The sequence below is a fragment of the Kitasatospora fiedleri genome (assembly GCF_948472415.1).
GTDB lineage: Bacteria > Actinomycetota > Actinomycetes > Streptomycetales > Streptomycetaceae > Kitasatospora > Kitasatospora fiedleri.
Genome location: NZ_OX419519.1, coordinates 6,570,298 through 6,626,684 on the forward strand (window position 1 = coordinate 6,570,298; position 56,387 = coordinate 6,626,684).

Annotated in this window: 46 protein-coding genes and 6 pseudogenes (2 of these 52 only partly in view); 28 read left to right on the top strand and 24 right to left on the bottom strand. The window is 74.6% G+C overall.

Annotation, left to right across the window (positions count from 1 at the left end; all coding sequences use genetic code 11):
- A pseudogene (locus QMQ26_RS29650) lies at positions 1-426 on the bottom strand (IclR family transcriptional regulator); it reaches 356 nt to the left of the window's first position.
- A 336-nt stretch (positions 427-762) separates the two neighbouring features.
- On the opposite strand from QMQ26_RS29650, the gene QMQ26_RS29655 reads away from it, so the two are divergent.
- Genes QMQ26_RS29655 through QMQ26_RS29680 form a run of 6 tightly spaced genes read left to right on the top strand, consistent with a single transcriptional unit; the run spans position 763 to position 6,490 of the window.
- Positions 763-1,773 carry an ABC transporter substrate-binding protein gene (locus QMQ26_RS29655; RefSeq protein WP_282203365.1) on the top strand — a complete coding sequence of 337 codons (1,011 nt, stop codon included), beginning with the start codon at positions 763-765 and terminating at the stop codon, positions 1,771-1,773.
- A gap of 59 nt (positions 1,774-1,832) precedes the next feature.
- Entirely contained in the window at positions 1,833-2,870 is a 1,038-nt protein-coding gene (locus tag QMQ26_RS29660) for an NrtA/SsuA/CpmA family ABC transporter substrate-binding protein (RefSeq protein WP_100839552.1), read from the top strand.
- Complete coding sequence (locus QMQ26_RS29665) at positions 2,867-3,748, top strand: ABC transporter permease (RefSeq protein WP_449768963.1); 882 nt, start codon at positions 2,867-2,869, stop codon at positions 3,746-3,748. Before QMQ26_RS29660 ends, QMQ26_RS29665 begins: the two co-directional genes overlap by 4 nt.
- Entirely contained in the window at positions 3,745-4,479 is a 735-nt protein-coding gene (locus tag QMQ26_RS29670) for an ABC transporter ATP-binding protein (RefSeq protein ID WP_100839551.1), read from the top strand. Before QMQ26_RS29665 ends, QMQ26_RS29670 begins: the two co-directional genes overlap by 4 nt.
- A 26-nt stretch (positions 4,480-4,505) precedes the next feature.
- A complete protein-coding gene (locus tag QMQ26_RS29675) occupies positions 4,506-5,414 on the top strand; it encodes an ABC transporter substrate-binding protein (protein WP_282203366.1) in 909 nt (302 codons plus the stop codon).
- A 5-nt stretch (positions 5,415-5,419) separates the two neighbouring features.
- Complete coding sequence (locus QMQ26_RS29680) at positions 5,420-6,490, top strand: LLM class flavin-dependent oxidoreductase (RefSeq protein WP_282203367.1); 1,071 nt, start codon at positions 5,420-5,422, stop codon at positions 6,488-6,490.
- Between the two features lie 186 nt (positions 6,491-6,676).
- Here the strand turns inward: QMQ26_RS29680 and QMQ26_RS29685 are convergent, their stop codons facing one another.
- Positions 6,677-7,666 (bottom strand): aldo/keto reductase, encoded by a 990-nt coding sequence (locus tag QMQ26_RS29685; protein WP_100839548.1) that lies wholly within the window; start codon positions 7,664-7,666, stop codon positions 6,677-6,679.
- A 164-nt stretch (positions 7,667-7,830) separates the two neighbouring features.
- Between QMQ26_RS29685 and QMQ26_RS29690 the strand changes: the two genes are divergently transcribed.
- A complete protein-coding gene (locus tag QMQ26_RS29690) occupies positions 7,831-8,280 on the top strand; it encodes a group III truncated hemoglobin (RefSeq protein ID WP_282203368.1) in 450 nt (149 codons plus the stop codon).
- A gap of 29 nt (positions 8,281-8,309) precedes the next feature.
- On the opposite strand, the gene QMQ26_RS29695 is transcribed toward QMQ26_RS29690, so the two are convergent.
- From QMQ26_RS29695 to QMQ26_RS29725, 7 genes are all read right to left on the bottom strand, one after another.
- Positions 8,310-9,626, bottom strand: a complete 1,317-nt coding sequence (locus QMQ26_RS29695; protein ID WP_282203369.1) for an MFS transporter — start codon at positions 9,624-9,626, stop codon at positions 8,310-8,312.
- A 144-nt stretch (positions 9,627-9,770) separates the two neighbouring features.
- The gene (locus QMQ26_RS29700) at positions 9,771-9,890 is read right to left on the bottom strand and encodes a class III lanthipeptide (protein ID WP_198545003.1); all 120 of its coding nucleotides are present in this window, start codon (positions 9,888-9,890) and stop codon (positions 9,771-9,773) included.
- A 68-nt stretch (positions 9,891-9,958) separates the two neighbouring features.
- Complete coding sequence (locus tag QMQ26_RS29705) at positions 9,959-10,078, bottom strand: class III lanthipeptide (RefSeq protein WP_193588066.1); 120 nt, start codon at positions 10,076-10,078, stop codon at positions 9,959-9,961.
- A gap of 69 nt (positions 10,079-10,147) precedes the next feature.
- Positions 10,148-10,267 carry a class III lanthipeptide gene (locus tag QMQ26_RS29710; RefSeq protein ID WP_193588066.1) on the bottom strand — a complete coding sequence of 40 codons (120 nt, stop codon included), beginning with the start codon at positions 10,265-10,267 and terminating at the stop codon, positions 10,148-10,150.
- Between the two features lie 67 nt (positions 10,268-10,334).
- Positions 10,335-10,454, bottom strand: coding sequence for a class III lanthipeptide (locus QMQ26_RS29715; RefSeq protein WP_199847198.1), 120 nt, complete (start codon positions 10,452-10,454; stop codon positions 10,335-10,337).
- 84 nt (positions 10,455-10,538) lie between these two features.
- Entirely contained in the window at positions 10,539-13,106 is a 2,568-nt protein-coding gene (gene lanKC, locus QMQ26_RS29720; RefSeq protein WP_282203370.1) for a class III lanthionine synthetase LanKC, read from the bottom strand.
- 258 nt (positions 13,107-13,364) lie between these two features.
- Positions 13,365-13,571, bottom strand: a complete 207-nt coding sequence (locus QMQ26_RS29725; protein WP_282203371.1) for a hypothetical protein — start codon at positions 13,569-13,571, stop codon at positions 13,365-13,367.
- Between the two features lie 367 nt (positions 13,572-13,938).
- Here QMQ26_RS29725 and QMQ26_RS29730 point away from each other — a divergent pair, with 367 nt between their 5' ends.
- The 6 genes from QMQ26_RS29730 to QMQ26_RS29755 all read left to right on the top strand — a co-directional run bounded on the left by QMQ26_RS29730 (position 13,939) and on the right by QMQ26_RS29755 (position 26,097).
- On the top strand, positions 13,939-17,820 hold the full coding sequence (locus QMQ26_RS29730; RefSeq protein ID WP_282203372.1) for a BTAD domain-containing putative transcriptional regulator: 3,882 nt from the start codon (positions 13,939-13,941) through the stop codon (positions 17,818-17,820).
- Positions 17,742-19,904 (top strand): MMPL family transporter, encoded by a 2,163-nt coding sequence (locus QMQ26_RS29735; protein ID WP_282203373.1) that lies wholly within the window; start codon positions 17,742-17,744, stop codon positions 19,902-19,904. The genes QMQ26_RS29730 and QMQ26_RS29735 overlap by 79 nt, the downstream gene beginning before the upstream one ends.
- Before the next feature lie 125 nt (positions 19,905-20,029).
- Positions 20,030-21,712, top strand: coding sequence for an aspartate-alanine antiporter (gene aspT / locus QMQ26_RS29740; RefSeq protein WP_282203374.1), 1,683 nt, complete (start codon positions 20,030-20,032; stop codon positions 21,710-21,712).
- The gene (gene aspT, locus QMQ26_RS29745) at positions 21,709-23,412 is read left to right on the top strand and encodes an aspartate-alanine antiporter (protein ID WP_100839540.1); all 1,704 of its coding nucleotides are present in this window, start codon (positions 21,709-21,711) and stop codon (positions 23,410-23,412) included. Before aspT (QMQ26_RS29740) ends, aspT (QMQ26_RS29745) begins: the two co-directional genes overlap by 4 nt.
- Before the next feature lie 26 nt (positions 23,413-23,438).
- On the top strand, positions 23,439-25,091 hold the full coding sequence (locus tag QMQ26_RS29750) for a bifunctional aspartate transaminase/aspartate 4-decarboxylase (RefSeq protein WP_282203375.1): 1,653 nt from the start codon (positions 23,439-23,441) through the stop codon (positions 25,089-25,091).
- Between the two features lie 133 nt (positions 25,092-25,224).
- The gene (locus QMQ26_RS29755; RefSeq protein WP_282203376.1) at positions 25,225-26,097 is read left to right on the top strand and encodes a universal stress protein; all 873 of its coding nucleotides are present in this window, start codon (positions 25,225-25,227) and stop codon (positions 26,095-26,097) included.
- A gap of 50 nt (positions 26,098-26,147) precedes the next feature.
- Here QMQ26_RS29755 and QMQ26_RS29760 read toward each other — a convergent pair whose 3' ends face one another.
- Entirely contained in the window at positions 26,148-26,834 is a 687-nt protein-coding gene (locus tag QMQ26_RS29760; protein ID WP_282203377.1) for a TetR/AcrR family transcriptional regulator, read from the bottom strand.
- A 311-nt stretch (positions 26,835-27,145) separates the two neighbouring features.
- Between QMQ26_RS29760 and QMQ26_RS29765 the strand changes: the two genes are divergently transcribed.
- Positions 27,146-28,327 carry an alpha/beta hydrolase gene (locus tag QMQ26_RS29765; protein ID WP_282203378.1) on the top strand — a complete coding sequence of 394 codons (1,182 nt, stop codon included), beginning with the start codon at positions 27,146-27,148 and terminating at the stop codon, positions 28,325-28,327.
- Between the two features lie 51 nt (positions 28,328-28,378).
- On the opposite strand, the gene QMQ26_RS29770 is transcribed toward QMQ26_RS29765, so the two are convergent.
- Positions 28,379-28,705 (bottom strand): MoaF-related domain-containing protein, encoded by a 327-nt coding sequence (locus tag QMQ26_RS29770; protein WP_282203379.1) that lies wholly within the window; start codon positions 28,703-28,705, stop codon positions 28,379-28,381.
- 83 nt (positions 28,706-28,788) lie between these two features.
- Positions 28,789-29,184 (bottom strand): ribonuclease domain-containing protein, encoded by a 396-nt coding sequence (locus QMQ26_RS29775; protein ID WP_199528291.1) that lies wholly within the window; start codon positions 29,182-29,184, stop codon positions 28,789-28,791.
- A 491-nt stretch (positions 29,185-29,675) separates the two neighbouring features.
- Here QMQ26_RS29775 and QMQ26_RS29780 point away from each other — a divergent pair, with 491 nt between their 5' ends.
- Positions 29,676-30,899, top strand: a complete 1,224-nt coding sequence (locus QMQ26_RS29780; protein ID WP_282203381.1) for a glycoside hydrolase family 16 protein — start codon at positions 29,676-29,678, stop codon at positions 30,897-30,899.
- A gap of 27 nt (positions 30,900-30,926) precedes the next feature.
- Here QMQ26_RS29780 and QMQ26_RS29785 read toward each other — a convergent pair whose 3' ends face one another.
- Both QMQ26_RS29785 and QMQ26_RS29790 read right to left on the bottom strand, forming a co-directional pair.
- Positions 30,927-31,379 (bottom strand): hypothetical protein, encoded by a 453-nt coding sequence (locus QMQ26_RS29785; RefSeq protein WP_100839534.1) that lies wholly within the window; start codon positions 31,377-31,379, stop codon positions 30,927-30,929.
- A gap of 104 nt (positions 31,380-31,483) precedes the next feature.
- Positions 31,484-32,302: an IclR family transcriptional regulator gene (locus QMQ26_RS29790; protein ID WP_404813985.1), complete on the bottom strand. Its 819-nt coding sequence runs from the start codon at positions 32,300-32,302 to the stop codon at positions 31,484-31,486.
- 79 nt (positions 32,303-32,381) lie between these two features.
- On the opposite strand from QMQ26_RS29790, the gene aceB reads away from it, so the two are divergent.
- From aceB to QMQ26_RS29805, 3 genes are all read left to right on the top strand, one after another.
- Positions 32,382-34,028 carry a malate synthase A gene (gene aceB / locus QMQ26_RS29795; RefSeq protein ID WP_282203382.1) on the top strand — a complete coding sequence of 549 codons (1,647 nt, stop codon included), beginning with the start codon at positions 32,382-32,384 and terminating at the stop codon, positions 34,026-34,028.
- A gap of 88 nt (positions 34,029-34,116) precedes the next feature.
- Positions 34,117-34,503, top strand: a complete 387-nt coding sequence (locus tag QMQ26_RS29800) for an allophanate hydrolase-related protein (RefSeq protein ID WP_282203383.1) — start codon at positions 34,117-34,119, stop codon at positions 34,501-34,503.
- Positions 34,504-34,998: 495 nt separating this feature from the next.
- Positions 34,999-36,597 (top strand): TROVE domain-containing protein, encoded by a 1,599-nt coding sequence (locus tag QMQ26_RS29805; protein ID WP_282203384.1) that lies wholly within the window; start codon positions 34,999-35,001, stop codon positions 36,595-36,597.
- A 182-nt stretch (positions 36,598-36,779) separates the two neighbouring features.
- Here the strand turns inward: QMQ26_RS29805 and QMQ26_RS29810 are convergent, their stop codons facing one another.
- The 7 genes and pseudogenes from QMQ26_RS29810 to QMQ26_RS29840 all read right to left on the bottom strand — a co-directional run bounded on the left by QMQ26_RS29810 (position 36,780) and on the right by QMQ26_RS29840 (position 42,417).
- Positions 36,780-38,162, bottom strand: a complete 1,383-nt coding sequence (locus tag QMQ26_RS29810; protein ID WP_282203385.1) for an 8-oxoguanine deaminase — start codon at positions 38,160-38,162, stop codon at positions 36,780-36,782.
- A complete protein-coding gene (locus QMQ26_RS29815; protein ID WP_282203386.1) occupies positions 38,123-39,529 on the bottom strand; it encodes a nucleobase:cation symporter-2 family protein in 1,407 nt (468 codons plus the stop codon). The genes QMQ26_RS29810 and QMQ26_RS29815 overlap by 40 nt, the downstream gene beginning before the upstream one ends.
- A gap of 233 nt (positions 39,530-39,762) precedes the next feature.
- Complete coding sequence (pucL, locus tag QMQ26_RS29820) at positions 39,763-40,683, bottom strand: factor-independent urate hydroxylase (protein ID WP_100839527.1); 921 nt, start codon at positions 40,681-40,683, stop codon at positions 39,763-39,765.
- 31 nt (positions 40,684-40,714) lie between these two features.
- A pseudogene (gene uraH / locus QMQ26_RS29825) lies at positions 40,715-41,046 on the bottom strand (hydroxyisourate hydrolase).
- Between the two features lie 46 nt (positions 41,047-41,092).
- Positions 41,093-41,599 (bottom strand): 2-oxo-4-hydroxy-4-carboxy-5-ureidoimidazoline decarboxylase, encoded by a 507-nt coding sequence (gene uraD, locus QMQ26_RS29830; RefSeq protein ID WP_282203387.1) that lies wholly within the window; start codon positions 41,597-41,599, stop codon positions 41,093-41,095.
- 162 nt (positions 41,600-41,761) lie between these two features.
- On the bottom strand, positions 41,762-42,133 hold the full coding sequence (locus tag QMQ26_RS29835) for a helix-turn-helix domain-containing protein (protein WP_100839524.1): 372 nt from the start codon (positions 42,131-42,133) through the stop codon (positions 41,762-41,764).
- Positions 42,130-42,417, bottom strand: a complete 288-nt coding sequence (locus QMQ26_RS29840; RefSeq protein ID WP_100840599.1) for a thiamine-binding protein — start codon at positions 42,415-42,417, stop codon at positions 42,130-42,132. The genes QMQ26_RS29835 and QMQ26_RS29840 overlap by 4 nt, the downstream gene beginning before the upstream one ends.
- A 197-nt stretch (positions 42,418-42,614) precedes the next feature.
- Between QMQ26_RS29840 and QMQ26_RS29845 the strand changes: the two genes are divergently transcribed.
- From QMQ26_RS29845 to QMQ26_RS29885, 9 genes and pseudogenes are all read left to right on the top strand, one after another.
- Complete coding sequence (locus QMQ26_RS29845; RefSeq protein WP_282203389.1) at positions 42,615-43,460, top strand: TIM barrel protein; 846 nt, start codon at positions 42,615-42,617, stop codon at positions 43,458-43,460.
- Positions 43,461-43,499: 39 nt separating this feature from the next.
- On the top strand, positions 43,500-44,387 hold the full coding sequence (locus QMQ26_RS29850) for a 2-hydroxy-3-oxopropionate reductase (protein ID WP_282203390.1): 888 nt from the start codon (positions 43,500-43,502) through the stop codon (positions 44,385-44,387).
- A gap of 248 nt (positions 44,388-44,635) precedes the next feature.
- Positions 44,636-45,747: pseudogene (locus QMQ26_RS29855) on the top strand (glycerate kinase).
- 112 nt (positions 45,748-45,859) lie between these two features.
- Positions 45,860-47,245, top strand: coding sequence for an allantoinase AllB (allB, locus tag QMQ26_RS29860; RefSeq protein ID WP_100839520.1), 1,386 nt, complete (start codon positions 45,860-45,862; stop codon positions 47,243-47,245).
- A pseudogene (gene alc, locus QMQ26_RS29865) lies at positions 47,235-48,257 on the top strand (allantoicase); the annotation flags it as partial. The gene allB and the pseudogene alc, both read left to right, overlap by 11 nt.
- 200 nt (positions 48,258-48,457) lie before the next feature.
- A complete protein-coding gene (locus QMQ26_RS29870) occupies positions 48,458-49,918 on the top strand; it encodes a catalase (protein ID WP_100839518.1) in 1,461 nt (486 codons plus the stop codon).
- Between the two features lie 201 nt (positions 49,919-50,119).
- The gene (locus QMQ26_RS29875) at positions 50,120-50,917 is read left to right on the top strand and encodes an IclR family transcriptional regulator (RefSeq protein ID WP_282203391.1); all 798 of its coding nucleotides are present in this window, start codon (positions 50,120-50,122) and stop codon (positions 50,915-50,917) included.
- A 51-nt stretch (positions 50,918-50,968) separates the two neighbouring features.
- Positions 50,969-51,595 (top strand): GNAT family N-acetyltransferase, encoded by a 627-nt coding sequence (locus tag QMQ26_RS29880; RefSeq protein WP_282203392.1) that lies wholly within the window; start codon positions 50,969-50,971, stop codon positions 51,593-51,595.
- Positions 51,596-51,640: 45 nt separating this feature from the next.
- Entirely contained in the window at positions 51,641-52,780 is a 1,140-nt protein-coding gene (locus QMQ26_RS29885; protein WP_282203393.1) for a tetratricopeptide repeat protein, read from the top strand.
- A 237-nt stretch (positions 52,781-53,017) separates the two neighbouring features.
- Here QMQ26_RS29885 and QMQ26_RS29890 read toward each other — a convergent pair whose 3' ends face one another.
- Positions 53,018-54,028, bottom strand: a complete 1,011-nt coding sequence (locus QMQ26_RS29890) for a helix-turn-helix domain-containing protein (RefSeq protein ID WP_282203394.1) — start codon at positions 54,026-54,028, stop codon at positions 53,018-53,020.
- 276 nt (positions 54,029-54,304) lie between these two features.
- On the opposite strand from QMQ26_RS29890, the pseudogene QMQ26_RS29895 reads away from it, so the two are divergent.
- Positions 54,305-55,581 (top strand): annotated as a pseudogene (locus tag QMQ26_RS29895) (DUF3533 domain-containing protein).
- 91 nt (positions 55,582-55,672) lie between these two features.
- On the opposite strand, the pseudogene QMQ26_RS29900 reads toward QMQ26_RS29895, so the two are convergent.
- A pseudogene (locus tag QMQ26_RS29900) lies at positions 55,673-56,023 on the bottom strand (fluoride efflux transporter FluC); the annotation flags it as partial.
- Positions 56,013-56,387, bottom strand: the 3' portion of a protein-coding gene (locus tag QMQ26_RS29905) for a FluC/FEX family fluoride channel (protein ID WP_282203395.1). Its footprint extends 132 nt past the window's final position; the window shows 375 of its 507 coding nt (coding positions 133-507); its start codon lies beyond the right edge, outside the window; its stop codon occupies positions 56,013-56,015. The gene QMQ26_RS29905 and the pseudogene QMQ26_RS29900, both read right to left, overlap by 11 nt.

Below are 56,387 nucleotides of genomic sequence, written 5' to 3' on the forward strand. Positions count from 1 at the left end.
CGGGCGGCGCAGGCCGAGGCCGGTGGAGGGCAGGACGGAGCCGCCGACCAGGATCACGGCGTGCGGGCCGGAGCGGATGGCGAGGTCGGCGGTGGCACCGGTGCGCCGGGCCAGCTCGGCGAGTTCGGGGCCGGCCAGGTGCAGTCCGCGCTGGTGGAAGCTGAGCTGGCCGAGTTCGGCGACGGCCGGGCCGAGCCGGTAGCGGGCGGTGCGCTCGTCCTGGTCGAGGAAGCCGGTGGCGACCAGGGTGCGGGCCAGGCGGTGCGCGGTGGAGACGGACAGGCCCATCCGGCGGGCGAGTTCGGAGGCGCTCAGGTCGGGCCCGTTGTCGTGGAAGCAGTGCAGCAGGCCCAGCGCCCGGTGGACCGCCTGGGCGCCGGGCGGCGGGCCGGTCGGCGGGGCGGGGAGGGTTCCGGGGCCGGGCATCGCACCTCTTCGTGGGTCGGCTCGTCGGGTCAACTTCCGTGCTTTTACCAGGATATGGGAGTGATCACTGCGGCAGTGTGTCGGCAGCATTGCGGCTGTCCGGCCTTCCGTGAACAGGTGATCCCATCATCTGGCAAGGCTTGATTCCACCCCCGGCCGGGTGGAACGCTCAGCTCACCAGCCGGTCCGAACAGGAAGGAGTCCACCGTGAAGACGTACCGGGGCCACTCCTCCTGTTGTCGCTGACCGCACCCGACGTCCTTCTCCCGCCGCGCCCGCCTTCCCACCATGCGGAAGGCCCGGCGCGCGCCGCCCGCTGATCCCCGGAGCCCCGCCATGAGCACGTCCCCCGCCGCGCCGCCGTACCCCGACACCCTGTGGTTCACCCGCTGCCCCGTGCCGACCGCCACCGGCATCGCCGCCGACCGGGGCTGGCTGGCCGAGGAGTTCGCGCCCGAGGGCATCGCGGTGCGCTCCCTCCAGGACGTCCCGCCGGAGGTCGCCGCCGACCACCACTACACCCACGCGCTGGCCGGACTGTTCCGCGAGGGCGGCAACGTCCCGGCGCTGTGGGCGCGTTCGCGCGGCGAGCGGACCAGGCTGATCGGCCTGACCTGGATCGAGGAGCGGCAGAGCGTCCTGGTCCGGGAGGGCAGCGGCATCACCTCCGCCGAGCAGCTGCGCGGACGGCGGCTCGCCCTGCCCCGGCACCCGATCGCCATCGACTTCTGGCGGGCGATGGCGCTGGCCGGCCACCACGGGGCGCTCGCCTCGGCCGGGCTCACCCTCGACGACGCCGAACCGGTCGACGTCGAGGCGGCCCCCGGCGGAGGCCAGTGGGAGGCCGAACTCGCCGCGCTGGCGGACGGCCGGGTGGACGCCGTGTACGTGAAGGGCGCGCTCGCCGTCGAGGCCGCCCGCCGCCACGGGGCCGTCCCCGCCGTGGAGTTGGACGCGCTGCCGGACCGCCGGCACCGGGTCAACAACGGCACCCCGCGCCCGATCACCGTCCACCAGCAGCTGCTGGACGAGCACCCCGAGCTGGTGGCCCGCTTCCTGGCCGTCCTGCTGCGGGCCGCCGACTGGGCGGCCGGACAGCCGGGCGAGGTGGCCCGCATCCTCGGCGCCGAGACCGGCGCCGGACCGGAGGGCGTCGCCGGCGCGTACGCCGAGGGCGGCCACCGCACCCTGCACCCCGACCTGTCCGCCGACCGCCTCGCCCTGCTCGCCCGGCAGGAGGAGTTCCTGCACGCCCACGGCTTCCTCGCCGACCGGGTCGACGTCCACGCCTGGGCCGACCCCGCCCCGCTGGCCGCCGCCCGCGACCTGCTCGCGCGGCGGCCGTGACCGCCCGCCCCTTCCCTCGCTCCTGATCCCCCGCTCGGCACCCCCTGTTGGAGAGACCCATGCACACCCCCGTCCGCCGCCGCTCCCTGCTCGCCGCCACCGCCCTGACCGCCGTCGCCGCACTCGCCCTGACCGCCTGCGGCTCGTCCGCCGAGAACGCCGCGGCCTCGGCCGACGGAAAGGGCGGCGCGGAGGTGGTGCTGAGAGTGCCGGACCCCGGCAACTCCGGCTTCCTCGCCCAGGGGAAGAAGGACGGCTCGCTGGACAAGGCGCTGGCCGCCGTGCACGCCAAGGTGACCTGGACCGGCAGCGCCGGCCCGTTCGCCCCCGCCGCGCAGGCCCTGAACGCCGACCAGCTGGACGTCGCCCAGGGCTCGATCACCTCGGCGGTCGCCGCGCTCGCCCAGAAGCCCGGCTTCAAGCTGTTCTCGCAGACCGAGCCCGACCAGGCCGGCGAGGGCATCCTGGTGAAGAACGGCTCGCCGATCAAGGAGGTCAAGGACCTGGTCGGCAAGAAGGTCGCCGTCTCGCAGGGCGGCACCTCCGAGTACCTGCTGCTCAAGGCACTGGAGAAGAACGGCATCCCGGCCGACAAGGTCGAGCGGGTCTACCTGCGGGCCGACCAGACCTCCGGCGTCTTCAACTCCGGTCAGGTCGACGCCTGGGCGACCTGGAACACCTTCTCGATCCCCGCCATCGCCAACGCCGACGCGCACTTCCTGGTCGACGGCAAGGCCGTCGGCAGCGACAACTACGCGGTGTGGGCGGTGCGTTCGGCCTTCGCCGACAAGCACCCCGAGGTGGTGCGGGCGTTCTACGACTACCTGCACGAGAACGGCGCCAAGGAGAAGGCCGACCCGGCCGCCTACCTCAACGTCTTCACCGACGCCGGGCCGACCGCCGTCACCCCCGCCGAGCGGACGATCGCGGTCGACTTCGGCAAGCAGCGCGCCGTGGACGCGCCGATCACCGCCGCCGACACCGCCCGCTTCGACGTGGTCGCCAAGTTCTACGCCGACCAGGGCGTCACCAAGACCCAGGTGGACGTCAAGCCCTACCTGATCGACATCGACTCCCTCGCCGGGAGCGGGAAGTGACCACCGCCACCACCAGCGCCGGCACCGGGGCGGCGACCGGTACCGAGGCCGCCCGGGCCGCCGGGCTGGTCGCCCCCCGGGCCCGGGCCGCCACCACCCGGCCGCGCGGCGTCTCGCTCGCCCTGCGCACCCTGGGCCCGCTGGCCCTGCTCGCCGCCTGGCAGATCTCCTCCGCGACCGGCGCGCTCACCCCCGACGTGCTCGCCTCGCCCGGCCAGGTCGCCCAGGCCGTAGGGGAGTTGTGGGGCAACGGGCAGCTCACCGACGCGCTGTCCACCTCGCTGACCCGGGCCGCCCTCGGCCTGCTGTTCGGCGCCGGCGCCGGCCTGGTGCTCGGCGTGGTCACCGGCTTCTTCCGGCTCGGCGAGGAACTGCTCGACTCCGCCGTCCAGGTGCTGCGCACCGTCCCGTTCCTGGCGCTGGTGCCGCTGTTCATGGTCTGGTTCGGCATCACCGAGACCGCGAAGATCGCGCTGATCGGCGTCGCCACCTCCTTCCCGATGTACGTCTCCACCTCCGGCGGCGTCCGCAACACCGACCGCAAGCTCGTCGAGGCGATGCGCAGCTTCGGGCTCTCCCGCTGGGCGATCGTCCGCGAGGTGGTGCTGCCCGGCGCGCTGCCCGCGCTGCTGTCCGGGCTGCGACTGTCGATGACGCTCAGCGTGATCGCGCTGATCGCCGCCGAGGAGATCAACTCCACCGAGGGGATCGGCTACCTGATGGCCCAGGCGCAGAACTTCTCGCGCACCGACGTGCTCGCCGTCTGCATCCTGATCTACGGCCTGCTCGGCCTGGCCGCCGACGGCGCGGTGCGCGTCCTGGAACGCGTGCTGATGCCCTGGCGCCCCGGCACCGGACGGCGGGGGGCCGGACGGTGAGCGACACCCGCACCCCCGCCGTCCACCTCCGGGGCCTGCGCCGGGTGTTCGGCACCCGCGCCGTCCTGGACGGCATCGACCTGGACATCGCCCGCGGCGAGTTCCTGGCCCTGCTCGGCGCGTCCGGCACCGGCAAGACCACCCTGCTGCGCATCCTGGGCGCGCTCGACCGGGCCGACGGGGGCACCGTGCTCGTGCCGCCCTCGCGGACCGTGGTCTTCCAGGAGCCCCGGCTGATCCCGTCCAAGCGCGTCCTGGGCAACGTCACCGTCGGCCTGCCGCGCGGCGCCGCCACCCGGGAGACCGGCCGCCGGGCCCTGGCCGAGGTCGGCCTCGCCGACCACGCCGACGCCTGGCCCGGCACCCTCTCCGGCGGCGAGGCGCAGCGCGCCGCGCTCGCCCGGGCCCTGGTCCGGGAGCCCGAACTGCTGCTGCTGGACGAGCCGTTCGCCGCCCTGGACGCGCTCACCCGGCTGCGCATGCAGGACCTGGTCGGCGAACTGTGCCGCAAGCACCGGCCCGCCGTCCTGCTGGTCACCCACGACGTGGACGAGGCGATCCGGCTCGCCGACCGGGTGGCCGTCCTGCGCGACGGCGCGCTCGTCCGCGACGAGACCGTCGCCGTCGACCACCCCCGGGACCCGGCCGACCCCGACTTCGCGGCGCTGCGCCGCCGCCTGCTCGCCGACCTCGGCGTGCACCGGGACACCGCACCGCAGCACGCCAACTGACCCACCGCCCGAGAGAAGAGACCGCCATGACCGTCACCGTCGGTGTGCACCGCTCCAACCCGTCGCTCTACCACCTGGCCCGACTCGACTACCTCCAGCAGGAGTTGGCCCCGCTCGGCGAGAGCGCCGAGTTCCACCACTACACGGACGGCACCAGGACCGGCCCCTACCTGGCCGACGGCACCATCGACTTCGGCGGCACCGGCTCCACCCCGCCGATCACCGCCCAGGCCGCCGGCCACGACATCGTCTACACCGCCGTCTCCGCGCCCCGCCCCGACCACGGTGCGCTGCTGGTCGCCGCCGACGGCCCGGTGCACTCCGTCGCCGACCTGAAGGGCGCCACCGTGGTGCTCGGGATCGGCTCCTGGCAGACCCACCTGCTCGCCAAGGCCCTGCACCAGCACGGCCTCTCGTACCGCGACGACATCAGCGCCGAGCGCCCGGCCGGGGACGAGGCCGAGCGGCTGCGCGACGGCCGGATCGCCGGCTGGATCGCCCAGGGCGCCGAACTCGCCGCCGCCCGCCGCACCGGCGGGTTCCGCGAACTGATCCGCACCGGGGACGTCATCACCGACCGCTCGGTGTTCTTCGCCCGCCGCGAACTCGCCGTCCAGCAGCCCGAGGTGGTCGCCGCCATCGTCACCGCCCTCCAGCGCGCCGACCACTGGGCCGCCGCCCACCCCGCCGAGGCCGCCGCGATCGCCGCCGAGGACCAGGGCGGCGAGGCCGCCGACTGGCACACCGCGCTCGCCGCGCTGCCCTGGCGGCTGGAGCCCGCCACTGCCGCGTTCGTCGCCGAGCAGCAGGAGGCCGCCGACATCTTCCACGGCGTCGGCTTCATCGACCGCCCCGTCACCGTCGCCGACATCCACCTGCCCGAGCTGGAGCAGCCCGTCGCCGCCGCCATCGCCCGCGCCGCGCAGGAAGGCTGAGCGCCGTGGCCACCGAAGTCCTCTGGTACCTGATCCCGCGCGAGGGCCACTACCCGTGGGAGCCCGAAGGCCGCCGCCCGGTCGACCTCGGCTACCTCCAGCACCTGGCCGCCACCGTCGAGCGGCTCGGCTACACCGGCGCGCTGCTGGCCACCGACCAGTACGACGTGTGGGCGCTCGGCTCCGCGCTGGCCGCCGCCACCGGCCCCGGCTTCCAGCCGCTGCTGGCCGTCCACCCCGGCCTGGTCTCGCCCACCCTGCTGGCCAAGATGGCGCTCTCCTTCGAGCACCTGCACGGCCCCGGCCGGCTGCGCTTCAACGTGGTCAACGGCTCCACCGGCCAGCTGCGCGAGTACGGCCTGCACGTCGAGCACGACGACCGCTACCGGCTGTCCGCCGAGTACTGGAGCCTGGTCAAGCGCCTCACCAGCGGCGAAGTCTTCGATCACGAAGGCGAGTTCTACCAGCTCAAGAACGCCGGGGCCTCGCTGCGCGACCTGCCGCCGCTGCGCGAGGGCCACATCCCGCTCTGGTTCGGCGGCTCGTCCCCGGCCGGCATCGAGGTCGCCGCCGAGCACGTCGACGTCTACCTCACCTGGGGCGAACCCCCGCACCTGCTCAAGGAGAAGCTGGAACGCGTCCGCGAACGCGCCGCCGCCCACGGCCGCACCCTGCGGCTCGGCCTGCGCCTGCACCTGATCGTCCGCGACACCGAGGAACAGGCGTGGGCCGCCGCCGACCGGCTGCTCGACGTCACCAGCGAGGCCACCTACGCCCGCCAGCTCGGCGGCCGGGCGGGCGAGGACGGCGTCGGCTGGCAGCGCCAGTTCCGCCAGCACGGCGGCCGGGTCCCGGCCCGCGCCCGCGAGCTGGAGACCCACCCCAACCTGTGGCCCGGCATGAGCCTGTTCCGCCCCGGCCCCGGCACCGCCGTGGTCGGCTCCACCGAGCAGGTCGTCGAACGGCTGCGGGAGTTCCAGGAGTTGGGCGTGGACACCTTCATCCTCTCCGGCAACCCGCTGCTGGAGGAGGCGTACCGGGTCGCCGAGACCGTCCTGCCGAAGCTGCACTCCTGAGTGCGCCCCCGAGCCCGGAACGCCCGAGCCCGGAACGCCCGAGCCCGGACCGGCGGGCGGCCGAACTTCCCCCGGCCGCCCGCCCGTCCACCCGGCTCCTCGCCCGACCGGCTGCCTCGCCCGGCCGACTGCCCGCCCTGCTCGGCCGACTGCCCGCCCTGCTCGGCCGACCCCGGGCTCGGTCGGCTACTTGCTCAGCCGGTCGATCTCGGCCAGCTCCTCGGCGGTCAGCGGACCGGCCGCCAGCGCGTCCAGGTTCTGGTCCAGCTGCTTCACGCTGGAGGCACCGATGATCACCGACACCACCCGCTCGTCCCGCAGCACCCAGGACAGCGCCAGCTGCGCCAGGCTCTGCCCGCGGCCCTCCGCGACCTTCGCCAGCGCCCGCAGCTGCTCCAGCTTGGCGTCCGTCAGCGCCTCCTCCTTCAGGAAGTGGCCCACCGACATCCGCGACCCGGCCGGCACGTCACCCGACAGGTAGCGGTCCGTCAGCAGGCCCTGCGCCAGCGGCGAGTAGGCGATCAGCGCGGTCTGCGTCTCGCCCACCGCGTCCAGCAGGCCCTGCTCCGGCTCCCGGTTCAGGATCGAGTAGCTGGCCTGGTTCAGCAGGCACGGCGTGCCCAGCTCGCGCAGGATCGCCACCGCCTCCCGGTGCTGCTCCGCCGGGTAGTTGGAGATCGCCGCGTACAGCGCCCGGCCCGAGCGCACCGCCGTGTCCAGCGCCCCCATGGTCTCCTCCAGCGGGACGGTCGGGTCCCACCGGTGCGAGTAGAAGACGTCGACGTAGTCCAGGCCCATCCGGCCCAGCGACTGGTCCAGGCTGGCCAGCAGGTACTTGCGGCTGCCGCCGTCCCCGTACGGGCCCGGCCACATGTCCCAGCCCGCCTTCGAGGCGATGAACAGCTCGTCCCGGAACGGGCGGAAGTCCTGTGCGAACAGGTAGCCGAAGTTGCGCTCCGCGCTGCCGTACGGCGGGCCGTAGTTGTTCGCCAGGTCGAAGTGGGTCACCCCCCGGTCGAAGGCCCGGCGCAGCACCGCGCGCTGCACGTCCAGCGGCTGGGTATCACCGAAGTTGTGCCACAGGCCGAGCGAGACGGCGGGCAGCTGCACGCCACTGCGCCCGGCGCGGCGGTAGGTCATCGAGGCATAGCGGTCGTCCGCAGGGAGGAAGCTCATGACCAGCATCCTGCCAGGTGGCGGCCCCCGGCGGGACCAACGGCCCTGCCCCCGGACACCGCCCCGGCGTAGCCTGGCCGGGCGGGCACCGCGGCGCGCCACCGCCCGTGACAGCGCGTGAGGGCGGGTGACGGCCCGCGTGACAGCACCAGGAGGACACCGCCGTGGCACTGCCGGACATCACCAGCCGGGCCGACCTGGAACGGGCCCTCCGGCTCTTCTACCGCGCCGCCTTCGCCGACCCGCTGATCGGCCCGCACTTCACCGAGGTCGCCCGCCTCGACCTGGAGGCCCACCTCCCCCGGATCACCGACTTCTGGGAGAGCGCCCTGCTGCGCACCGCCGCCTACCGCGGCAACGCGCTCGCCCCGCACGCCGCCCTGCACGCCGTCGCCCCGCTCACCGCAGCCCACTTCGGCCGCTGGGTCCAGCTCTGGCGCGCCACCCTCGACGGCCGCCACGCCGGCCCCGTCACCGAACGCGCCAAGGCCCAGGCCCAGCGGATCGCGGTCGCCATGCTGCGCCGCCTGGACGGGGGCGGCACCGACGGCGGCAGCGGCGGCTTCGTCCCGCTCGCGGCCGTCCGCCTGGCCTCCGGCAGCGCCGCGCCCTGACGGCCGGGCGCCGGGTTCCGACGGCCCGGTCAGGTGTTCGCCACCGGGCGCGGTTCCAGGGGGCGCGGCTCCACCGTCCGGGCCTTCGGCGCGGCGGGCTCCGCCGCCCGGGGCTCGCGCAGGTCGGGGATGCGGCGCAGGCCGCCGCTGACGGTGCTGTAGAGGGCCAGCGCCAGCAGCACGCCCGCGTTCAGCAGCAGCACGGTGGACGCCGAGAAGTGGTCCAGCAGGGCGCCGCTGACCAGCGGGCCGAACGGGACGAACAGCGCGGGCGCGATGCCGCAGGCGGTCTGCACCCGGCCCAGCAGGTGGTCCGGGACGGAGTGCAGCCGGGCCGCGGAGATCACCGCGTTCGCGGCGGGCGAGGTCAGGCCGCACAGGCCGATCACCAGCGCCGTGAACGCCACCCCGTAGCCGAGCGCGAGCAGCGGGGTCAGCAGCGCGGTGCTCCAGCAGACCGCCAGCACCAGGGTGCGCGGAGCGAGGGTCCGTCCGGCCTTGGCGGAGAACACCGCGCCGACCAGGTTGCCCGCGCCGGACATCGCGATGATCAGCCCGTTGTGGTAGCTGCCGCCGGGCCCGGCCTGCGCGCCCTGCGCGACCAGCACCACCACGATGCCGCTGAACACGAAGTTCACCAGCGCCGCGTTCACCAGCGTGTACCGCAGGAACGCGCTGCGCCGCACCTCCACCAGCCCCGTGGTCAAGTCGCGCAGGAACGGCGGGCGTTCGGCCTTCGGACGCCCCGCGCCCGGCGTCTCCTTCGGCAGCCGCACGAACAGCACGCACAGCGCGGACGCGGCGAACGAGGCGGCGTCGACCACGAACGGCAGCACCGGCGTGACGGCGTACAGCGCGGCGCCGAGCATCGGCCCGCCCAGGGTGGCGACCGCCGAGCGGGCCTGTGCCATCGACACGGCGGTGGTCAGCTGGCTGCGCGGCACCACGTGCCGCAGCGCGGCCGAGGCGGCCGGCCCGAACGGGGCGCTGAGCAGGCTGTTCAGCACGGCCAGGCCCACCGCGAGCGGCAGGTTCACCCGGTCGGCGAGCACCGCCAGCGCGAACAGCGCGAAGGCCACGGCCCGGGCCAGGTCGCAGAAGAGCATCACGGTGCGGCGGCTCAGCCGGTCGACCAGCACGCCGGCCGGGAAGCTGGCGAACAGCGAGGAGACGATCTCGGCGAAGGTGACCAGGCCGAAGTCGGTGATCGAGTGGGTGGCCGCCAGCAGGACCAGGGGGAGCGCGATGTACGTCGCCTGCGAGCCGAACGCGGACAGGGCGTGGGCCAGCCACAGGCGCTGGTAGTCGGGGTTGCGGTACAGCGGGGTGGGCGGGGCGTCTGCCACGGCGGTCCTCCCGGATCCGGAAATCGAGCAGGGAACGGAACGGCCGGGGCGGCCGGCACCCGGGAAGGTGCCGGCCGCCCCGGCCGGACCCGGCCGCGCCCTACGGGGGTGAAGGGCGGGCCGGGGGGCGGTGTCCGGCGAGGATCAGACGGCGTCCTCTTCGATCTTGCTGTGGCAGTAGTTGCTGACGGTGCTCCACTCGTTGAGCTCGCCCTCGTCGGTGTCGGCGACGGACAGGTTCTGGAGCTTCAGGATCTCGGACATGGTGAACTCCTCTGTGATGGTGGTTTGTTGTGGTGGAGCGGGGGTGGAGCGGGATCGAACGGGGAGGCTTAGAGCGCGTCTTCCTCGATCTTGCTGCCGCAGTGGTTGGAGACGGTGCTCCAGTCGTTGAGCTCGCCCTCGTCGGTGTCGGCGACGGACAGGTTCTGGAGCTTCAGGATCTCGGACATGGTGAACTCCTCTGTGATGGTGGTTTGTTGTGGTGGAGCGGGATGTGGGGCGGGATCGAGCGAGGGGGCTTAGAGCGCGTCCTCTTCGATCTTGCTGCCGCAGTGGTTGGAGACGGTGCTCCAGTCGTTGAGCTCGCCCTCGTCGGTGTCGGCGACGGACAGGTTCTGGAGCTTCAGGATCTCGGACATGGTGAACTCCTCTGTGATCGTTGGTGGTTGTGGTGCAGTGGGGTGGAGCCGGATCGAGCGAAGGGGCTTAGAGCGCGTCCTCTTCGATCTTGCTGCCGCAGTAGTTGCTGACGGTGCTCCACTCGTTGAGCTCGCCCTCGTCGGTGTCGGCGACGGACAGGTTCTGCAGCTTCAGGACCTCGGACATGGCGGTTCTCCTCTGTTCTCGGTGGTGCGTCGACTCCCGGACGGTCGCCCGGGAGGGCAGGTGGGGCCCGGCGTCGGCACGGGCTCAGGGGCGGCCGGCCGCGAGGGCCGGCAGGGTGGCGCCGGGCAGGTCCAGCGGTGCGCCGGCGGCGGCGTGGACGGCCAGCAGGACGCCGGCGGTGCCGGTGGCCAGGTCCATCGACAGGCGGTGCAGCTGGTCGCCGGCGATCGCGGTGCCGCCGCGGTACGGGACGGCGTGCCAGGCCAGCAGGCGGCGCTGGCGGGCGATCCGCTCGGCGGCGCCGGGCCGGTCGGGGTGGGCGGCGAGCAGGGCCAGCAGTCCGGCCCGGCCGTGGAACAGGCCGCCGAAGATCACCAGCCGGGCGCGGGCGGCCAGCAGGATGCCGTCCAGGGCGAGGGCGAACTCCTCCTCGTCGGGCCGGTGCCGCAGGTAGTGGCCCAGGGCCAGGCCGACTCCCGCGCTGCCGTTGCCCAGGTAGGGCAGCAGCCGGGTGCCGTCCAGCAGGTTGACCGCGCCCTCCTCGCCGGTGCGGCACTGCGCCAGGTCGGCGCGCAGGGCCCGGGCGGCCAGGTCGAGGTGGGCCGGGTCGCCGCTGTCCTGGTGCAGGTGCAGGAAGAACGCGGCGATCCCGCTCGGTCCGGTCAGCAGGCCCGCTCCGGCCGGGGGCGGCGCCGCCGGGTCGAGGGCGGCGGCCAGCCGTTCGGCGGTGCGGTCCAGCGCGTCGCGCAGGCCGCCGTCGCCGGTGGCGCGGTGCAGCCGGTGCAGGGCCAGTCCGATGCCGGCCAGGCCGCTGCGCAGCGACAGGTCGCCGGGCGGGGACGGGTCGGGGCTGCGCCCGGCGCGCTGGAGGACGTCCAACGCCTCCTGCTCGCGGCCGAGTTCGTGCAGGACCAGGGCCGCGCCGTGCAGGCCGTCGTACAGGCCGGGGCGCAGGTCGCGGGAGCGGCGGGCGGCCCGCCACAGCCAGTCGGTGTGCTCCTCGTCGACCGGCTGCCCGATGGCGTGCAGGGCGTGCAGGACGCCGGCCGCGCCGTGGGCCAGGGTGTAGCCGCCGTCGTTGAGACCGGCCGGGTCGCCCGGGAAGAGTCGGTCGGCGCGCTGCGGGGTGGCGGAGGCGAGGATCGCCCGGGCGAGCGCCTCGGGCAGTCCGGCGGCGTCCGGACGGTCGAAGGGCTCGTCGTCGGAGCGGTCCGCGGGGCGGTCGGGGATGCCCGGACGGCGCAGGCCGCGCCGGACGCGTGCGGTGTGGGCGGTCGGCACGGGGAAGAACTCGGCCATGGCGTCCGCGAGTTGGTCGACCTTCGCGGGGCGCAGGTCGAGCAGCATGGTGTACGGCAGGAACAGGGCGAGCCGGATGCAGTCCAGCGCGTACCTGTCCCGTTCGAAGCCGGCCATGGCGTGCGGGGCGACGAAGCCCGGACAGGCCACGGACGGTTCGGGGTCCAGGCCGGGGCGGTGCGCGACCTCGAAGTCGACCAGACAGATCCGGCCGTCCGGGCGCAGCAGCACGTTCGCCGGGTGCAGGTCGCCGAAGGCGTACCCGCGGGCGTGCATCGCGTCGACCGCCCGCTGCAACTGGTCGAGGACGTCGAGGGCCTGCGCGGTGTAGCGGGCGAGGTCCCCGGGGGAGGGCTCGGGCCTGGTCAGCGGGTTGGAGCGGGCCAGGAACTGGCGCAGCGTCTCGCCCTCGACGTACTCCTCCGCCAGGTAGTGGTGCTCCCAGACGGTGAACTCGTCGATCAGCCGGGGCACGAACTCCAGCCCCGCCAGGGCCCGCAGGGCCCGCGCCTCGGTGCGCAGCCGGGCCACGGCGTCGGCCCCGGAGCCGTCCAGCCCCGCCAGCGGCCGGGCCTCGCGCAGCACCACCGGCTCGCCGTCGCCGTCGCCGTCCCGTTCCCGGGCCAGGTAGACGCCGCCGCCGTTGGAGAAGTGCAGCGCCCGCTCGATCTCGTACGGCAGCCCCGGCTGTCCGGCCGCGGCGGCCTCGTCGGCCCGCAGCTGCTCGGCGACGCACTCCGGCGGCTCCAGCCACGGCGGCAGCGCGAAGTACGGGTCGCGGCGGTCCGGGACGAGGGTGCCGTCCGGCGCCGCGATGGCCAGCACCCGCTCGCCGCTGTCCAGCGTGCACCAGCGCTCCAGGAAGCCGCCGTAGCGCAGGTAGAGCGGCCCGTCCTGCCAGCGCAGGTCACCGAGCACGTACGGGGCGCGGCGGCCGGCCAGCAGCGGGCCGAGCGCGTCCAGCACGGTGCGCAGCCGGGTGTCGTCGGCCGGGTACAGCGTCATCAGCTTGCCGCTGCTGCCCCGGCGGGCGTACTTGCTGTTGTTCAGGTGGTGTATTCGGGGGTTGACCAGGAACTTGTGCGGCAGCCCGGTCTCCAGACAGTACGCCGAGACCAGGTCGATCACCTCGGCGGCCTCGGCGGGCACCGCGGAGACGTGGATCTTCCAGCCCTGGTCCGGCAGTTCGGCCCGCTCGGGGGTGAGGAAGAACCAGGACCCGTCCTCGTGGCTGCGCCAACCCGCCGGGGCGGGACGGTCGGCGGCGGCGAACCGGCGCTTCTCGGCGCGGTCCACGGGGTGGTCGTAGAAGTGCGGATCGTCCCCGGCGAACATGTGGTGATTGCGTTTCACGTCGTCCACCCCTTTCCGTGGTCGTGGATCTCGGTTTCCCTTGGTGGTGCGGATTTCCGTTCCGGAATTTCCGTTCCGGAATTTCTGCTACGGAGTTCTTCCGGCGGTTCGGGCGCCGGTTCAGGCGACGATCCAGCCCTGGTTCAGGTTGCGGCGGGTGTCACCGAGGACGCGGTCGGTGCGCTCCGCGGACTCCGGCGAGTCGGCGAGGAAGTTCGAGGTGGCGTGCATGGCGGACTCCTTGGCGAGATCGGTGGGTCACTGACCCCAGGTCACGTCGTCGGGGTGTGCGGACGGCGTGGCGGTGGGCGACGGGACGGAGGTGGCGGACACCCCCGGGCCGCCGGCCCGGGTGGCGGTGCCGTGCGGGGAGGAGAGCTCCGGGCCGGCCAGGCCGACCAGTGTCGAGAGCCCGGCGACGAGCAGTCCGGCGAGCGCGGTTCGGGCCGTACGGGTGGCGTTCACGGAATTTTCTCTCCCTCGGGAAATCGATTCTGCTGCGGCGTTCTCCGGCATTCTCCGACTTCTGCGGAGTGCGGTCCGGTGCTGTCGGCATTCGCTTTCTTCGCGCTTTCTCCCCTGCCGACACCTCTACTTTGGCGTGCCCGGCGGGAGCGCGGAAGGCCGGTGGGATGGACGGATGTTGCCCTGGCACAAGTCGTCCACTCGTCCCACCCGTCACTCCTGTCCCACCGGTGCACGGCGACCCTCCCGCGCCCCACCGGTACCCGGACGGTGCCGCCCCGGCGACCGGCGGGAACCCGCTTGGAACCGGCTTGGAGCGCAGGTGGGCGGGGGTGGCGCGACGGCATCGCATAGGCTCGGCCCCACGATGGTGCGGATCACTGTGCTCGGGACGCTGACGGCGCAAGTGGCGGGGGCCGCCACCCGGTTGGGGGGCCCGCGCCAGCGCGGCGTGCTCGCCCGACTGCTGGTCGCCCGCGGGACGGCCGTCCCCGCCGACCGGCTGATCGACGGCCTCTGGGACGGCCGCCCGCCCGCCAAGGCCGCGACCTCCCTCCAGGCGTACGTCTCCAACCTGCGCCGCCTGCTGGAACCCGAACGCGGCCCCCGGCAGGCGGCCCGCCTGCTGGTCAGCGAGGCCGGCGGCTACGCGCTGCGCGGCGTCCGCACCGACGCCCAGGACTTCGAGGACCTGCTCGACGCGGCGGGGGCAGCTGACAGGGCCTCCGGGGCCGAGCGGTTCCGGGCGGCGCTCGGGCTGTGGCAGGGACCGGCCTACCACGAGTTCGCCGACCGGTCCTGGGCCGCCCCCGAGATCGCCCGACTGGAGGAACTGCGCACCACCGCCCGCGAATCCGCGATCGAGGCCGACCTCGCCACCGGCCTGGCCCGCCCCGCCGCGCAGGAGGCCGCCACCCTCGTCGAGGACCACCCCCTGCGCGAACAGACCTGGCGCCTGCTCGCCCTCGCCCTCTGGCACAGCGGCCGCCAGGCCGACGCCCTCGCCGCGATCCGCCGCGCCCGCACCTACTTCGCCACCGAGCTCGGCCTCGACCCGGGACCACTGCTTACCACCCTCGAATCCGCGATCCTGCACCAGCGCACCGAACAACTCGCCCCCGGCAAGAGCCCTTTCGCGGCCGAGACGACGAGGCAGACCACCGGCCTGCCGGGCGGGAGCGGCCTGCCGGGCGGAGCCGGTGGGAGTGGCCTGGTCGGCGGAGTCGGCCTGCCTGGCGCGGGCGTCGGGGTCGGCGGGGTGAGCGAGGTTGGCCTGCCCGGCGGGGTCGGCCTGTCCGCCAGCGGTGGCGCGGGTGCGGTGGCCGGTTCCGTCCTCGGGCCGACGCACGCCTCCGCCTCCGGTCCCGCGTCCGCCTCCGGTCCCGGGCCCCTCCCCGCGCCCGCCTCCGCCTCCCTCCCCGTGCCCACGTCCGGCCCCGCGCCTACCTCCCTCCCCGTCTCCCTCCCCACGTCCCCGAGCGCCGGGCCCGATCGGCCCGCCGGCGGTCGGCCGCAGGTGTTCGTCGGGCGGCGGGGCGAGTTGGCGGCGCTGCTGGGGGCGGCCGGGCGGGCGCGGGGCGGGGTGGGGTTCGCGGTGGTGAGCGGGGAGGCCGGGGTCGGGAAGTCCACGGTGCTGGGGCGGCTGCGGGAGCGGCTGACGGCGGACGGCTGGCGGGTGCTGACCGGGCGCTGCCCGGAGAGCGCGGGGGCCCCGGCGGCCTGGGCGTGGACCGAGGTGCTGCGTGAACTCGCCTGGCACGAACCGGACACCGCCGCCGATCCGCTGCTCGCCCCGCTGCTGGCCGGACCGGAGTGGACGGACCGCCAGGACCCGCTGTCGGGGCGTTTCCGGCTGCACCGCGCGGTCGTCGCCCGGCTGCACGCCGCCGCCCGGACGGCGCCGCTCGCCGTGCTGCTCGACGACCTGCACGCGGCCGATCCGGAGACCCGGGAGCTGCTGGGCGAGTTGGCCGCCGACCAGGCGTCCTTCGGGGCCGGGGGCGGTCTGCTGCTGGTGGCCGCCCTGCGCCCGGGCGAGGGCGAACTCGCCGAGGTGCTGGCCCGGTTGGCCCGTCGCTCTCCGGTCCGGGTGCCGCTCGGCGGGCTCGCCGAGTCCGACGCCGGGCGGCTGATCGAGGCGGTGTGTGCCGCTCCGGTCCGCCCCGAGACCGTCCGGGCGCTGGCCGAGCGCACCGGCGGCAACCCGTTCTACCTCGCCGAGAGTGCCCAACTGCTCGCCCTGGAGGGGGAGTCGACCGCGCTGCGGCAGGTCCCGCAGGGTGTCCGGGACGTGCTGCGCCGCCGGTTCGAGCGGCTGCCCGCCCCCGCCGTCGACCTGCTGCGGCTGGCCGCCGTGGCCGGTCGGGAGAGCGACGTCGACCTGCTGCTGCGGGCCGGTGAGCAGGACGAGAACACCGCGACCGAGGCCGTCGAGGCGGCCGTCGCGGGCGGCCTGCTGCTCGAACCCCGGCCCGGCACCGTCCGGTTCGCCCACGTGCTGGTCCGCGACACCCTGTACGCCGATCTCGGCGGTCTGCGCCGGGCCCGCCTGCACGGCCGGATAGGACACGCCCTGCACGACCTGCGGCCCGGCGAACTCACCGCACTGGCCCACCACTTCACCCAGGCCGCGACCACCGCCACGGCCGCCCTCGCGGTCGACCACTGCGTCCGGGCCGCCGAGGCGGCCGAGCGGCGCTACGCCCACCCCAGCGCCGTCAACCTGCTCCGGCAGGCCGTCGACAACCTCGACCGCGCCGCCGAACAGCCCGGCGAGGACCGCGCCGCCCGCCGGATCGACCTGCTCGGCGCGCTGCTGCGCGCCCAGGTCCGGGCCGGGCAGGTCACCGCCGCCACCGGGACCAAGGCGCGCGCGCTCCGGCTCGCCCGGGAGAGCGGCCGGGAGGACCTGCTGATCGCCGCCTGGACCGCCTGGACCGAGCCCACCCCGTGGGTCACCCACCCGTACGGCACCTTCGACCAGGAGGCCGTCGACCAGCTGACCCGGCTGCTGCGCCGCACCGACCTGCCGCCCGCCACCCGCTGCCGCCTGCTCGACGCGCTCACCCAGGAACTCGACTGCACCGGCTCGCCGGAGGCGTTCACCGCCGGGAGCGAGGCCGTCGCGATCGCCCGCGCCGAGGGCGACCCGCTGCTGCTCTGCCTGGCGATCGCCGCCCAGGCCCGGTCCTGCGACCACGAGTTGGCGCCCATCGACCGGGCCAGGCTGGCCGCCGAACTCGCCGAGCTGGCCACCGAGCACGACCTGCCCGCCTACCGCTGGCACGCCGAGCACCTGGCCGCCACCGCCGCCGCCGTGCACGGCGACCTGCCCGCGCTGCGCCGCCACCTGGCGGCCGGTGAGGAGATCGCGCACCGCTACGGGCTGCCCGAACTCGCCGACGTGGTGCTGTTCCAGCGCGGCATGCTGGCACTCGCCGCCGGCCGCGTCGACGAGGCGGTCGCCCGCTACGAGCAGGCCCTGGCCGGTCTGCGCGCCCGCGACTCGCTGCATGCCGGCGGCCTGGCCGCGCTGATCCGGGTGGTGATCGCCCACCGGCAGGGCCGGCTGGCCGAGATGCTCCCGCTGATCGAGGAGCACCGCGCGCAGTACGGCCCGCTGGTCGCCGACGTCACCGCGCTCGCCCTGCTCGCCGCCGGGCACGGTCCGGAGGCGGCCCGGCGGGCCCGGGGCGAGCGCCGGGGTGTCCAGGCCGACTACTTCCGCTCGCTGTTCCTGCAACTGCGCGCCGACCTGGTCATCGCCCTGGACGAACGTGCCGAGGCCGCCGAACTCCTGGACGAGATGCGCCCGTTGGGCCACCTGGTGGCCGGCGCGGCGTCCACCTCGATCGCGGTCCGCCCGGTCGCCCTCACGCTCGGCGAACTCGCCCGCCACCTGGGCCGCACCGCCGAGGCCGCCGGGCACTTCCGCCGGGCCGCCGAGGTGGCCCGCCGCTGGGAGGCCCCGGGCTGGGAGGCCGAGGCGCGGGCGGCGCTGGAGCGACTGCCGGTACCGGGGAGCCGGGGGAGTGACCCGCGGGGCCGCCCCGAACCGCCCGCGCCCCGGGGGGAGCGGGACTTGGAGCGGCGGTGCCAAGCGGGCTCCAAGCGCCGCCTTCCACACTGGGGTCCGACACCGCGTCGACCCCTGAACGGAAGGCTTCTGCCATGTCCACACTCCTCGGCCGCCTCGGCGGGGCCGCGGCGGCCCGACCCTGGCGCACCGTCGCGGCCTGGGTGCTGCTGATCGGTGCGATCTTCGGCCTGGCGCAGGCGTTCGGCGGCGAGCCGCGGGACGACTACCGGGTGCCGGGGACGCGTTCCACGGCGGGCATGGACCTGCTGAACGCGCGCTTCCCGGAGAGCTCGGGGACCAGCGCCCGGGTGGTGGTGCACGACCGGGACGGGAAGGCGCTGCCCCCGGCGGCGCTGGCGGGCCTGCGGGAGCGGCTCGCCGGACTGCCGCACGCGCTGTCGGTCGGCGAGCCGATACCGTCGGCGGCCGGTGACACCGCGCTGCTGACGGTCGGTTACGACGTCAAGACGACCGCGTTCAAGGGCGCGGAGGGCCTGGACGCGCTGCGCGCCGCCGCCCGGCCGACCACCGACGCCGGGTACCAGGTGGAGTTCGGCGGGGAGCTGCCGGAGAACTTCACCGCCCCCGACGGCGCGGCCGAGGCGATCGGCATGGCCGCGGCGCTGGTGATCCTGGTGGTCGCGCTCGGGACGGTGACCGCGGCGGGCCTGCCGCTGCTGGTCGCGCTGGCCGGGCTCGGCGCGGGCACCGGGCTGATCACCCTGATGGCGGCCGTCACCCGCATCAGCGACATCGCGCCCACCGTGGCGTCCATGGTCGGCCTCGGCGTCGGCATCGACTACGCGCTGCTGCTGGTCTCCCGGCACGTCGAGGGGCTGCGCCGGGGCCTGGACGCCCGGGCGGCCGCCGCCGAGGCGAACGCCACCGCCGGCTCCTCGGTGGTGGTCGCCGGGGCGACCGTGCTGGTCTCGCTGTTCGGCCTCAAGCTGGCCGGGCTGGCCACCTACGCCTCGTTCGGCTACGCGACCTTCGCCACCGTCGGCGCCGTGATGGCCGCCGCGCTCACCCTGGTCCCCGCCCTGGCCGCCCTCGCCGGACCCCGGATGCTGCGCCGCGCCGAACGCCGGACCGAACGCCGCGCCGTCGCCGCGCCCGCCGAAGCCGGAGCCACGGAGGCCGAGAGCGCCGGCCCGACCCGCACCGAGCGCTGGGCCCGGCTGATCGGTCGCCGCCCGGTCACCGCCGTCGTCCTCTCGCTGGTGGTGCTGCTCGGCCTGGCCGCGCCGGTGCTCGGCATGCGCACCTGGCCGCAGGACGCGGGCAGCCAGGCGGCCGGCAACACCACCCGCAAGGCGTACGACCTGATCGCCGGGGCGTACGGCCCCGGGGCGAACGGGCCGCTGCTGCTCGCGGTCGACCTGGAGCAGCTGCCGGAGTCCGAACTGCCCGCCCTGGAAAGGAAGCTGGCGTCCGACCCGGCGGTCGCCGCGGTCCAGCCGGCCCGGATCGGTGCGGCCCGGGACGCGGCCGTGATCAGCGTCCAGCCGACGACCGGCCCGCAGGACCGGGCCACCGAGAAGCTGCTGAAGCGGCTGCGCGGCGGGGAACTGCCGGCCGGGGTCGAGGTCACCGGCCAGGTCGCCGCGTTCTCCGACATCTCCGACCGGCTCGCGCAGCGGCTCTGGGTGGTGATCCCGTTCGTGGTCGCGCTCTCGCTGGTCCTGCTGACCGTGCTGTTCCGGGCGCCGGTGATCGCGCTCAAGGCCGCCGCGATGAACCTGCTGTCGGTGGCCGCCGCGTACGGGGTGATGACGGCGGTCTTCCAGCACGACGCGGGCGCGAAGCTGCTCGGGCTGCCGCACGCGGTGTCGGTCTCCAGCTGGGTGCCGATCCTGATGTTCACCGTGCTGTTCGGCCTGTCGATGGACTATGAGGTGTTCCTGCTCTCCCGGGTCCGCGAGGACTGGCTGGCCACCGGCGACGCCCGCGGCAGCGTGGTGCGCGGGCTGTCCGCCACCGGGCGGGTGATCAGCAGCGCCGCCGCGATCATGGTGGCGGTCTTCACCGGCTTCGCGATCGACCCCGACATCACCGTCAAGATGATCGGCGTGGGCATGGCCGTCGCCGTCCTGGTGGACGCCACCGTGGTCCGGATGGTCCTGGTGCCCGCCACCATGACCCTGCTCGGCCGCCACAACTGGTGGCTGCCCCGCTGGCTGGACCGCCTGCTCCCCGAGCTGCGGATCGAGCCCGGCGAGACCCCGGCCCCCGCCCGGCAGCCGGTCACCGCCTGACCCCCAGGAGCGCGCCCCGCCCGCCCGCGCCCCCGTACGGCCGCGCGGGCGGGTGGGCGAAGCCAGGTTGATCATGGCGGCGTGTTGAACCGGACATCACGGTACAAATCCCATCTAATACGCTCATGAGTCTCCTGCGTGAGAACGCCGTTCTCGCCCTCTTCTTCTGTCTGGGCCTCGGCTACCTGGTCGGAAAACTGCGCGTCGGACCGATCCAGCTCGGCGGCATCTGCGGAGTCCTGATCGTCTCGATGCTGGTCGGCGCCCAGCACGTCTCGGTGAACGCGGACGTCAAGAACGTGGCGTTCGCGCTGTTCATCTTCTCGCTCGGCTACATCGCCGGCCCGCAGTTCTTCGCCAACCTGAACGCCAAGGGCCTGCGCTTCGGCGTGCTGTCCGTGATGGAGGCGGTCGTCGTCGTCCTGATGGCCCTGGGCATCGCCGAGGCGTTCGACCTGGACGTCGGCACCGCCGCCGGCATCCTGGCCGGCGCCGCCACCGAGTCCGCCGCCGTCGGCACCGGGCAGGACGCGATCGCCAAGCTCCCCGGCATCACCGCGGACCAGACCACCCAGCTCCAGGCGCACGTCGCCACCGCTTACTCGGTCTGCTACCTGTTCGGCCTGATCAGCATCGTCCTGCTGACCAGCCAGCTGTTCCCGATGCTGATGCGGATCAAGCTGCCCGAAGCCTCCCGCCAGGTCTGGGAGAAGATGCGCGGCGGCGGCAACGAACTGGAACCCGGCGAATCCCCCGCGCTGCCCGCCCTGGTCGGCCGCACCTACCTGGTCTCGCAGGGCGAGGGCACCCGGGTCAGCCAGATCCAGGAGCGCTCCGGCCAACTGGTCACCGTCGAGGCGGTCAACCGGGGAGGCAAGAAGCTCGGCGTCGACGACGACCCGGTGCTGCGCCGCGGCGACCAGGTGCTGGTGGTCGGCCGCCGGGCCGCCGTGCTGGACGCCGGGCACGAGCTCGGCCCCGAGACCAGCGGCGTCCCCGGCCTGGACAGCCCGATGACGGTCCGCCAGGTCGTGGTCACCAGCAAGGAGGTCGCCGGGCACACCCTCAACGCCGTCCGCGACCGGGACCACGACGCCACCGGCGGCGTGTTCCTCACCGACATCCAGCGCGTCGACCACCACCTGCCCGCCGTCGGCGACACCGAGGTGCACCGCGGCGACACCCTCACCGTGATCGGCGCCCGCTCCCGGGTCGAGAAGTTCGCCACCAAGGTCGGCGCCACCGTCCGCTCCGACACCGCCGACTACATCTACATCTCGCTCGGCATCTGCCTGGGCGTCCTGCTCGGCAAGATCGTCGTCCGCTTCGGCGACATCAGCCTGACCCTCGGCACCGGCGGCGGCTGCCTGATCTCCGGCCTGGTCTTCGGCTGGCTGCGCTCGCTGCGCCCCACCTTCGGCGCCTACCCGCCGGCCGCCGCGCAGACCATCAAGGACCTCGGCCTGGCCGTGTTCATCGCCGTCACCGGCATGGCCGCCGGCCCGGACGCCGGACCGCTGCTCAAGCAGTACCCGGTGCTGCTGCCGGTCTCCGGCATCCTGATGGTGGTCGTCCCGGCCTTCCTCGGCCTGTTCATCGGCCGCCGCCTCCTCAAGATCGAACCGCCGATCCTGGTCGGCGCGATCGCCGGACAGCAGTGCTCCACCCCCGCGATCACCGCCGTCAACAACGCCGCGCAGAGCAGCGTCCCGATGCTCGGCTACACCATCACGTACACCATCTCCAACTTCCTGCTCCCGCTGACCGGCCCGCTGCTGGTCGGCCTGGTCGGTCTGAACGGAGGATGACGGTGGACTGGATCACCGACCACGTCTTCAAGCCCTACCCGGAACTGCTGATCTTCCTGACCATCGCGATCGGCTTCCTCGTCGGCCGGCTGCACTGGAAGGCCATCGGCCTGGGCGCGGTCACCGGCTGCCTGGTCGCCGGGCTGTTCACCGGCTGGCTGACCGACGTGCAGGTCAACGGCACCGTCAAGTCGGTGTTCTTCATCATGTTCCTGTTCGCCCTCGGCTACAAGGTCGGCCCGCAGTTCTTCCGCGGCCTGAAGAAGGACGGCCTGCCGCAGGTCGCAGTGACCCTGGCGGTCTGCCTCAGCGGCCTGGCGATCTGCTGGGGCTTCGCCGAGATGCTCGGCTACGGGCCCGGCCTGGGCGCCGGACTGCTCGGCGGCGCGCTCACCCAGTCCGCCGTGATCGGCGTCGCCCAGGACGCCATCGGCGGACTGCCCGGCCTCAGCCAGGACCAGATCACCGCCCAGCAGAACCTCGTCCCGATCGGGTACGCCGTCACCTACCCGCTCGGCACCATCCTGTGCGCGATCCTGCTGGCCAACGTCGCCCCGCGCTTCCTGCACAGCGACCTCGCCGCCGACTCCCGCGAACTGGCCGCCGAACTCGACGCCCCCGCCGACGACCCCGACCTCGCCCAGGGCTACTACGAGGTCGTGCTGCGCGCCTACACCGTCGTCAACGGCCCGGCCGGCTCCACCATCGAGCAGTTCGAGCAGCGCGAGCAGGCCGCCGGACGCCGGATCTACCTCACCCGGGTCCGCCGGGACGGCAAGATCCTCGACCACGACCAGCAGACCGTCATCGAACGCGGCGACGTGCTCGCCGTCAGCGCGATCCGCCACGACCTGGTCGAGTTCGACCCGGTCTCCGGCATCGGCCCGGAGACCGACGACGTCGAACTGCTCGGCTACCAGACCGAGCAGCTGCACGTCGTCGTCTCCGAGAAGGCCCAACTCGGCAGGACCATCGCGGAGCTGCGCCGCGAACCGTTCATGGTCGGCGTCTTCGTCGACAAGGTCTACCGCTCCGGCGCCGAGTTCCCCTACCGGCTCACCACCCAGCTCGAACGCGGCGACACCCTGGTGCTGTCCGGCCCGCAGCGGCTGGTCGGGCCGGCCGGGAAGGCGATCGGCAAGCCCGTGCCGACCAGCTTCGCCACCGACATGACCTGGGTCGGCCTGGGCATCTTCCTCGGCGGCTGCATCGGCATCCCCGCGCTCACCCTCGGCGGGGTGCCGATCAGCCTCTCCACCTCCGGCGGCGCGCTGATCATGGGCCTGGTGTTCGGCTGGGTCCGCGGCAAGTACCCGACCTTCGGCAACGTGCCGCCCGGCGCCCAGTGGTTCATGGACACCCTCGGCCTGTGCGCGTTCGTCGCCATCGTCGGCATCAACGCCGGACCGAGCTTCACCAGCGGCCTCTCGCAGGCCGGTTGGGGCCTGCTGGTGTGGGGCGCCGTCGCCACCGTCGTCCCGCTGGTGGTCGGCCTGCTGGTCGGCCACTTCGTGTTCCGGATGCGCCCGCCGATCCTGATGGGCGTGGTGGCCGGCGCGCAGACCACCACCGCCGCGATCGGCGCCATCAACGAAGCCTCCCGCAGCCAGATCCCCACGCTCGGCTACACCATCCCGTACGCCGCAGGCAACGTCCTGCTGACCATCTGGGGCGCCGTCATCGTCGCCCTGCTCGGCTAGCCGCCTCCCCGGAAGGACCCGCACCCGTGAGCAAGCCTTCGATCAGCCGTGAGGAGATCCACCGGCTCTCCCAGCTCAGCCCGTTCGAACTCAAGGGCAAGTTCATCGAACTCGCCGAGCACTACCAGGCCGACCAGCCCGGGCAGAAGGAGAAGTCCACCGCCAACATGCTCAACGCCGGACGCGGCAACCCCAACTGGGTCTGCACCGGCCCCCGCGAGGCCATGCTCGCCCTCGGCCACTTCGCGCTCAGCGAGTCCCGCCGGGTCTGGACCGCCGACAACCTCGGCGGCATGCCCGAGCAGACCGGCATCGCCGGACGCTACGACCACTTCGCCCGCTCGCACCCCGAACTGCCCGGCATCGACCTGCTCACCGCCTCCGTCGGCCTCGCCGTCGACCGCTTCGACCTCGACCGCGACGCCCTCCTGCACGAACTCGCGGACGCCGCCATCGGCGACAACTACCCCGTCCCCGACCGGATGCTGACCTGCGCCGAACAGATCGTCACCGGCTACCTGCAGGACGAGCTGATGGACCGCCGGCCCCCCGAGGGCGCCCTCGACCTGTTCGCCACCGAGGGCGGCACCGCCGCCATGTGCTACATCTTCGACTCCCTGATGAAGAACGGCATCCTGCACAAGGGCGACAAGATCGCCCTGATGGTGCCGGTCTTCACCCCCTACATCGAGATCCCCGAACTCGACACCTACGAGTTCGAGGTGGTCCAGGTCCAGGCGTCCTCCTTCGCCGAGGCCGGCGTGCGCGAATGGCGCTACCCCACCGAGGAGGTCGCCAAGCTCGCCGACCCCGCCGTCAAACTGGTCTGCCTGGTCAACCCCAGCAACCCGCCCTCCCTGGCGCTCTCCCAGCGGGTCACCGACCAGATCAAGTCCATCGTCGCCACCGACAACCCGGGCCTGATCATCGTCACCGACGACGTCTACGGCACCTTCGTCGACCACTTCCGCAGCATCGCCGCCGACCTGCCCCGCAACACCCTGCTCGTCTACTCCTACTCCAAGCACTACGGCTGCACCGGCCACCGCCTCGGCGTCATCGGCCTCCAGCGCGACAACGTCATCGACGACGCGCTCGCCGCCCTGCCGCAGGCCGAGAAGGACCGGCTCGCCAAGCGCTACGGCAGCCTCAGCCTCGACCCGGCGAGCATCCGCTTCATCGACCGGCTGGTCGCCGACTCCCGGCAGGTCGCCCTCAACCACACCGCCGGGCTCTCCCTCCCGCAACAGGCCCAGCTCACCCTGTTCTCGCTCTTCGCGATGCTCCCCGAGGGCAAGGCGTACAAGGCCAAGGTGCAGTCCATCGTCAAGCAGCGCCTCGACCTGCTGCTCGAAGGGTCCGGGATGAAGATCTCCGAGGACCCGAAGCGGGCCGGCTACTACATCGAACTCGACCTGCTCGCCGAGGCCGAACGCACCTCCGGGCCCGAGTTCGCCACCTACCTGCGGCAGAACTACGAACCCACCGAACCGCTCTTCCGCCTCGCCGAACAGACCGGCGTCGTCCTGCTCAACGGCGGCGGCTTCGACGGCCCCGAGTGGTCCGTCCGGGTCTCCCTGGCCAACCTCGACGACCTCGACTACCTCAAGATCGGCCACCACCTGAAGACCATCTTCGACGACTACCGCACGGAGTGGCAGGCCGCCGAGGGCCGTTGACGCCCCGCCCCGCCCGGGGGCCGCCCGGGGTCCGCCCGCCCCGCCCGGGTTTGTCCCGGGCGGGGCGGGCGGCGCATGCTGGAAGGGCGACCGGGGCGAGCCGGCCCCGGGGAGTGCGCCACGGAGATGCGCCATGGAGACCACGGAGACCAGGGCAGCGAACGGGGTGGTGGCGGGGGTCGACGGGTCGGTGCCCGCCGCCGAAGCGGCGGAGTGGGCCGCCCGGGAGGCCGAGCGGCGGGGGGTGGGGCTGCACCTGGTGCACGCCGTCAACACCGGGACGGTGACGCTCTCGCCGCGCACCGGGACCACCGTCACCGACCTGATCCTGCGCGAGGCCGCCGAACTGCTGGAAGCGGTGCGGGCCACCCTGGCGGCCGCCCACCCCGGGCTGCGGATCACCGGCGACGTGGTGCCGCGCGAGGCCGGGGACGCGGTGCTGACCGCCGCCGAGCACGCCTCGCTCGCGGTGCTCGGGACCAGGGGCCACGGCGGGTTCGCCTCGCTGCTGCTGGGCTCGGTCAGCCTGCGGGTCGCCGCCCACGCCACCTGCCCGGTCACGGTGGTGCGCGCCGCCGGCCACTCCGACGGGCCGGTGCTGGTCGCCCTCCACGACGAGCGCGACACCGCCGCGCTGCGCTTCGGCTGCGAGACCGCCGCCCGCCGGGGCCTGCCGGTGCGGGCCGTGCACACCTGGTCGCCGGTGGTCGCCGACGTCGGGCGGATGGCGCCCATGGTCGACGAGTTGGGGGAGGAGGCTCGGCTGCACGAGCAACTGCTGCGCCGCACCTGCGACCCGGTCCGCGAGGAGTACCCGGGCGTCGAGGTGGAGAGCCACCAGGTGACGGGTTCCGCCGCCGCCACCGTGGTCGAGGAGTCCCGGACCGCCGCCCTGGTGGTGCTCTCCCGGCACGAGCCCGCGCCGCGCTTCGGCCTGCGGCTGGCGACCCCCGTGCACGCCGTCCTGCACCACGCGCACTGCCCGGTGGCGGTCGTCCCGGTGTGACGGAGGGCGGGGGCGGGGACGGGGGACGGGGTGGGCGGGGTGACGGTGCGTCAGGCAGGCGGGAGGAGCGGTCCGACGAGGCGGCGGACGACGGTGTCGGCGAGCGCGGCGGCCGTGGCGGGGGGCGGGTCGCCGGCGGCCCAGGTCTCGACGGCCAGGCGCATCGCGGTGCTCGCGGCGGCGGCCGGCAGCCGGACGTCCAGGTCCTCCGGGTCCAGCCCGGTGAGCCGGGCCAGCGCGGGGCGCAGCGCGGTCTCGGCGTCGTGGTGGACCCGGTGCCAGACGTCGCGCAACGCCGGGTCCCGGGGCATGGCGCGCAGCAGGCCGCGGGTCCGCTCCAGGGACTCGGCGGCCGGGCCGGGCGCGGGGCTCAGGGCGGCGCGGGCGGAGTCCAGCAGGGCGGTGAGCGGCGGGGTGCCGGGGGCGGTGGCGGCGAGCAGGGCGACCCACCGGCGGGGTGCCCCGGCGAGCAGCGGGGCGACCGCGTCCTCCTTGGTGCGGAAGTAGCGGTAGAAGGTGCGCAGCGAGACGCCGCAGCCGCGGGCGACGTCCTCGGCGGTGGTGCCCTCGGCGCCGTGCTCGGCGAACAGGCGGGCGGCGGCGAGGGCGATCTCCTGCTGGGTGGCGGCCTTGCGGCGCTCGGTGAGGGAGAGCGGCGGCGGGTCGGCGACCGGACGGGTCGGGCGGGCCGGGCGGGCCGGACGGGCCGGGCGGGCCGGACGGTGGGGCTCGGACATCTGTCTCCCCCGGTGTGCGGTCGCGCGGGTCGCCGTACGGGTGGCCGCGCGGGCGGGTCATCAGCCTAGCCGGGAGGTGGCACGGGGTGCGGAGTCGGCGCAACGTGCCAGCCGGTCGTACCGTGCGCTCCGGCGGCCCCGCCCCTGGCGCCGTTCCCCCGCCCGGGGCGCGGAACCGCGGGACCGGGTTCGGGCGTCACCCCGGCGGCGGGCATACTGCTCGCCGTGCGCGGGTATCCGCGCGTGCACGCACCGCCACGCCCGCGCCGGGCGGCGGGCACCGCGAGCGGAAGACACGGGGACCACGGGGCATGGGGCTGACCAGCACGACGCTGCTGCTGTTCACGATCGAGGTCGCGGTGGCGGCGCTGGGGGCGACCGTCTGGTGGTGGCCCGCCCTCGCCCGGCGGCACTGGCGGGCGGTGCTCGGGCGGGTCGGGATGCTGCTGGGCAGCCAGCTCGCGCTGCTCGCCGTGATCGGCCTGCTGGCGAACAACTACTTCTCGTTCTACAGCAGTTGGAACGACCTGCTGGGCACCGGCCAGGACGCCCCGGTCTCCGTGCGGGCCGCCGCCGCGCCCGCCGCCCAGGCCGCCCCGGCCCCGTCCGCCACCCCGTCGACCGAGCCGGACCCGCCGAACCTCCCCGTCCTGCCCGCCCAGGAGACCGGCCGCGAGCCGGTCAACACCGGCGGCCCGCTCGACCCCGGGCGGGTCGGCGAGATCCGCGCGGTGCGGATTCCCGGCGCCCGCACCGGCCTGAGCACCGACGGGTACGTCTACCTGCCGCCGCAGTACTTCCAGCCCGGCAACGAGCAGCGGAAGTTCCCCGCGGTCATCGCGATGACCGGCTTCCCCGGCGACGCCAAGGCGCTGATCACCCGCTTCAACTACCCGGGCGTCGCGCTCGACGAGATCCGGGCCGGACGGATGCAGCCCACCGTGCTGGTGCTGATGCGCCCCTCGCCCGCGATGCCCGCCGACCCCGAGTGCGAGAACGTCCCCGGCGGGACGCAGGCCGAGACGTACTTCGCCAAGGACGTCCCGCGCGCGATCGGCGCGACCTACCGCACCGCCGACGGCCCCGGCGGCTGGGGCGTGATGGGCAACTCCACCGGCGGCTACTGCGCCGCCAAGCTCGCCATGCGCCACCCCGAGGTGTTCGCGGGCGGCGTCTCCATCTCCGGCTACCTGAAGGCCGCCGAGGACGTCACCACCGGCGACCTGTTCCGGGGCAGCGGGCAGCGCCGCGACGAGGCCGACCTGCTCTGGCGGCTGCGGAACCTGCCGATGCCCGCCACCGGGGTCATGCTCAGCGGCGCGGAGAAGGGCGACGGGGACTTCCGCGCCGAGGCCGACGCGTTCACCGCCGCGGCCAGGCCGCCGCTGACCACCGCGGTGGCCTCCGTCCCCGAGGGCGGGCACAACTACACGACGTGGATCAAGCTGCTGCCGGCCGGCTTCCGGTTCCTGTCGCAGCGCCTGAAAGCCTGAGAGCGTGAAGCCGGGCCCGGACCCGGGCCCGGGTGGGGTCGGGGCGGAGGGTCAGGCCGGGGTGAGGGTGCCGGTGTGCAGTTCGCCGACCCGGCCGGTCTCGCCCTCCCAGGTCCAGAAGACCTTGACGGTCAGGGCGGTGAGGTCCATGACGTGGCTGACGGTGATGCCGCTGCGCTCCGTCCAGGAGACGAACCAGACGCCGGGGGCGACGGCCGCGACGTGCAGCGGGACGTCCTCGTACTGGCCGGCCGACTCGCCGAGGCCCTCCCAGCGCAGCCGGGTGCCGTCCGCGGAGTACGCGTTGCGGAAGGAGGCGCCGTTGTCGACCTCGAAGAGGTAGGTGCGGCCGGCGAAGCCCGGCAGGGGGGCGTTCATGGAGGTCCTTCGGGCGGTCGGAGCGGCGGGCGGGTGCGGCCGGATCGGCCGCACCCGCCCAACCTATCGGACCGGGGGTCGGGTCAGCAGCCGAAGTCGACGCGGCGGAACGTCACGTAGTGGTCGGCCGTGTAGTAGTCCTCGTGGTAGACCTTGCCGGTGATGATCCGCCGGGTGCCGCGGGTCGAGCTGCCCGGGGTGATCACGGTGTACTCGTGGTAGTAGCCGGAGGACTGCGCGGGCAGCACGCCCTCGCGGTTCTGGAACACCACGCCGTCCTGCGAGTACGGGAACGGCCCGCCCGCGTCGATCAGGCGGATGGTGTCGCGGCCCTGGCTGGGCAGCGCCGAGTAGCAGATGTTCCCGCTGACGGCGGCGTGGGCCTGGCCGGTGGCCACGGCGGCGGGGGCGAGGGTCAGCAGGCCGAGGGCGGCGACCGAGACGGCACGGATCTTCAACGCGCGTAGAGTCATTCGCATGGCAGCAGTGTGACGCCGGCCGGACCCCGGCGGAACCCTTGGCGCGAACACTTCACTTTCGGGTAACTGGCCTGGAACCCGGCCGACTTGTGCCGTACCGCCGCCAGTGGCGTCCCCGCCGTGTGGTCCTGACACTCGGGCGCCGGCCGGACCGCCGCCCGGCCGGGGTGACGGAGCGTGGTGTGAGAGTGCTCTCAGCCGGGCGGTGACTCTTGGAGACAAAGCGACAATCTGCCTAGCCTGCGGGGGCGCCCCCGACCGGGCGCACCCGCCGTCGGGACGCCGAGTCCCGCCCGACCGACGGCGTCTTCCCACAGCACACACGGGCGGGAGCGGGGGACCCACGGCAGTACGCCCTGCCCTGCCCCCGCCCTGTTCGGCGGCGGGACGGGCGCGGCTCGGGGTGAAGCCGCGCGCCCGCGCGCGGCCGGGCGGCCTCGGCGCCCGAACCCGACAGCTCACCTCGCAGGCGTCGCGGAGGACCCCACCCCATGCGACCCACCACCCTTGCCACCCCCGCCCGCCTCGGCGTGCTGGCCGGTGCCGCCGCGCTGGTCGGCGTACCGCTGGCCGCCGCCGGACCGGCCGGTGCCGCCACCGCCACCACCGTCGTCCAGGACCGGCTCGCCCCGGCCGGGATGACCGCCGGCACCGCGAGCACCGCCTCGCTCACCCTGCACGCGAACCGCTGCTTCACCGCGAAGACCGTCGGCGTCGGCATCCGCGACGCGGCCGGCGCGAACCTGGACTTCCCGGGCAGCGCGAGCAACGTCCGGGTCTGCCCCGGCGGCACCACCGTCACCACCGCCGCCCGCACGCTCCCGGCCGGCAGCTACACCCAGTTCGGGTTCTGGCAGGACACGGCGGGCGGCTGGCACAACCTGCCCGCGCGGACGCTGACCGTGACGGGCGCCGGGTCCACGCCGACGCCCAAGCCCACCCCGACCCCCGGCACGCCGACCCCGACTCCCGGCACGCCGACCCCGACTCCCGCGCCGACGCCGACTCCCGCGCCCAGCGCGGTGCCCGTCCCCGGCAAGGCGCTGACCTGGTCGGAGGAGTTCTCCGGGCCGATCGCCTGGGGCAGCAAGTGGACCGGCGACCGCAGCAGCGCCTACCGCTACGGCAGCCACAACCCCGACGACAACAAGCTGGACTGGCTCGCCCCGTCCGCCGTCACCGTCTCCGGCGGCGTCGCGACCTTCACCGCCACCCCCTCCGCGCACACCCTGGAGAACGGCAAGCAGGCGTGGGACACCGGCCTGCTCACCACCGAGTACAGCAAGGACGGCTTCCAGGTCCGCACCGGCGACTACATCGAGGCCCGGGTGAAGCTGCCCGCCGGCGGCGGCGCCTGGCCCGCGCTGTGGACCTGGAAGGACGGCAACAACGAGATCGACAGCTTCGAGTACCACCCCGACAACCCGAACCTGCTGGAGCTCTCCAACCGGATTCGCTCCGGCCTGAACTACCACACCGACGCGAACGCCGTCGCCCCCGACCGCTGGGTCACCATCGGCACCTCCTACGGCGCCGACTCGGTCGACTGGTACGTCAACGGGACGAAGGTGTTCTCCGACGGCACCGGCGTCGGCGCGAACTGGTCGGCCTACCCCATCCTCAACCTGTCGCTCAGCGCCGGGCAGTACCACCCGGCGGCGAGCGGCAGCGCGCCGGTCTCGTTCAGCGCCGACTACCTGCGGGTCTACCGCTGACGGTCGCCGGCCCCGGCCGGCGCCCGCTCACGAGACGGTGAGCGTGAACGGCGTCCGGTCGTTCGCCGGGTCGCGGTCGTCCGCGCTCACCACCCGCACCTGCCCCACGGCCCGCAGGCCGTGGGGCAGGTGCGCGTCCGCCCGCACCGGCACCAGCGCCGTCGCCGACCGCAGCGGCGGCAGCCCCGCCGGGAAGACGCAGCTGACGGTCCGCCCGGCGGCCGTGCACGAGGACGGGAAGTACGGGCCCTCCGGGGCGAACCCCGGCGGCAGGTCGACCACCACCGTGAACGGCGAACCCGTCGCCTCCGGACCGCCGTTGCCGACGAACCCGTGCACCGTCGTCACCCCGCCCGGCGCCACCGGGTCCGGGTCCAGCCGCACCACCCGCAGATCCGAGTCGGACGCCGGCGCGGCGGCCGCCCCCAACGCCCCCAGGGCGAGCACGGGCGCGGCGAACAGGGCGAGGAGACGGGGCACGGGTTCCTCCTGCGGAGCGTGAGTACCTGGACGCCCAGCGTAGTGAAGGGTCCGGCCCGGCCGGGGCCGACCACGCCGCTGCGGTGCGCGGCGCCGGGGGTCCGTCAGAGGACTTCGCCGAGGCGGGCGGCGATGGACTGCATGAGGGGGACGAGGCCGGCGGCGCCGGACTGGGCTTCGAGGGACTGGATGCGGGCCTCGGGGCCGGAGACGGAGAGGGCGGTGGGGGTGGGGGCGCCGGGGACGGCGACGGCGATGCAGCGGACGCCGATCTCCTGCTCCTGGTCGTCGACGACGTAGCCGAGGTCGCGGGCGGTGGCGAGCTGGGCGAGCAGCGCGGCGGGGGCGGTGACGGTGTGCGGGGTGTGGGCCTGGAGCGGGCCGGGGCCGAGCAGGGCGCGGGCCTCGTCCTCGGGGAGCTGGGCGAGCAGGGCCTTGCCGACGCCGGTGCAGTGGGGCTGGACGCGGCGGCCGACCTCGGTGAACATGCGCATGGAGCGCCGGGACTGGACCTGCCCGACGTAGACCACCTCGCCGCCCTCCAGGACGGCGAGGTTCGCGGTCTCGCCGGTGGCCTCCATGAGCTCGGCGAGGTAGGGGCGGGCCCAGGAGCCGAGCAGGCGGCCGGCGGTCTCGCCGAGGCGGATCAGGCGCGGGCCGAGGGTGTAGCGGCGGGCGGTGTCCTGCCGGACGTAGCCCTGGGCGACCAGGGTGCGGACCAGGCGGTGGATGGTCGGCATCGGCAGGCCGGAGGTGGCGGACAGTTCGCTGAGGGTGGCGACGCCGCCGGAGTCGGCGAGCGCCTCCAGGAGCTGGAAGGCGCGCTCGACGGACTGCACCGAGCCGGTGGTGCGTTCGGTGGAGGTGCTGGCCACGGGCGTTCCCTTCGATGTCCGGGGAGGAGTAGAGTCCACGCGATTCATCAACAAACCGTTGAAATTCTGTATCGCGGAAACTAGTCTCCACTGTACAGAACGGAACAGTCCAAGGAGAGTCCTGCCCATGGCCGCCGCAGATCAGGGTTCGTCCCCCTCCGTCCCCGGTGTCACGGTCTCCGGTCCGCCGGTGCCGCGCGCCGGGGAGGTGCTGACCGCGGAAGCGCTGGAGTTCGTCGCCGGCCTGCACCGGGCCTTCGAGGGCCGCCGCCGGGAGCTGCTGGCCGCCCGCCGCGAGCGCCGCGCCGAGATCGCCCGCACCGGAACGCTGGACTTCCTGCCGCAGACCGCCGACGTCCGCGCCGGCGACTGGCGGGTCGCCCCCGCCCCGCGCGCGCTGACCGACCGCCGGGTGGAGATCACCGGCCCCACCGACCGCAAGATGGTCGTCAACGCGCTCAACTCCGGCGCCCGGGTCTGGCTCGCCGACTTCGAGGACGCCACCGCCCCGACCTGGGAGAACGTCGTCTCCGGCCAGGTCAACCTGATCGACGCCTTCGAGGGCCGGATCGACTTCACCGGCGAGCGGGGCAAGGCGTACGTCCTCAGGCCCGCCGCCGAACTCGCCACCGTCGTGGTCCGCCCGCGCGGCTGGCACCTGGACGAGCGGCACCTCACCGTCGACGGCGCCCCGGTGGCCGGCGCCTTCGTCGACTTCGGCCTCTACTTCTTCCACAACGCCGCCCGGCTGCTCGCCAAGGGCGAGCAGGACCCGAACTCCGGCCCGTACTTCTACCTCCCGAAGACCGAGGGCCACCTGGAGGCCCGGCTCTGGAACGAGGTCTTCACCCACGCCCAGGCCGCCCTCGGCATCCCGCACGGCACGATCCGCGCCACCGTGCTGATCGAGACCATCACCGCCGCCTTCGAGATGGACGAGATCCTCTACGAACTGCGCGACCACGCCGCCGGATTGAACGCCGGGCGGTGGGACTACCTGTTCTCGATCGTGAAGAACTTCCGGGACGCCGGCGAGCGCTTCGTCCTGCCCGACCGCAACACCGTCACCATGGCCTCCCCGTTCATGGCCGCCTACACCCGCCTGCTGGTGCGGACCTGCCACCGGCGCGGCGCGCACGCCATCGGCGGGATGGCCGCGTTCATCCCCTCCCGCAAGGACCCGGAGGTCAACGCCGCCGCGCTGGTCAAGGTCCGGGCCGACAAGGAGCGGGAGGCCGCCGGCGGCTTCGACGGCTCCTGGGTCGCCCACCCGGACCTGGTGCCCGTCGCCCGGGAGTGCTTCGACGCGGTGCTCGGCGAGCGCCCGCACCAGAAGGAGAACCCCGGCTCGGCCGAGCCGGTCACCCCCGCCCACCTGCTCGACGTCGCCGCGGCCGGCGGCAGCTGCACCCGCACCGGGCTGCACAACGCCGTCCAGGTCGGCATCCGCTACATCGCGGCCTGGCTGCGCGGGCTCGGCGCCGTCGCCATCTTCCACATGATGGAGGACGCCGCCACCGCCGAGATCTCCCGCTCGCAGGTCTGGCAGTGGATCCACAACGGCGTGGTGCTCGCCGACACCGGCGAGAAGACCACCGCCGACCTGGTCCGCCGCCTGGTCGCCGAGGAACTCGCCGCGCTGCGCGCCGAGTCGGGCGAGGACGCCTACGCCGACGGGCGCTGGACGGAGGCCGCCGCCCTGTTCGAGCAGGTCGCCCTCGCCGAGGACTTCCCGGACTTCCTCACCCTCCCCGCGCTCGCCCTCATCGACTGAGCGTCCCACCCCGCCCCGCGCACTCCGCCCCGTACCGCCGCACCCCCACACCGGCCGCGGTACGGGGCGGTCCCACGAAAGGAGCACCATGGCCCGCGTCTTCTTCAACGGCCAGGCGATGACCGGCGGCCCGTTCCACGCCAAGGTCCACGGCCACCTGATCGGCCCGGCCCGCACCGCCCCCGGCTACCGCTTCTTCTCCGTCCGCGACGAGTGCCCCGCCCTGCTCGCCGACCCGGACGCCGACACCGCCGTCGAGGGCGAGCTGTACGAGCTGCCGCTGGAACGGCTGCGGGACGCCGTCCTGCCCGGCGAACCGCCCGAACTCGAGCTGGGCGTCATCGAACTGGCCGACGGCACCCCCGCGCTGTCGATGGTGCTGGCCCGCGGCCAGCTGGAACGCGGCGTGCACCGCGAGATCACCGCGCACGGCGGCTGGCGCGCCTACCTGGCCACCCTCGGCCGCGAAGCCTGAACGGGGCGCGCCCGGGCCGCCCCGGCACCGTGGAAAAGCGGGTGCGGCCGGGGGAGCGGGCTGGCTAGGGTGATCCACGTCCGGGTGCGCAGGCAGGGGTTACTTCTCTGGACGGGTCCGTCGGCTCCGGCCGGTGCGGCCCAGGTGAAGGAACCGTTCCACGTCACCCCCGCCGCCTCGACCTCCGGACACCCAGCTGTACGCAGACTGCCACCTCCCGGTGCGCAGGCGCCGGTTACTTCCTGCAAAGAACCCACCGGCGCCGCTTTCGATCTCGGGAGGCAGCCGCGCCGGGGCGTCCGGTGCGCAGGCGGGGGTTACTTCCGGCTTCGGCGGTTCCGGGTTCGAGTCCCGGTCGCCCGTGCCCCGCACGGGCGGTAGCTCAAGGGCAGAGCACCGAACTGTCACCTCCACCGCGGCGGGCCGACCCGGCCCGCACGATCTCGGACGCCCCGGTCCGGCACGCCTCCCCGCAGGACGCAGGAGGAGTTCCCCATGGCCCGCTTCAACACCCGCCGCGCCACCACCGCGAGCGGCCCGACCTCGCCCGTCGCCACCACCGGGCGGACCACCGCCAACCACAACGGCGGGACGGGCCACCTGCGGGACGAGAAGTCCGAGCTCTTCCTGCTCGCCGTCGCCAACCTGGTCGGCCAGGACACCTTCTACGAGCGCGGCGGCGACCGCGACGACCGCTACACCGCCCTGGTGCGCGAACTCGCCGTCCGCGACCCCGAGTGGACGCTCGGCCTGCTGCGCTGGCTGCGCTACGGCGCCGCGATGCGCACCGCCCCGCTGGTCGGCGCCGCCGAGTTCACCCGCGCCCGGCTCGACGCGAAGCTCCCCGGGTACTCCCGGCAGGTGGTCGACGCGGTGCTGCGCCGCCCCGACGAGCCCGGCGAACTGCTGGCCTACTGGACCTCCCGGTACGGCCGCGCCCTGCCCAAGCCGCTCAAGCGCGGCGTCGCCGACGCCGCCGCCCGGCTGTACGACGCGCGCGCCCTGCTCAAGTACGACACCGCGAGCAAGGGCTACCGCTTCGGCGACGTCCTGGAGTTGACCCACCCCGGCCCCCACCGCGACAAGCCGTGGCAGGGCGAGCTGTTCCGCTACGCGCTGGACCGGCGCCACCGCCCCGACGAGGCCCTCCCGCCCGCCGGGAGCGCCGTGCTGACCGCCCACCGGGAGCTGATGGCGCTGCCCGTGGCCGAGCGCCGCGCGGTGGTCGAGCGCCCCGGCGGGGCCGAGCTGCTGGCCGCCGCCGGGATGACCTGGGAGGCGCTGGCCGGCTGGCTCCAGGGCCCGCTGGACGCCGTCGCCTGGGAGGCCGTCATCCCGTCCATGGGCGCGATGGCGCTGGTGCGCAACCTGCGCAACTTCGACCGGGCCGGCGTCTCGGACGAGGCGGCCGAGGCCGTCGCCCGCCGGATCGCCGACCGCGGCGAAGTGCGCCGCTCGCGCCAGTTCCCGTTCCGCTACCTCGCCGCGCACCGGCACGCGCCCTCGTTGCGCTGGGGGCACGCGCTGGAGCGGGCGCTGCGGCACTCGCTGGAGAACGTGCCGGAACTGCCCGGGCGCACGCTCGTCCTGGTCGACCGCTCCGGCTCGATGTTCGACCGGCCCGGCGCGCAGACCGAGCTCAACCGGGCCGACACCGCGGCCGTCTTCGGCACCGCGCTCGCCCTGCGGGCCGCCGAGGCGAACCTGGTCGAATTCGGCACTACCAGCCGGGAGATCGACCTCCGGCCGGGCGACTCGCTGCTCAAGGCGGTCGACCGCTTCGGCAACCGCGGCGGCACCGACACCGCCGCCGCCGTCCGCGCCCACTACCGGAACCACGACCGGGTGGTGATCGTCACCGACGAGCAGGCGTACGGCGGCCGGGTCCGCGACCCGCTGGAGTCCGTCCCGGCGCACGTCCCCTGTTACACCTGGAACCTGGCCGGCTACCGCACCGGCCACGCCCCCTCCGGCACCGGCGGCCGCCACACCTTCGGCGGCCTGACCGACGCCGCGTTCCGCCTGATCCCCCTGCTGGAGGCCGGGCAGCACGCCGCCTGGCCGTGGGAGCGGCCGGAGCACCAGGAACAGTAGGGCCGGTCGGTCGCCGGAGCGGCCGGACACGCCCCGGTGCACGGGCTCGTCGGCGGCGGGGACGGCGAGCGGTCCGGACGGCGGCGTGGAGCGGCCCCGGACCCTTCGCCGTGGGTCCGGGGCCGCGGGTCCGGGGGCCGGCCGTCGTCCCTGGCGGTCGGCCCTCGGAGCTCGGTGGGGCGTCAGCCGCGGGAGGCCAGGTCGCGGGCGGCGCGGGCGGCGGCGAGGGCGATCCGGTCCTCGTCGGCGGTGGTCAGGCGGCCGTTCTCGACCACCGGGTTGCCGTTCACGAACAGGGCGGTCAGCGGCGGGAGCGCGCCGAGGACGAGCGCGGCGACCGGGTCGGCGATCGAGGAGTGCAGCACCCCGTCCACCTTCCAGAGCGCGAGGTCGGCGAGCTTGCCGGCCTCGATCGAGCCGATCTCGGCCTGCCGCCCCAGCACCCGGGCGCCGCCCATGGTGCCCAGGCGCAGCGCCTGGCGCACCGTCAGCGCGTCGGGGCGGCCGTGCAGCCGGTTGATCAGCAGCGCGTTGCGCAGTTCGGTGCCCAGCTCGCCGGACTCGTTGGAGGCGGTGCCGTCCACGCCCAGGCCGACCGGCACGCCCGCCCTCAGCATGTCGGGGACGCGGGCGATCCCGGCGGCCAGCCGGGCGTTGGAGGACGGGCAGTGCGCGACGCCGGTGCCGGTCTCGGCGAACTTGGCGATGTCGGAGTCGTTCATGTGGACGCAGTGCGCCATCCACACGTCCTCGCCCAGCCAGCCCGTCGACTCGAAGTAGTCGGTCGGGCCCATCCCGAACAGCTGCCGGCAGAACTCCTCCTCCTCGGCGGTCTCCGAGCCGTGGGTGTGCAGCCGCACGCCCTTGCGGCGGGCCAACTCGGCGGACTGCCGCATCAGTTCGGTGGAGACCGAGAACGGCGAGCAGGGCGCGAGGGCGACGTGCAGCATCGAGCCGAACGAGGCGTCGTGCCACTTGTCGACCGCGGACTCGGAGGCGGCGAGGATCTCGTCGGTGTCCTCCACCGCGTGGTCCGGCGGCAGCCCGCCGTCCTTCCGGCCGCGGTCCATCGAGCCGCGCAGCGCGGTGAACCGCAGGCCCAGCTCCTGCACGCCCGCCACCGAGGCGCCCAGCACGTCGCCGCCGCCGCGCGGGAAGACGTAGTGGTGGTCGGAGGCGGTGGTGCAGCCCGACGTGAGCAGCGCGGCGGCCGAGCCCTGGGCGGCGGCGTGCACCAGGTCCTCGTCGATCCGGGCCCAGGTCGGGTACAGCGCCACCAGCCAGTCGAACAGGATGCTGTCCTGGGCCAGCCCGCGGGTGATCCACTGGTAGAAGTGGTGGTGCGTGTTGACCAGCCCGGGGGTGAGCAGGTGCCCCTCGCCGTCGATCCGCCGCGCCACGTTGTCCAGCCAGGCGGGCGCGGGCCCGTCCCCGACCGACTCGATGGTGTTGCCGAGCAGGACCACGTGGCCGCGGGCGTACTCGGTGTCGTGCGCGTCGACGGTGGCGATCGCGACGTTCTCGATCACGATCCGCCGGTCGGCGGCTGGGGGCTGGACTGCCATGGGGGGACTCCTTGGAGGGAACGGCCGGCGGAGCCGACGTGGTGGAACAGCAGGTTGAGCAGCACCGCGGCCAGGCAGCCGGCCGAGATGCCCGAGTGCATCAGGGTGCGGACGGCCTCCGGGAACCCGTCGTAGAAGGTCGGCACGGCGATCGGGACGATCCCCACCCCGAGCGAGACCGACACCAGGATGGTGTGCGAGGTCGACTCCATCCCGGCCTCCGCGAGGGTGCGGATGCCGGACGCCGCGACCGTGCCGAACAGCACGATCCCCGCGCCGCCGAGCACCGGCTGCGGCACCAGCGACACCAGCGAGCCGAGCACCGGGAACAGCCCGAGCAGCACCAGGATGCCGCCGCCGGCCGCGACCACGTACCGGCTGCGCACCTTGGTGAGCGCCACCAGGCCGATGTTCTGGGCGAACGCGCTGCACGCGAAGCCGTTGAACACCGGGCTGACCGCGGTGGCCAGGCCGTCGGCGCGCAGCCCGGCGGCCAGGGTCGACTCGTCGGCCTCGCGGTCGACGATCCGGCCCAGCGCCAGCATGTCGGCGGTGGACTCGGTCATCGCGACCACCATGACGATGCACATCGACACGATCGCCGCGGCGTCGAACCGCGGCCCGCCGAAGTGGAACGGCGAGGGCAGCGCGAACACCTGCGCGTCGCCGACGGCCGAGAAGTCGGCCAGGCCGAGCGGGAAGGCCGCGGCGGTGCCGACCGCCAGGCCGATCAGCAGCGACATCTGCTGCCAGAAGCCGCGCAGCAGCCGGTTGCCCAGCACCACCGCGGCCAGCGTGAACGCGGCCAGGCCGACCGCCTTCGCCGAGCCGTAGCCGGGCGCGCCCGGCGAGCCGCCGCGCGCCCAGTTGACCGCCACCGGCAGCAGCGACACCCCGATCAGGGTGATCACGGTGCCCTGCACGACCGCCGGGAAGAACCTGACGAGCCGGCAGAAGTACGGTGCCGCGAGGAAGCACAGGACCCCCGCGACGATCACCGCCCCGAAGACCACCGGGAGGGCGTCCCGCGGGCCGTGCTCCTTGGCGATCGCCAGCATCGGGGCGACGCCGGCGAACGAGACGCCGTTGACGAACGGGAGCCGGGCCCCGATCCGCCAGACGCCCAGGGTCTGGAGCAGGGTGGCCAGCCCGGCGGTGAACAGGCTGGCCGATATCAGCAGGGCGAGTTCGCCGGGGCTCAGCCCGACGCCCGCGCCCACGATCAGGGGTGGAGCGACCACGCCGGCGTACATCGCGGCGACGTGCTGGAGCCCGGTGCCGAACAGCTTCGGCGGGGAGAGCACCTCGTCGACCGGGTGGGTGGGGGTGGAACCGTCGTCGGTGGTGGGGGTGGTGCGGAGTGCCATGGAAGAGCCCCTTTGCTGTCCCTGGCTCTCGGCGCAACCCGGGCGCTGGAGAGGGTGGGTGGATCGGCCGGAGGACGGGACGACGGTGCAGGGTCCCTCCGGGGCGCTCTCCGGCCCCCGGGACTGCCGCCGTGAGGGCGGGCACGGTCTCCGAACGGTGTGGGGGAGGGAGCGGAAGCGCGGTACTGCGGCGTGCTGCGGTGCGGAGTGGCGCGGTCGGGGCGTCGGGCGCGTTAAGCGACCGGGATCACCGGGGTGACGCCCTCGCGGTGCACGGTGCCCTCGATCAGGCCGTACATCCGGTCGGCGGCGAAGTAGACCTCGTTCTCGTTCTTCAGTCCGAACGGTTCCAGGTCGACCAGGAAGTGGTGCTTGTTCGGCAGTTCCAGGCGGACCTCGTCCACCTCGGCGCGGTTGTTCAGCACCCGGGTGCCCATCGCGTGCAGGGTCTGCTGCAGCGAGTAGGAGTAGGTCTCGGCGAACGCCTCCAGCAGGTGGCGGCGCACCTGCTGGTACGAGCGGTTCCAGTTCGGCTCCGGCTGGTCGTCGCGGCCGTGGAAGCCGAACGCCCAACGGGCCGTCACCTGGGTGGCCAGGATGCGGTCGTACGCCTCCTGGAGGGTGGTGTACCTGTCCTTGATGTAGCCCCAGAACTCGGAGTTGGTGGTGTTCATCACCACCAGGTCCTTGAGTCCGGAGACCACCCGGAACCGGTCGCCGTCGTACACCACCTCGGTGGTGCGCACCTCCTGGCCCTTGCGGACGAAGGAGTGGCCGACCTCCTCGGAGCCGATGAACCGGGAGGAGGAGTCGGGGGTCCTGATCCGCTCCCAGGCGTACTCCTCGACCCGGATGCGGGCGCTGTGCACCACGCCGCGCTCGGTGTCGTCCACGAAGTGCCTGGCCAGCAGCACGGCGAAGCCCTCGGCGGACTCGATGCCGTGCTCCTTGGCGTAGGCGTACACGGTGTTCTTGGTGGTGTCGGTGGGCAGGCAGTTGGCGTTCGAGCCGGTGAGGTGCACGTCGTCGAACTCGCCGCGCAGCGAGACCGAGACGTTCAGGTCCTTGATCTCGTGGCGGGTGGAATCGCGGGAGACCCGGACGATGCGGTTCTCCGCCTTGCCGTACTGGTTCTGACCGAGCACGTGGGCCATGACGTGGCTCCTAGGGTTCCGGACGGCCTACCTAGCTTCCGCGGTAGACCGAGTAGCCGAACGGGTTGAGCAGCAGCGGCACGTGGTAGTGGTGCTGCGCGGGCGCGACCGTGAAGACGATCGAGACCTCGGGAAGAACGGCCGCTCGGCCGACCCCGCGTAGTACGCCGCGGTGTCGAACAGCAGCCGGACGACCGAGCCCGCCTCCGCGGCCGGCAGGTCCTTGACCCGGCCGTCGGAGTCCGTGGCGGAGGTGCCGAGCACCTGCCAGCCACCCTCGGTGTGCAGTGCCAGCTCGACCGGTACGCCCGCGGCCGGGCGGCCGAGGCTGGTGTCGAGCACATGCGTGGAGATGCCGGTCATGATGGGTAAGACCTCACTGAATGGCAGGGAGTGACTGTCCGTCAGGTCACCGGGGCGCGTCAAGGAGGCGGTCGATGCGGATCTCGTTGATCTTCCGCAGCTCCTCCCGGACGGTCTCCGCCTCGGTGGCGGGGTCGTTCGGGTAGCGCGCGCGCAGCGCGGCGAGCATGCCGTCCGCGGTGCGCCCGGTCGCGCAGACCAGGAACACGTGGCCGAACTTCGCCTCGTAGGCGGTGTTGGCCGCGCGCAGCTCGGCCAGGACGGACGGGTCGGCGCCCCGGACGCCGGCCTGCTCGCGCTCGGAGACGGCGTCCCCCGGCTTCGGGGTGCCGATCCGGGCGTGGCCGGCCATCGCGTCGCGCAGGTCGGCCGCGGAGAGCCCCGCCGTCGCCGCCGCGTTGGCGGCGGACAGTTCCGCGCGGTCGTGCCAGGGGCGGGTCGCCGCGACGGCGGCGGCCCAGGCGGGGCTGGAGCAGACCTCCAGCAGGAGTTCCCGCAGTCCGGCCGTGTCGGTGGCGGCCAGGGCGGAGAGGGCAGGGGGTGGCTGGGTCACGGTGGACCTCCTGAGGGTTGGTGCCACCCGCACAAGCTAGATCGGCCGCAACAGGCCGTCAACACTTTGTTGAACTGTTTGTGGGGACGGCGCACGGCGCCGGGTCCGCGACCCGGCGCCGTGTGCGATCCGCCAAATCCCCGGGGCCGGGCCCCGGCGGGGTCAGGACTTCTCCTGCCGGTTCAGGTAGTTGTACACCGTGAACCGGCTGACGCCGAGCGCCGACGCGACCGTCTCCACCCCGTGGCGGACGGTGAACGCGCCGCGCTCCTCCAGCAGCGCGACCACCCGCTGCTTCTCGGCGCGGTCCAGCTCGGCCAGCGGCCGGCCGTCGAACTGCCGGGCCGTCTCCGCCAGCAGCCGGTCCAGCGCGCTGCTCAGGTGCGGCAGCCGCACGGCGACGGCCGGGGCGCCGTCCCACTCCAGGACGACGTCCTCCGCGCGGGCCTCGGCCGGCGCGATCGCGGTCGCGCCGACCGCGGCCAGCAGGGGTTCCAGGGCGGCGGCGAGCGGGTGGTTCAGGGCGTCGCTCACTGCTTATCCCCTCCTTCGCATCCTTCCGGACCGGCCGCCCCCGGGGCGCCGGGCTCCTCGTCCAGCACGCTGACCTGGACCGAGATCCGGCTCGCCCCGGCCGCCAGGGTCTCCCGCAGCAGGCGGGTGACGGCGGCCAGGGCCGGCTCGGCGTCGCCCTCGGCACTGGTGCCGAACGGCCCGACCGAGACGGCGAGCCCCGCCTCGTCCACCACCCGGCGCGCGGCCCTGGCGTGCTCGGGGAACCCGTCCAGGTCGAACGGCTCTGTCGTGAACTCCACCATCAATCGCACCCGCCCACCTTATCGATCCGGCCGGTCCGGACGATCGGACAGGTGTGCGCGGGCGGACGGCCGGCGGTCCGGGCTGCTTCAACAAAATGTTGCGACGTCCTTGACAGGTCCGGGCGGCGGCGGAGAAGCTTCCGTCAAGCAGAATCCAGCTTCCGGATCGTGGAAGTTGCACGGCGAGAGAGCGAGAGGTGAACGACGTGACCGCTGCCGCCCAGCACCGCTTCACGGTCAACCTGTCCATCCTGTTCGGCGAACTGCCCCTGCTGGAGCGGCCCGCGGCCGCCGCGGCGGCCGGCTTCACCGCCGCCGAACTCTGGTGGCCCTTCGGCGAGGAGCCCGCCCCCGGGGCGGAGGAGACCGGCGCGCTGGTCGCCGCGTTCGAGGACGCCGGGGTCGAACTGACCGGCCTCAACCTCCTCGACGACCTGGTCCGCGGCGCCCGCGGCGCGCTCTCCCTCCCCGCCGAGAGCGAGCGCTTCCGGGCGAACGTCCCGGTCGCCACCGCCCTCGCCGCCCGCCTGGGCACCGGCGCGCTGAACGCCCTCTACGGCAACCGCGTCCCCGGCACCGACCCCGCCGAGCAGGACGCCCTCGCCCTGGAGAACCTCGCCCTCGCCGCCCGGGCCGCCCACGCGATCGGCGCGGTCCTGCTGGTCGAGACGCTCAACCGGGCCGAGTCCCCCGACTACCCGCTGGTCACCGCCGCCGCCGCGGTCGACGTGGTCGACAAGGTCAACGCCGCCACCGGGCTCGGCAACGCGAAGTTCCTCTGCGACCTCTACCACCTCGCCCGCAACGGCGAGGACCCGGGCGCCGTCATCGAGGCGCACGCCGACCGGATCGGCCACGTGCAGATCGCCGACACCCCCGGCCGCAACGAACCCGGCACCGGCGACCTCGACTTCGAGGACCTGTTCGCCCGCCTCACCGCCGCCGGCTACCGCGGCCGCGTCGGCCTGGAGTACCGCCCGGCCGGCGGCGTCAGCGCCGAGAGCTTCGACTGGCTGCCGCGCGAACTGCGCGCCGCGCGCTGAACCCTCCCCTCAGGACACCCACGTAAGGACCCGCACGCGATGAGCCGCAAGATCGCCTTCATCGGCCTCGGCATCATGGGCAAGCCCATGGCCGTCAACCTGGTCGGGGCCGGCCACCACGTCACCGGCTACAACCTCACCCGGGAGCCCGTCGACGCCCTGGTCGCGGCCGGCGGCCACGGCGCCGCCTCGATCGCCGAGGCCGTCGCCGACGCCGAGGTCGTCATCACCATGGTGCCCGCCGACCCGCAGGTCGAGCAGGTGATCCTGGGCGAGGGCGGCGTCCTGGAGCACGCCCGGGACGGCGCCCTGGTCATCGACATGTCCAGCATCACCCCGCAGACCTCGATCAAGGTCGAGGCCGCCGCGAAGGCCCGCGGCGTCCGCACCCTGGACGCCCCGGTCTCCGGCGGCGAGGCCGGCGCCGTCGAGGCGGTGCTCTCCATCATGGTCGGCGGCGCGGCGGCCGACTTCGCCGAGGCGAAGCCGCTGTTCGACGCGCTCGGCACCACCGTCGTGCACGTCGGCCCGGCCGGCGCCGGACAGACCGTCAAGGCCGCCAACCAGCTGATCGTCGCCGTCAACATCCAGGTGCTGGCCGAGGCCGTGGTCTTCCTGGAGAACGCGGGCGTCGACCTCGCCGCCGCCCTCGACGTGCTCGGCGGCGGACTGGCCGGCTCCACCGTGCTGAACCGCAAGAAGGGCAACATGCTCGCCCGCGAGTTCGCCCCCGGCTTCCGGATCGACCTGCACCACAAGGACATGGGCATCGTCACCGACGCCGCCCGCGCCGTCGGCGCCGCGCTCCCGCTCGGCGCGGTCGCCGCCCAACTGGTCGCCTCCGCCCGCGCCAACGGCGACGGCTCGCTCGACCACTCCGCGCTGCTGCGCGGCGTCGAGCGGCTCTCCGGCCGCGAGGTCAAGTAACCGGACCGACCGGACCGTCAGGCAACCGGACTCCCCCGGCGGCGCGCACCTGTCCGCCCGCGCCCGCGCCGCCGGGGGGCACGAACCCCTCCCCGCCGAGGGGAGCCTCCCGCACGGGAGGACGGCGGGGAGGGAGACTCTCGGGCAGCCGGGTGGCGCGCGTCCGGGGGCCCGGACCCCGCCGCCGTCCCCGGGCCCCGTTCCGCCCGCTCGTTTCTGCAGAAAGGCCCGGTGCCGTGCGAGGTCATGTGGTCGTCGCCCCCGACAAGTTCAAGGGGTCGCTGGAGGGCGCCGAGGTCGCCGCGCGGATCGCGGCCGGCATCCGGCGGGCGGTGCCCGGGGTGGAGGTGCGCGAGCTGCCGGTGGCCGACGGCGGGGAGGGGACGCTGGCGGCGGCGCTCGCGGCCGGGTTCTCCCGGGTGGAGGTGAAGGTCGCCGGGCCGACCGGCCTGCCGGTGGTCGCGGGGCTGGCGGTGAAGGGGGAGACCGCGGTGGTCGAGCTGGCGCAGGCGTCCGGGCTGGCCCGGCTGCCCGGCGGCCGGACGGCGCCGCTGGCCGCCGGCTCGTACGGGGTCGGGCAGCTGGTCGCGAAGGCGGTCTCGCTCGGGGCGACCCGGGTGGTGCTGGGCCTCGGGGGAGCGCCTGCACCGACGGCGGCGCGGGCCTGGTGCAGGCGCTGGGCGTCGAGCTGTACGACGCGGACGGCGCGCCGCTGCCGCCCGGCGGGGCCGCCCTGCGGCGGCTGGCGCGGGTGGAGCCGGGCCCGCTCGCGGACGGGCTGCGCGGGGTGGAGGTGGTCGTCGCGTGCGACGTGGACAACCCGCTGCTGGGCCCGCGCGGGGCGGCGGCCGTGTACGGCCCGCAGAAGGGCGCGGACGCCGCCGACCTGGTGGTGCTGGAGGAGGGGCTGACCCGCTGGGCGGACGCGGTCGCCGGGCTGACGGGCCGTGAGGTCCGGGACGCGCCGGGCGCGGGCGCGGCCGGCGGGGTGGGTTTCGCCGCGCTGGCGCTGCTGGGGGCGACGATGCGCCCGGGCATCGAGCTGCTGCTGGAGCTGCTGGGCTTCGAGCGGGCGGTGCGCGGGGCGCGCCTGGTGGTGACCGGCGAGGGCTGTCTGGACGCGCAGACCCTGCACGGCAAGGCCCCGGCGGGGGTGGCCGCGGCGGCGGCCCGGGCCGGGGTGCCGGTGGCGGCGGTGGCCGGACGGCTGGAGCTCGCCGAGCGGGAGTGGCGGGCGGCGGGCTTCGTCGAGGCGCTGGCGCTGGCCGAGCTGGCGGGCGGTCCGGCGGAGTCGATGGCCCGGGCGGGCGAACTCGCGGAGCTCGCGGGGGAGCGGCTGGCGGCCGCGCTGCTGCGCTGACGGACCGTCGCACTCTCGTACGTTCACACATTGACGTTTTGTTGAAGGCGAGCCTAGGCTCCCAGCACTCCTTCGACCCACCCTCGCCCTCACGACGCTCGGAGGTCCCCTCATGCCCATCGACGCCGCGGTGATCCGCTCCCGGCGGGTGGTCCTGCCGGACGGCGAACGCCCCGCCGACGTGCTGGTGCGGGCCGGGCGGATCGAGCGGGTCGCCCCGCACGGCACCCTGCCCGCCGACGGCCGGCCGCTCACCGACCTGGGCGCCACCGCCCTGCTGCCCGGCCTGGTCGACACCCACGTGCACGTCAACGAGCCCGGCCGCACCGACTGGGAGGGCTTCGCCTCCGCGACCAGGGCCGCCGCGGCCGGCGGCGTCACCACGATCGTCGACATGCCGCTCAACTCGATCCCGCCGACCACCACCGTCCAGGGCCTGGCCGCCAAGCGGAAGACCGCCGAGGGCCAGACCTGGGTCGACCTGGGCTTCTGGGGCGGGGCCGTCCCCGGCAACACCGGTGACCTCGAACTCCTGCACCGGGAAGGGGTGTTCGGCTTCAAGTCCTTCCTCGCCCCGTCCGGGGTGGAGGAGTTCCCGCACCTGGCCACCCCCGCCGACCTGGAGTCCGCGCTGGCCGAACAGGCCCGGCTCGGCGCGCTGGCGATCATCCACGCCGAGGACCCGGCCGTGCTGGACGCCGCCCCCCAGGTGCCCGGCGCCCACTACCGCGACTTCCTGGCCTCCCGCCCGGACGGCGCCGAGGCCGCCGCGGTCGCCGCCCTGCTGGCCGCCGCCCGCCGCACCGGCGCCCGGGTGCACGTCCTGCACGTCTCCTCCGCCGCCGTCCTGCCGCTGCTGCGCCGGGCCCGCGCGGACGGCGTCCAGGTCACCGCCGAGACCTGCCCGCACTACCTGACCCTGGCCGCCGAGGAGGTCCCCGACGGGGACACCGCCTTCAAGTGCTGCCCGCCGATCCGCGACGAGTCCAACCGCGACCTGCTCTGGCAGGCCCTCGCCGACGGCGAGTTCACCGCCGTGGTCTCCGACCACTCGCCCTCCACCCCCGACCTCAAACTCCTCCGGCGGCACGGCGGCAGCGGCGACTTCGCCGCCGCCTGGGGCGGCATCGCCTCCCTGCAACTGGGCCTGCCCGCCGTCTGGACCGAGGCCCGCCGGCGCGGCCACACCCTGGCGGACGTGGTCCGCTGGATGTCCGCCGGCCCCGCCGCACTGGTCGGCCTGACCGGCACCAAGGGCGCCATCGCGCCCGGGTACGACGCCGACCTGGTGGCCTTCGACCCGGACGGCGAACTGACCGTCCGCGCCGAGCGCCTCCACCACAAGAACCCGGTCACCCCGTACGCGGGCCGCACCCTCACCGGGCTGGTCCGGCACACCTGGCTGCGCGGACGGCCCGTCGACCCCGACGGCGCCCCGCACGGCCGGCAGCTCACCCGACCCCGAACGCCGAACGAAGGAGCACCAGTTGAGTACTGACCTGACCCCGGACGCGCCGTTCACCGAGCTGGTCGACCTGGCCTCCCGGCTGCTCGGCGCGGGCGTGGTCGCCACCAACGAGGACACCTTCGCGGACGCCGAGAACCTGCTGGTCGCCAAGCCGGCCGAGTTCCGCCCGCACACCTTCGGCCACAAGGGCCAGATCATGGACGGCTGGGAGTCCCGCCGCCGCCGCGGCGCCAGCGCCGAGCAGCCGCACCCCGCCGAGGACGACCACGACTGGGCGATCGTCCGGCTCGGCGCCGCGGGCCGCGTCCGCGGCGTGGTCGTCGACACCGCCCACTTCACCGGCAACTACCCCGAGACCGCCTCCGTGCAGGCCGCGTCCGTCCCCGGCCACCCCTCGCCCGAGGAGCTGGCCGCCGCCGAGTGGACGGACCTCGTCCCGCGCACCGCGCTCAAGGGCGACACCGCGCACCGGTTCCCGGTCGACGACCCGACCCGCTGGACCCACGTCCGCCTGAACATCTGGCCGGACGGCGGCGTCGCCCGCCTGCGGGTGCACGGCGAGGTGCTGCCCGACCCGCGCGAGCTGGCCGGCCTCACCTTCGACCTCGCCGCCCAGGAGCACGGCGGCGTCGCCGAGGCCGCCTCCGACCGCTACTTCTCCTCCCCGCACCACCTGAACGCTCCCGGCCGAGCCACCGTCATGGGCGACGGCTGGGAGACCCGGCGTCGGCGCGACAAGGCCAACGACTGGGTGCGAGTGGCCCTGGCCGGGGGCGGCGAGGTGCTGGCGGCGGAGGTGGACACCTCCTGCTTCGTCGCCAACGCCCCCGGCTGGGCCGAACTCGTCGGCACCGACGGCGAGACCGAGACCGTCCTGCTGCCGCGCACCCGCCTACAGCCCGACACCCGCCACCGCTACCGGCTCCCCGCGGGCACCCCCGTCACCCACGTCCGGATCAACGTCTACCCCGACGGCGGCCTCGCCCGCCTGCGCCTCACCGGCCGCCTCACCCCCGCCGGCCAGGACGCGCTGGCCCTGCGCTGGTTCAACGCGCTCCCGCTCCGCGAGGCCCGCGAGGCCCTCGCCGCGGCCGGCCTCCCCGCGGACCTCGCCGAGGCCCGGCCCTCACCGACGCGACGGCCATCCGCCCGCTCCACGAGAGCTGATCCCGGGGGCGCGCCCACCGGGGTCCGGGCGCGCCCGCCGCAGAGTCTCCTCCTCCACACGTCCGAAGGATCACCATGCCCAGAACCCTCACCACCGAGTCCGGCGCACCCGTCGCCGACAACCAGAACAGCGCTTCGGCGGGCGAGTACGGCCCGCTGCTGCTCCAGGACCAGCACCTGCTGGAGAAGCTGGCCCGGTTCAACCGGGAGCGCGTCCCGGAGCGGGTGGTGCACGCCCGCGGGTCGGGCGCGTACGGGTACTTCGAGGTGACCGACGACGTCTCGCGGTACACCAGGGCCGCGTTCCTCTCGGCGGTCGGCAAGCGCACCGAGCTGTTCCTGCGCTTCTCGACCGTCGCGGGCGCGCTGGGCTCCACCGACGCGGTGCGCGACCCGCGCGGCTTCGCCGTCAAGTTCTACACCGAGCAGGGCAACTACGACCTGGTCGGCAACAACACCCCGGTGTTCTTCATCAAGGACCCGCTCAAGTTCCCGGACTTCATCCACTCGCAGAAGCGCGACCCGTACACCGGCGTCCAGGAGCCCGACAACGTCTGGGACTTCTGGGCGCACTCCCCGGCCTCCACCCACCAGATCACCTGGCTGTTCGGCGACCGCGGCATCCCGGCCTCGTACCGGCACATGAACGGCTTCGGCTCGCACACCTACCAGTGGGTCAACGCCGAGGGCCGGGCGCACTGGGTGAAGTACCACTTCAAGACCAACCAGGGCATCCGCTCACTGGACGCGGAGCAGGCCGCGCAGACCGCCGGCGGGGACGCCGACAGCCACCAGCGGGACCTGCGCCAGGCGATCGAGCGCGGGGTGTTCCCGTCCTGGACGCTGTACGTGCAGCTGATGCCGGTGGAGGACGCCGCCGACTACCGGTTCAACCCGTTCGACGTCACCAAGGTGTGGCCGCACGCCGACCACCCGCTGGTCAGGGTCGGCCGGCTGGTGCTGAACCGGAACCCGGAGAACGTGTTCGCCGAGGTCGAGCAGGCCGCGTTCTCGCCGAACAACTTCGTGCCCGGCATCGGCCCGTCGCCCGACAAGATGCTCCAGGGGCGGCTGTTCGCCTACGCCGACGCCCAGCGCTACCGGCTCGGCGTCAACCACACCCAGCTGCCGGTCAACGCCCCGCGGGCGGCCGGGGCGGCCAACTACGGGCAGGACGGGTACGCCGCGCTGAACCCGAACGGCCGGAACAGGAACTACGAGCCCAACTCGTACGGCGGCCCCGCCCAGACCGACGAGCCGCTGCACGCCCCGCAGCCGCTCTCCGGCCACACCGGCACCCACACCACCCCCGCCCACAGCAAGGACGACGACTTCTTCCAGGCCGGCGAGCTCTACCGGCTGATGACGGCGGACGAGAAGTCCCGCCTGATCGCCAATCTGGCGGGCTCGCTCGCCCAGGTCGGCCGGGACGACGTGGTCGAGAAGAACCTCGCCCACTTCCACGCCGCCGACCCGGACTACGGCAGCCGCCTCGCCGCGGCCGTCGCCGCCCTCCGCGCGGCCCAGGAGGACTGACCCGGCGTCCGTCCGGCCGGACCGGCCCCGGCGTCCGTCCGGCCGGACCGGCCCCGGCGTGCGCGCGCCGGGGCCGGTCCGGCATATGCGTGTCAAGGGGGCGACCCTCCGTGGGGGCGAATATCCGGTGAGGGGACGGTGCGCGGGCGGTGCGCTGGCTACGCTGGGCGGAAGGCGGGACCGGCGGGGAGGGGCGGAGCCATGTCGACGGTGCGCAGGGGCCGGCGTGACGGGTTGCTCGGGCCGGGCGGGGGCGGGTCGGGCGGGAGCGGGCCGTTCGGGGTGCTGCGGCGGGCGCTGCGACTGCTGGAGGCGGTGGACCGCCGCCCGGCCGGGGCGACGCTGGCCGAGCTGGCTCGGGAGCTGTCCGTCCCGGAGGAGCAACTGCGGGCGCTGGCCGATGAGTTGGAGACCGAGGGGTACCTGGTCGGGCTGGACGGCGGCTGGGCGCTGGGCGGGGCGTTCACCCTGCTGGGCACCCAGCACCGGGAACCGATGGTGCGGGCCCGGCTGCACCACCGGCTGGAGGAGCTGCGCGAAGAGCTGGGCGCGGCCGTCTACTTCAGCCGCTACCACGACGGCGAACTCTCGGTGGAGGCGGTGAGCGCCGCCGAGGACGCCCCGGCGGTGCACGAGTGGGCGGACTTCCGGGCCACCGCGCACGCCTCCGCGATCGGCAAGTGCCTGCTCGCGCAACTCGACCACGACGCCCGGCTCGACCACCTGGCCCGGCACCCGGCCGCCCGGCTGACCGCGCGCACCATCACCGAGACCGACCGGCTGCTGCACCGGCTCGACCGGCAGCCCGCCACCGTCCCGGTGCTGGACCTCCAGGAGTACTCGATGGACACGGTCTGCGCGGCCGTCCCGATCGTCGCCGGGAGCACCGTCGGCTGCCTGGCCACCTCGCTGCCGGTCGCCCAGGCGCACCGGCTGCGCGAGGCCGCCGAGCTGCTGGCCGTCCGGGCGACGCCGCTGATGCTGGCGATGGCGGTCTGACCGACCGTCAAACCGCTGTACGAAACGGGGGCGGGCGGCGAGGATGACCCGATGAACGATCACTCGCCCCGGGCCGTCGTCCGGCCCTACCGGCCCACCGACCGGGCCGCCCTGTTCGACGTCTGCGTGCGCACCGGCGAGCTCGGCGGCGACTCCCGGCAGACCTACCCCGACCTCGACCTGCTGCCGAACATCTTCGCCGCCCCGTACGCCGAGCTCGAACCGGACCTGTCCTTCGTGCTGGACGACGGCGAGCGCGCGGTCGGGTACGTGGTGGCGACCGCGGACACCCCCACCTTCGTCCGCCGCTTCCGGGACGAGTGGCTGCCCACCCTCGCCGACCGCTACCCGCCGCCGACCGGCGCCCCGGCCACCCCCGGCGAGACGATGATCGACCTGATGCACACCCCCGAGCGGATGGTGCTGCCCGAACTCGCCGACTACCCCGCCCACCTGCACATCGACCTGCTGCCCAGCCACCAGCGGGCCGGCTACGGAAGGGAGTTGATCCACACCCTGCTCGCCGCGCTGGCCGCCAAGGGCGTCCCGCGGGTCCACCTCGGCATGGTCACCGCCAACACCGCCGCCCGCCCCTTCTACGACCGCCTCGGCTTCCACCCCATCCCCGTCCCCGACCCGGGCCCGCTCACCTACCTGGGCCGCCGCACCACCGACTGAGCCGCCCCGTTACGATCACCGCCGGTCGAAAAGGGGAGGACGAGGATGAGGCTGCTCGCGGGACGCAGGCTCCAGCAGGCCGCCGACCTGCTGGACGAGGCCCACCAGGCCGAGACGGGCGGCGGGTTCGCGGAGGCCGAACGCCTGGCCCGGCAGGCCGCCGCACTGTACGGCCGGGCGGCCGGCCCCGGCGCGCCGGAGACCGCGGGCGCGCTCGTCACGGTGAGCCGCACGCTCCAGGCGCAGGGCCGCCCGGCGGAGGCGGAACGCGACCTGCGGGCCGCGCTGGCCGCCGGCGGCCCGAAGCCCGACGCGGAAGCGCTGCTGCGCACCGCGCTCGCCACCCTGCTGCGCCGCGCGGGGCGGCACCCGGAGGCGGTCGAGGAGATCGGCCGCGCCCTGGCGGTGGACGCTTCGCCCGCCCGGGCGGTGCGGGCCCGGCACGTGAGCGCGGCCCTGCTGGCCGAGCTGGGGCGACACCGGGAGGCCGCCGAGCAGTACGCCGAGGCCGCCACCACCGCCCGCCGGGAGCACGACGGCTTCACGCTGGTGGCCGAGAGCAACCGGCTGACCGAACTCGCCTACCTGGGCGAGCACGAGGCGGTCGAGCGCGGGGCGGCCCGGCTCAGGGCGGAGTCCGTCCGGGCATCCGGCCCCGAGGCCGGTCTGACCAGGGGATCGGCCGACAACAGCCTGGCGATGAGCCTCACCCTGCGCGGCCGGCACGCCGACGCCGAGACCCTGCTGCGCCGGGTGCTGGCCGCACCCCCCGACGTCCGACAGTTCGCGCTGATCCTGCACGTCAACCTCTCCCGCGCCCTGCTCGGCCAGGGCCGCACCGAGGAGGCACGCACGGCACTGGACACCGCGCGGGCCGTCGCCGACCGGCTGCCCGCCCCGTCCGACACCGACCGCTCCGCGCTCGACCTGGCCACCGCCCGCCTGCACCTGGCCGAGGACGACCCGGCCGCCGCCGAACGGGCCGCCCGCGCGGGCCTCGCCCTCTGCCCGGCCGGCGACCGCCCCACCCACCGGGCCCTGGAGCTGCGCACCGTCCTCGGCACCGCCGAGGCCAGGCAGGGCAGCGGCAACGGGACGTTGGAGGCCGCGCTCGCCGACTGGGAGGCGTACTTCGGGACCGGGCACCACGGCGCCGCCGCCGCCCGGGCGGCGCTGGCGGGCTGACCCGGGCCGTCGGTCCGCCGGGCGGCGGCCCGGCGGCCGGACCGGGGGCGATCCGGTCCGGCCGCCGGGCCCGTGCCGGTCGACGCGTCCCCTCCAGCGCCGGTCGGGTCCCCCGTGGGCGGCTGTCGCGTCGACCGCGAGGAGCCCCGAGCGGCCAGGGCCCCCTCGCGTCGACCACGGTAGCCAGCCGGGTCCGCGCCGGATTGGCAGCGCGTCGCCGGTGGGTTGACGCCGCGTCTACTGTCCGCCGTCCAGCGACCGGTGGCGGTGGTCGCGCGGGGAGATCCCGTACGCGGCGCGGAAGGCGCGGCTGAAGGCGTCGGGGCGCGGGATGCCGCAGCGGACCGCCAGGACGTGGACGGGGGTGCCGCGCAGTGCGGGGTCGGCGAGGTCGCGGTGGGCCCGCTCCAGGCGCCGGCGGCGGACCCAGGCGGCGACGGTCTCGCCGTCGTTCTCCTCGGTGAAGACCCGGTGCAGGTAGCTGACCGAGACGTGGTGCGCCTCGGCGATCAGCGCGGGCGTCAGCGCCGGGTCGTGCAGGTTGCGCCGGACGAAGGCCCGGACGTTCTCGACCAGGGCGCGCCGCCGGGCGGTCGGCGGCAGTTCGCCCGTCGCCTCGATCTCCTCGGTCAGCCAGGCGGCCACCAGGTCGAGGACGATCGGGCCCAGCCGCTCCGCGGCGGCGGGGCCCAGGTGGGCGGCCTGCCGGTCCAGGCTGAGCAGGAAGTCCGGCACCAGCCCCGCGGTGCCGGTCCGCGCGCGGAAGCCGCGGTTCAGCACCGACCGCAGCCGCTCCGGCGGCACCGGCAGCAGCTCGCTCGGGAAGTCGATGCCCACGGCGTCGACCCGGGGCCGGTCCACCCCGGGGGGCCGGACCCCGAACGCCCGCATGTCGTACGGGCGGGAGCTGGTGGCCAGGCTGAGGTCGCCGCGGTGGAACTCCCGGGCGGGCTCGTCGGGGAGGGACAGGCTCAGCACGCCGTCCAGCACCAGGGTCAGGTGCATGAGGGCGGGGTCGGAGCGCCGGACCCGGGTGGCGGAGCGCCGGAACCGCGCGTGCGGGAAGGACGTGCCGAGGAAGGTCACCGGCCCGAGCTGCAGGTGGCGCAGCTCGGCCTCGAACCGGTCGGCGTACGGGCTGCTGGTCTCGGCGTCCCGGGTCCGCGCGATCAGGTCCCGCCACCGCTCGAAGTGCTCGCCCGGGTCCGCGTCCCGGGTCCGGGGCTCGGGCCCCGCCGTCGTGGTCATGCTCGGTCCCCCTCCGGCCGGCGGTGCCGTACGGCTCCCTCCGACGGCCCGTCCAGCATCCCAGGCGCATCGGCCCGCCGCTCCGCCGGTCCCGGTCCGGTCCGCCGCGCCCCGGCGGTGTGTCAGCAGCGCCGGGAGCGGACAGGACTGACGGTGCGTGCGTTGATCCCCGAAGAATTTCCGTTTTGCGCATATTGTCACTCCAGTGCCCCGTCGGGGCACGGGCCGGACCCCGGCAGCGGGCCCCGGCCGTGGCACACGACCGCGCGGAGCACCATGGCGAGCACCGGGACACCCCCCGAGACCCCCGACCGGTCGGCCGACGCCCGGCGGGTGCTGGGACGCCGGCGGAACTGGCTGACCCCCGTGGTGCTCAGCGCCCTGGTCGCGCTGGGCCTGTCCCTGCTCTACATGGGCAACATCCTGGCGCCGCAGAAGCACCTGCACCGGATGCCGATCGCCCTGGTCGACTCCGACGCGGGCCCGCCGCTGCCGGGGCAGTCCGGCCCGCTCGGCGCGCAGGTCGTGGAGCAGGTGGCGGCCGGCACCCCGGCCGGCGAGATCGACTGGCGGCGGGTCAGCCGGGCGGAGGCCCAGCGCCAGCTCTCCTCCGGCAAGGTGTACGGGGCCCTGGTGGTCCCGAGGACTTCTCCCGCGCGGTGGCCGCGCTGACCACCGCCGACGCCCCCGCCCGCCCGAAGCTCCAGGTGCTCACCAACCCCGGGACGGGCAGCCTCGGTTCCGGCATCGCGAGCCAGGTCAACCAGGACGCCGCGCACCGGGTCTCGCTGGCGATCGGCGGGCAACTGGCCGCCACCGCCACCACCGAGACCGCCAAGGTGTTCCTGGCCGACCCGGTCGAGGTGGTCACCGAGGTGGGCCACCCGATCGGCGAGCACAGCGGCTCCGGCCTCGGCGCGTTCTACTTCACCCTGCTGCTGCTCCTGGCGGGCTTCATGACCGCCAACATCGTGCACGCCGGACTCGACGTCTCGATGGGCTTCGCGGACGCCGAGATCGGCCCCTTCCACCTGCGCGAACCCACCCTGCGGATCAGCCGCACCCAGGTCCTGCTGGCCAAGATGGGCATGACGGCGGCCGTCGCGCTGGTCTCCGCCAGCCTGGTGATGCTCGCCGCGGTCACCATCCTGGGCATGGAGGCCCCGCACGCCTGGCAGCTGTGGCTGTACTCCTACTGCGCCGTCACCACGGTCGGCCTGGGCGTGCTGGCGATCATCGCCGCGTTCGGCAACGTCGGGCAGTTGATCGCGATGTTCGTCTTCATCGCCTTCGACCTGCCCGCCTCCGGCGCGACCGTGCCGCTCAGCGCCTCGCCCGGCTTCTACCGCTTCCTCGGGGTGTTCGAGCCGATGCGGCAGATGGTCGACGCCGTCCGGTCGATCCTGTACTTCGACGCGCAGGCCGGCGCCGGGCTGGTCCGCGGCTGGCTGATGCTGCTGCTGGGCGTCGTGGTGGCCCTGGCCTTCGGCTTCGGCATGACCCGCTACTACGACCGCCGGGGCATGCGCTTCGAACCCGGCCACCGCTCCTGAACCCCCGGCTCCGGACCGCCGTCACCGCCGCCGGGCGCCCGCCCCCGCCAGGCGTCCGGCGGGCCGTCACCACACCGCGCCCGCCACCCCCGCCCGCGAACGACAGCGCCGTGCCGAGCAGCACCGAGACCGCCAGGTACAGCCCCGACAGCGCCAGCCGCCGGGTCGAGGCCAGCGTGAACACCTCGTACGAGAAGGTCGACCAGGTCGACAGCGCCCCGCAGAAACCCGTGCCCAGCAGCAGCAGTCCGCCGGTGTCCAGGCGGTCGCGCAGCGCCGCCTCGGAGAGGAAGCCGAGCAGCAGGCAGGCCGCGGCGTTGGCGGCCAGCGTCCCGTACGGGAACGGGCTGCGCACCCGGGACTTGACGGCCACCCCGGTCAGGTAGCGGGCCGGCGCGCCGAGCAGGCCGCCGGCCAGGACGAGTAGCCAGTCAGCGACCACCGGACGTCTCCTGGTGCGCCGGGACGCCCACCGCGGCGCGGGCCGCGAACACGCCCAGCACCACGCCCGCCAGCGCCGCCAGTACCGTCAGCAACAGGTAGGCCGCGGCGGTGCCGTAGGCGTCGCCGCGCACCAACTCCCGCACGTTGTCCGTGTAGTGGGAGAAGGTGGTGAACCCGCCGAGGAAGCCGGTGCCCAGCAGGGCGCCCGCCAGCCGCTTCTGCCGGGGGAAGCGGGCCGCCAGCACCGTCATCAGGGCGCCCATCACCAGGCAGCCCACCGTGTTGACGGCGAGGATCGGCCACGGGAACGCCGTGCCCGTCGTCGGCCACAGCCGCTCCACCCCGTAGCGGGCCCTCGCGCC

Bases quoted from the DNA above. Each gene is read 5' to 3' on its own strand.
- QMQ26_RS29655 (WP_282203365.1), top strand. From the start codon at position 763: ATGAGCACGTCCCCCGCCGCGCCGCCGTACCCCGACACCCTGTGGTTC.
- QMQ26_RS29660 (WP_100839552.1), top strand. From the start codon at position 1,833: ATGCACACCCCCGTCCGCCGCCGCTCCCTGCTCGCCGCCACCGCCCTG.
- QMQ26_RS29675 (WP_282203366.1), top strand. From the start codon at position 4,506: ATGACCGTCACCGTCGGTGTGCACCGCTCCAACCCGTCGCTCTACCAC.
- QMQ26_RS29685 (WP_100839548.1), bottom strand. From the start codon at position 7,666: ATGAGCTTCCTCCCTGCGGACGACCGCTATGCCTCGATGACCTACCGC.
- QMQ26_RS29700 (WP_198545003.1), bottom strand. From the start codon at position 9,890: ATGTCCGAGATCCTGAAGCTCCAGAACCTGTCCGTCGCCGACACCGAC.
- QMQ26_RS29705 (WP_193588066.1), bottom strand. From the start codon at position 10,078: ATGTCCGAGATCCTGAAGCTCCAGAACCTGTCCGTCGCCGACACCGAC.
- QMQ26_RS29710 (WP_193588066.1), bottom strand. From the start codon at position 10,267: ATGTCCGAGATCCTGAAGCTCCAGAACCTGTCCGTCGCCGACACCGAC.
- QMQ26_RS29715 (WP_199847198.1), bottom strand. From the start codon at position 10,454: ATGTCCGAGGTCCTGAAGCTGCAGAACCTGTCCGTCGCCGACACCGAC.
- QMQ26_RS29730 (WP_282203372.1), top strand. From the start codon at position 13,939: ATGGTGCGGATCACTGTGCTCGGGACGCTGACGGCGCAAGTGGCGGGG.
- QMQ26_RS29735 (WP_282203373.1), top strand. From the start codon at position 17,742: ATGTCCACACTCCTCGGCCGCCTCGGCGGGGCCGCGGCGGCCCGACCC.
- aspT (WP_282203374.1), top strand. From the start codon at position 20,030: ATGAGTCTCCTGCGTGAGAACGCCGTTCTCGCCCTCTTCTTCTGTCTG.
- aspT (WP_100839540.1), top strand. From the start codon at position 21,709: ATGACGGTGGACTGGATCACCGACCACGTCTTCAAGCCCTACCCGGAA.
- QMQ26_RS29755 (WP_282203376.1), top strand. From the start codon at position 25,225: ATGGAGACCACGGAGACCAGGGCAGCGAACGGGGTGGTGGCGGGGGTC.
- QMQ26_RS29760 (WP_282203377.1), bottom strand. From the start codon at position 26,834: ATGTCCGAGCCCCACCGTCCGGCCCGCCCGGCCCGTCCGGCCCGCCCG.
- QMQ26_RS29765 (WP_282203378.1), top strand. From the start codon at position 27,146: ATGGGGCTGACCAGCACGACGCTGCTGCTGTTCACGATCGAGGTCGCG.
- QMQ26_RS29770 (WP_282203379.1), bottom strand. From the start codon at position 28,705: ATGAACGCCCCCCTGCCGGGCTTCGCCGGCCGCACCTACCTCTTCGAG.
- QMQ26_RS29775 (WP_199528291.1), bottom strand. From the start codon at position 29,184: ATGCGAATGACTCTACGCGCGTTGAAGATCCGTGCCGTCTCGGTCGCC.
- QMQ26_RS29780 (WP_282203381.1), top strand. From the start codon at position 29,676: ATGCGACCCACCACCCTTGCCACCCCCGCCCGCCTCGGCGTGCTGGCC.
- QMQ26_RS29790 (WP_404813985.1), bottom strand. From the start codon at position 32,302: ATGAATCGCGTGGACTCTACTCCTCCCCGGACATCGAAGGGAACGCCC.
- aceB (WP_282203382.1), top strand. From the start codon at position 32,382: ATGGCCGCCGCAGATCAGGGTTCGTCCCCCTCCGTCCCCGGTGTCACG.
- QMQ26_RS29800 (WP_282203383.1), top strand. From the start codon at position 34,117: ATGGCCCGCGTCTTCTTCAACGGCCAGGCGATGACCGGCGGCCCGTTC.
- QMQ26_RS29805 (WP_282203384.1), top strand. From the start codon at position 34,999: ATGGCCCGCTTCAACACCCGCCGCGCCACCACCGCGAGCGGCCCGACC.
- QMQ26_RS29810 (WP_282203385.1), bottom strand. From the start codon at position 38,162: ATGGCAGTCCAGCCCCCAGCCGCCGACCGGCGGATCGTGATCGAGAAC.
- QMQ26_RS29815 (WP_282203386.1), bottom strand. From the start codon at position 39,529: ATGGCACTCCGCACCACCCCCACCACCGACGACGGTTCCACCCCCACC.
- pucL (WP_100839527.1), bottom strand. From the start codon at position 40,683: ATGGCCCACGTGCTCGGTCAGAACCAGTACGGCAAGGCGGAGAACCGC.
- QMQ26_RS29840 (WP_100840599.1), bottom strand. From the start codon at position 42,417: ATGGTGGAGTTCACGACAGAGCCGTTCGACCTGGACGGGTTCCCCGAG.
- QMQ26_RS29850 (WP_282203390.1), top strand. From the start codon at position 43,500: ATGAGCCGCAAGATCGCCTTCATCGGCCTCGGCATCATGGGCAAGCCC.
- allB (WP_100839520.1), top strand. From the start codon at position 45,860: ATGCCCATCGACGCCGCGGTGATCCGCTCCCGGCGGGTGGTCCTGCCG.
- QMQ26_RS29870 (WP_100839518.1), top strand. From the start codon at position 48,458: ATGCCCAGAACCCTCACCACCGAGTCCGGCGCACCCGTCGCCGACAAC.
- QMQ26_RS29875 (WP_282203391.1), top strand. From the start codon at position 50,120: ATGTCGACGGTGCGCAGGGGCCGGCGTGACGGGTTGCTCGGGCCGGGC.
- QMQ26_RS29880 (WP_282203392.1), top strand. From the start codon at position 50,969: ATGAACGATCACTCGCCCCGGGCCGTCGTCCGGCCCTACCGGCCCACC.
- QMQ26_RS29885 (WP_282203393.1), top strand. From the start codon at position 51,641: ATGAGGCTGCTCGCGGGACGCAGGCTCCAGCAGGCCGCCGACCTGCTG.
- QMQ26_RS29890 (WP_282203394.1), bottom strand. From the start codon at position 54,028: ATGACCACGACGGCGGGGCCCGAGCCCCGGACCCGGGACGCGGACCCG.